Annotated in this window: 50 protein-coding genes (2 of these 50 cut by a window edge); 16 read left to right on the plus strand and 34 right to left on the minus strand. The window is 63.8% G+C overall.

What is annotated here, in order from left to right:
- The 3 genes in view from imuA to AC5QPF_RS11550 are tightly spaced (at most 6 nt apart) and all read left to right on the plus strand, a layout consistent with a single transcriptional unit that may run on beyond the window.
- Positions 1-245: the final stretch of a translesion DNA synthesis-associated protein ImuA gene (imuA, locus tag AC5QPF_RS11540; RefSeq protein WP_494963333.1), read on the plus strand. It extends 373 nt beyond the left edge of the window; 245 of the gene's 618 nt are visible here — the last part of the coding sequence; the start codon falls outside the window, past its left edge; it ends in the stop codon at positions 243-245.
- 6 nt (positions 246-251) lie between these two features.
- A complete protein-coding gene (locus AC5QPF_RS11545; RefSeq protein WP_494963334.1) occupies positions 252-1673 on the plus strand; it encodes a Y-family DNA polymerase in 1422 nt (473 codons plus the stop codon).
- Entirely contained in the window at positions 1649-4747 is a 3099-nt protein-coding gene (locus AC5QPF_RS11550) for an error-prone DNA polymerase (protein WP_494963335.1), read from the plus strand. Before AC5QPF_RS11545 ends, AC5QPF_RS11550 begins: the two co-directional genes overlap by 25 nt.
- Positions 4748-4750: 3 nt before the next feature.
- On the opposite strand, the gene AC5QPF_RS11555 is transcribed toward AC5QPF_RS11550, so the two are convergent.
- Both AC5QPF_RS11555 and AC5QPF_RS11560 read right to left on the minus strand, forming a co-directional pair.
- The gene (locus AC5QPF_RS11555; protein WP_494963336.1) at positions 4751-5572 is read right to left on the minus strand and encodes an aldo/keto reductase; all 822 of its coding nucleotides are present in this window, start codon (positions 5570-5572) and stop codon (positions 4751-4753) included.
- Positions 5573-5624: 52 nt separating this feature from the next.
- Complete coding sequence (locus AC5QPF_RS11560; RefSeq protein WP_494963337.1) at positions 5625-6521, minus strand: LysR substrate-binding domain-containing protein; 897 nt, start codon at positions 6519-6521, stop codon at positions 5625-5627.
- Between the two features lie 132 nt (positions 6522-6653).
- Here AC5QPF_RS11560 and AC5QPF_RS11565 point away from each other — a divergent pair, with 132 nt between their 5' ends.
- The gene (locus tag AC5QPF_RS11565; protein WP_494963338.1) at positions 6654-7352 is read left to right on the plus strand and encodes a 3-oxoacid CoA-transferase subunit A; all 699 of its coding nucleotides are present in this window, start codon (positions 6654-6656) and stop codon (positions 7350-7352) included.
- Between the two features lie 37 nt (positions 7353-7389).
- Positions 7390-8046: a CoA transferase subunit B gene (locus tag AC5QPF_RS11570; RefSeq protein ID WP_075803256.1), complete on the plus strand. Its 657-nt coding sequence runs from the start codon at positions 7390-7392 to the stop codon at positions 8044-8046.
- A gap of 195 nt (positions 8047-8241) precedes the next feature.
- Here AC5QPF_RS11570 and AC5QPF_RS11575 read toward each other — a convergent pair whose 3' ends face one another.
- The gene (locus AC5QPF_RS11575; RefSeq protein ID WP_494963339.1) at positions 8242-9168 is read right to left on the minus strand and encodes a LysR substrate-binding domain-containing protein; all 927 of its coding nucleotides are present in this window, start codon (positions 9166-9168) and stop codon (positions 8242-8244) included.
- Between the two features lie 138 nt (positions 9169-9306).
- Between AC5QPF_RS11575 and AC5QPF_RS11580 the strand changes: the two genes are divergently transcribed.
- Positions 9307-10536 carry an acyl-CoA dehydrogenase family protein gene (locus AC5QPF_RS11580; protein WP_494963340.1) on the plus strand — a complete coding sequence of 410 codons (1230 nt, stop codon included), beginning with the start codon at positions 9307-9309 and terminating at the stop codon, positions 10534-10536.
- Between the two features lie 106 nt (positions 10537-10642).
- Here the strand turns inward: AC5QPF_RS11580 and AC5QPF_RS11585 are convergent, their stop codons facing one another.
- The 3 genes from AC5QPF_RS11585 to xthA form a co-directional block, all read right to left on the minus strand.
- Positions 10643-11638: a TerC/Alx family metal homeostasis membrane protein gene (locus AC5QPF_RS11585; protein ID WP_494963341.1), complete on the minus strand. Its 996-nt coding sequence runs from the start codon at positions 11636-11638 to the stop codon at positions 10643-10645.
- A 152-nt stretch (positions 11639-11790) separates the two neighbouring features.
- Complete coding sequence (locus tag AC5QPF_RS11590) at positions 11791-13080, minus strand: substrate-binding domain-containing protein (protein ID WP_494963342.1); 1290 nt, start codon at positions 13078-13080, stop codon at positions 11791-11793.
- 171 nt (positions 13081-13251) lie between these two features.
- Entirely contained in the window at positions 13252-14064 is an 813-nt protein-coding gene (gene xthA, locus AC5QPF_RS11595; RefSeq protein WP_494963343.1) for an exodeoxyribonuclease III, read from the minus strand.
- 174 nt (positions 14065-14238) lie between these two features.
- Between xthA and AC5QPF_RS11600 the strand changes: the two genes are divergently transcribed.
- Genes AC5QPF_RS11600 through AC5QPF_RS11610 form a run of 3 tightly spaced genes read left to right on the plus strand, consistent with a single transcriptional unit; the run spans position 14239 to position 20364 of the window.
- On the plus strand, positions 14239-14889 hold the full coding sequence (locus AC5QPF_RS11600) for a GNAT family N-acetyltransferase (RefSeq protein ID WP_494963344.1): 651 nt from the start codon (positions 14239-14241) through the stop codon (positions 14887-14889).
- 55 nt (positions 14890-14944) lie between these two features.
- Positions 14945-16687, plus strand: coding sequence for a BamA/TamA family outer membrane protein (locus AC5QPF_RS11605; protein WP_494963345.1), 1743 nt, complete (start codon positions 14945-14947; stop codon positions 16685-16687).
- On the plus strand, positions 16684-20364 hold the full coding sequence (locus AC5QPF_RS11610; RefSeq protein WP_494963346.1) for a translocation/assembly module TamB domain-containing protein: 3681 nt from the start codon (positions 16684-16686) through the stop codon (positions 20362-20364). The genes AC5QPF_RS11605 and AC5QPF_RS11610 overlap by 4 nt, the downstream gene beginning before the upstream one ends.
- Positions 20365-20373: 9 nt before the next feature.
- Here AC5QPF_RS11610 and AC5QPF_RS11615 read toward each other — a convergent pair whose 3' ends face one another.
- From AC5QPF_RS11615 to AC5QPF_RS11630, 4 genes are all read right to left on the minus strand, one after another.
- Positions 20374-20910 carry a DUF2589 domain-containing protein gene (locus AC5QPF_RS11615; RefSeq protein ID WP_494964159.1) on the minus strand — a complete coding sequence of 179 codons (537 nt, stop codon included), beginning with the start codon at positions 20908-20910 and terminating at the stop codon, positions 20374-20376.
- Between the two features lie 92 nt (positions 20911-21002).
- The gene (locus tag AC5QPF_RS11620; RefSeq protein WP_494963347.1) at positions 21003-21653 is read right to left on the minus strand and encodes a DUF2589 domain-containing protein; all 651 of its coding nucleotides are present in this window, start codon (positions 21651-21653) and stop codon (positions 21003-21005) included.
- A 96-nt stretch (positions 21654-21749) separates the two neighbouring features.
- Entirely contained in the window at positions 21750-22130 is a 381-nt protein-coding gene (locus AC5QPF_RS11625) for a Mor transcription activator family protein (RefSeq protein WP_458976221.1), read from the minus strand.
- Between the two features lie 296 nt (positions 22131-22426).
- Complete coding sequence (locus AC5QPF_RS11630; RefSeq protein ID WP_494963348.1) at positions 22427-22885, minus strand: hypothetical protein; 459 nt, start codon at positions 22883-22885, stop codon at positions 22427-22429.
- Between the two features lie 166 nt (positions 22886-23051).
- On the opposite strand from AC5QPF_RS11630, the gene AC5QPF_RS11635 reads away from it, so the two are divergent.
- Positions 23052-23240 carry a hypothetical protein gene (locus AC5QPF_RS11635; protein WP_494963349.1) on the plus strand — a complete coding sequence of 63 codons (189 nt, stop codon included), beginning with the start codon at positions 23052-23054 and terminating at the stop codon, positions 23238-23240.
- A 39-nt stretch (positions 23241-23279) separates the two neighbouring features.
- Here the strand turns inward: AC5QPF_RS11635 and AC5QPF_RS11640 are convergent, their stop codons facing one another.
- Positions 23280-23672, minus strand: a complete 393-nt coding sequence (locus AC5QPF_RS11640; RefSeq protein WP_494963350.1) for a fe2+ zn2+ uptake regulation protein — start codon at positions 23670-23672, stop codon at positions 23280-23282.
- Positions 23673-23851: 179 nt separating this feature from the next.
- Between AC5QPF_RS11640 and pvdQ the strand changes: the two genes are divergently transcribed.
- Positions 23852-26194 carry a bifunctional acylase PvdQ gene (gene pvdQ, locus AC5QPF_RS11645; protein WP_494963351.1) on the plus strand — a complete coding sequence of 781 codons (2343 nt, stop codon included), beginning with the start codon at positions 23852-23854 and terminating at the stop codon, positions 26192-26194.
- Here pvdQ and trhP read toward each other — a convergent pair.
- Positions 26184-27503, minus strand: a complete 1320-nt coding sequence (gene trhP / locus AC5QPF_RS11650) for a prephenate-dependent tRNA uridine(34) hydroxylase TrhP (protein ID WP_494963352.1) — start codon at positions 27501-27503, stop codon at positions 26184-26186. The genes pvdQ and trhP overlap by 11 nt on opposite strands.
- A gap of 151 nt (positions 27504-27654) precedes the next feature.
- Between trhP and AC5QPF_RS11655 the strand changes: the two genes are divergently transcribed.
- Positions 27655-28719, plus strand: coding sequence for an AI-2E family transporter (locus tag AC5QPF_RS11655; RefSeq protein WP_494963353.1), 1065 nt, complete (start codon positions 27655-27657; stop codon positions 28717-28719).
- A gap of 105 nt (positions 28720-28824) precedes the next feature.
- On the opposite strand, the gene AC5QPF_RS11660 is transcribed toward AC5QPF_RS11655, so the two are convergent.
- Positions 28825-30912, minus strand: a complete 2088-nt coding sequence (locus AC5QPF_RS11660) for a TonB-dependent receptor domain-containing protein (protein ID WP_494963354.1) — start codon at positions 30910-30912, stop codon at positions 28825-28827.
- A 228-nt stretch (positions 30913-31140) separates the two neighbouring features.
- On the opposite strand from AC5QPF_RS11660, the gene AC5QPF_RS11665 reads away from it, so the two are divergent.
- Both AC5QPF_RS11665 and AC5QPF_RS11670 read left to right on the plus strand, forming a co-directional pair.
- Complete coding sequence (locus AC5QPF_RS11665; protein WP_494963355.1) at positions 31141-31401, plus strand: LuxR C-terminal-related transcriptional regulator; 261 nt, start codon at positions 31141-31143, stop codon at positions 31399-31401.
- A 20-nt stretch (positions 31402-31421) separates the two neighbouring features.
- The gene (locus AC5QPF_RS11670) at positions 31422-31772 is read left to right on the plus strand and encodes a putative holin (protein WP_494963356.1); all 351 of its coding nucleotides are present in this window, start codon (positions 31422-31424) and stop codon (positions 31770-31772) included.
- On the opposite strand, the gene AC5QPF_RS11675 is transcribed toward AC5QPF_RS11670, so the two are convergent.
- The gene (locus AC5QPF_RS11675; RefSeq protein WP_494963357.1) at positions 31767-32186 is read right to left on the minus strand and encodes a helix-turn-helix domain-containing protein; all 420 of its coding nucleotides are present in this window, start codon (positions 32184-32186) and stop codon (positions 31767-31769) included. The genes AC5QPF_RS11670 and AC5QPF_RS11675 overlap by 6 nt on opposite strands.
- Before the next feature lie 248 nt (positions 32187-32434).
- On the opposite strand from AC5QPF_RS11675, the gene AC5QPF_RS11680 reads away from it, so the two are divergent.
- On the plus strand, positions 32435-32713 hold the full coding sequence (locus tag AC5QPF_RS11680; protein ID WP_494963358.1) for an ogr/Delta-like zinc finger family protein: 279 nt from the start codon (positions 32435-32437) through the stop codon (positions 32711-32713).
- 221 nt (positions 32714-32934) lie between these two features.
- On the opposite strand, the gene nuoN is transcribed toward AC5QPF_RS11680, so the two are convergent.
- The 16 genes from nuoN to AC5QPF_RS11760 all read right to left on the minus strand — a co-directional run bounded on the left by nuoN (position 32935) and on the right by AC5QPF_RS11760 (position 51660).
- Positions 32935-34404, minus strand: a complete 1470-nt coding sequence (gene nuoN, locus AC5QPF_RS11685; protein WP_494963359.1) for an NADH-quinone oxidoreductase subunit NuoN — start codon at positions 34402-34404, stop codon at positions 32935-32937.
- Positions 34405-34411: 7 nt separating this feature from the next.
- Complete coding sequence (nuoM, locus tag AC5QPF_RS11690) at positions 34412-35944, minus strand: NADH-quinone oxidoreductase subunit M (RefSeq protein WP_330077026.1); 1533 nt, start codon at positions 35942-35944, stop codon at positions 34412-34414.
- 39 nt (positions 35945-35983) lie between these two features.
- A complete protein-coding gene (nuoL, locus tag AC5QPF_RS11695; RefSeq protein ID WP_494963360.1) occupies positions 35984-37837 on the minus strand; it encodes an NADH-quinone oxidoreductase subunit L in 1854 nt (617 codons plus the stop codon).
- Positions 37834-38142 carry an NADH-quinone oxidoreductase subunit NuoK gene (gene nuoK, locus AC5QPF_RS11700; protein WP_042125487.1) on the minus strand — a complete coding sequence of 103 codons (309 nt, stop codon included), beginning with the start codon at positions 38140-38142 and terminating at the stop codon, positions 37834-37836. Before nuoK ends, nuoL begins: the two co-directional genes overlap by 4 nt.
- Positions 38143-38146: 4 nt before the next feature.
- Positions 38147-38647 (minus strand): NADH-quinone oxidoreductase subunit J, encoded by a 501-nt coding sequence (gene nuoJ, locus AC5QPF_RS11705; RefSeq protein ID WP_458976236.1) that lies wholly within the window; start codon positions 38645-38647, stop codon positions 38147-38149.
- A gap of 9 nt (positions 38648-38656) precedes the next feature.
- Positions 38657-39205 carry an NADH-quinone oxidoreductase subunit NuoI gene (gene nuoI, locus AC5QPF_RS11710; protein WP_042125483.1) on the minus strand — a complete coding sequence of 183 codons (549 nt, stop codon included), beginning with the start codon at positions 39203-39205 and terminating at the stop codon, positions 38657-38659.
- An 11-nt stretch (positions 39206-39216) separates the two neighbouring features.
- Positions 39217-40224, minus strand: a complete 1008-nt coding sequence (gene nuoH, locus AC5QPF_RS11715) for an NADH-quinone oxidoreductase subunit NuoH (protein ID WP_494963361.1) — start codon at positions 40222-40224, stop codon at positions 39217-39219.
- Positions 40221-42935, minus strand: coding sequence for an NADH-quinone oxidoreductase subunit NuoG (nuoG, locus tag AC5QPF_RS11720; RefSeq protein WP_494963362.1), 2715 nt, complete (start codon positions 42933-42935; stop codon positions 40221-40223). Before nuoG ends, nuoH begins: the two co-directional genes overlap by 4 nt.
- Positions 42936-43068: 133 nt before the next feature.
- Entirely contained in the window at positions 43069-44433 is a 1365-nt protein-coding gene (nuoF, locus tag AC5QPF_RS11725) for an NADH-quinone oxidoreductase subunit NuoF (protein WP_494963363.1), read from the minus strand.
- The gene (gene nuoE / locus AC5QPF_RS11730) at positions 44430-44927 is read right to left on the minus strand and encodes an NADH-quinone oxidoreductase subunit NuoE (protein ID WP_042125476.1); all 498 of its coding nucleotides are present in this window, start codon (positions 44925-44927) and stop codon (positions 44430-44432) included. The genes nuoF and nuoE overlap by 4 nt, the downstream gene beginning before the upstream one ends.
- Positions 44928-44929: 2 nt before the next feature.
- Positions 44930-46711, minus strand: coding sequence for an NADH-quinone oxidoreductase subunit C/D (gene nuoC / locus AC5QPF_RS11735; RefSeq protein WP_494963364.1), 1782 nt, complete (start codon positions 46709-46711; stop codon positions 44930-44932).
- Between the two features lie 77 nt (positions 46712-46788).
- Entirely contained in the window at positions 46789-47466 is a 678-nt protein-coding gene (locus AC5QPF_RS11740; protein WP_075803222.1) for an NADH-quinone oxidoreductase subunit B, read from the minus strand.
- Positions 47467-47476: 10 nt separating this feature from the next.
- Positions 47477-47890, minus strand: coding sequence for an NADH-quinone oxidoreductase subunit A (locus tag AC5QPF_RS11745; RefSeq protein ID WP_494963365.1), 414 nt, complete (start codon positions 47888-47890; stop codon positions 47477-47479).
- Between the two features lie 356 nt (positions 47891-48246).
- Complete coding sequence (locus AC5QPF_RS11750) at positions 48247-48909, minus strand: lysoplasmalogenase family protein (protein WP_494963366.1); 663 nt, start codon at positions 48907-48909, stop codon at positions 48247-48249.
- 133 nt (positions 48910-49042) lie between these two features.
- A complete protein-coding gene (aceA, locus tag AC5QPF_RS11755; RefSeq protein WP_075803220.1) occupies positions 49043-50368 on the minus strand; it encodes an isocitrate lyase in 1326 nt (441 codons plus the stop codon).
- 527 nt (positions 50369-50895) lie between these two features.
- Positions 50896-51660 (minus strand): secretin N-terminal domain-containing protein, encoded by a 765-nt coding sequence (locus AC5QPF_RS11760; RefSeq protein WP_494963367.1) that lies wholly within the window; start codon positions 51658-51660, stop codon positions 50896-50898.
- A 284-nt stretch (positions 51661-51944) separates the two neighbouring features.
- On the opposite strand from AC5QPF_RS11760, the gene AC5QPF_RS11765 reads away from it, so the two are divergent.
- Complete coding sequence (locus tag AC5QPF_RS11765; protein ID WP_494963368.1) at positions 51945-52895, plus strand: IS110 family transposase; 951 nt, start codon at positions 51945-51947, stop codon at positions 52893-52895.
- A gap of 172 nt (positions 52896-53067) precedes the next feature.
- Here the strand turns inward: AC5QPF_RS11765 and AC5QPF_RS11770 are convergent, their stop codons facing one another.
- From AC5QPF_RS11770 to hflD, 4 genes are all read right to left on the minus strand, one after another.
- Positions 53068-53499, minus strand: a complete 432-nt coding sequence (locus AC5QPF_RS11770; RefSeq protein WP_494963369.1) for a GNAT family N-acetyltransferase — start codon at positions 53497-53499, stop codon at positions 53068-53070.
- Positions 53492-54661, minus strand: coding sequence for a JmjC domain-containing protein (locus tag AC5QPF_RS11775; RefSeq protein WP_494963370.1), 1170 nt, complete (start codon positions 54659-54661; stop codon positions 53492-53494). Before AC5QPF_RS11775 ends, AC5QPF_RS11770 begins: the two co-directional genes overlap by 8 nt.
- An 82-nt stretch (positions 54662-54743) precedes the next feature.
- On the minus strand, positions 54744-56114 hold the full coding sequence (gene purB / locus AC5QPF_RS11780; RefSeq protein ID WP_494963371.1) for an adenylosuccinate lyase: 1371 nt from the start codon (positions 56112-56114) through the stop codon (positions 54744-54746).
- Between the two features lie 88 nt (positions 56115-56202).
- On the minus strand, positions 56203-56417 hold the end of the coding sequence (gene hflD / locus AC5QPF_RS11785) for a high frequency lysogenization protein HflD (RefSeq protein ID WP_494963372.1). It continues 406 nt past the right edge of the window; 215 of the gene's 621 nt are visible here — the last part of the coding sequence; its start codon lies off the right edge, out of view; the stop codon is at positions 56203-56205.

Below are 56417 nucleotides of genomic sequence, written 5' to 3' on the forward strand. Positions count from 1 at the left end.
GCAGTTGCGCTGCGGTGCTGTGCTGGCCGCAGCGAGCCGACGATCGCGCACTGCGGCGTCTGCAGGTGGCGGCGGAAACCGGTCAGGCCCTGGCCTTTGCCTGCCGCGATCAGGCCGCCGCGCTCAATCCGTCGCCGGCCGCGCTGCGCATCGCCATCGACACCCGCCCGGCCCAGTGGCGGGTGCTCAAGTGCCGTGGCGGCCTGGCACCGAACCGGCCGATCGCTGCCGGACTCGCGGGGTGAAGTGCCATGCTCTGGGCCTGTATCCTGTTGCCGCAACTGGCGCTCGACAGCGTCCTGCGCGGGCGTGACGACGCCGACCAGCCGTTGGTGCTGCTCAGCGGTCCGGCCAATCGCCGGGTGTTGCAGGCGGTCAACCCGGCCGCCAGCGCCCTTGGCCTGCGTGCCGGCCTGAGTCTGACCAGCGCCCAGGCCCTGGCCCAGGGTTTCGCCACGGTCGAACACGATCCCGCCGCTACCGAGCGCCAGCAGCAATTGCTCGCCGCCTGGGCCTATCGCTTCAGTTCCCAGGTCAGCCTGCATTACCCACGGGCCTTGTTGCTGGAGGTCGAATCCAGTCTTGGCCTGTTTGGGCCCTGGCCGCGTTTCGAGGCGCGCCTGCGCGAGGAGTTGCGCGCCCTGGGTTTTCGCCATCGCATTGTCCTGGCCAGCAACCCGGTGGCGGCGCGCATGCTGGCCAACGCCCATGACGGCCTGGCCGTCAGCGCTCCCGAAACGACCCGCGCGGCCCTGGCCGCCATGCCCATCGACCGCCTTGGCCTGCCGGTGGATGCCGCCACGGCCTTCTCCCGCATGGGGCTGCGCCAGCTCGACCAGGTATTGCAACTGCCGCGGCACACCCTGGCCCGGCGTTTCGCCGCCGAGGTGCAGTTGCACCTGGACCGCCTGCTCGGCCTGCGCGCCATGGCCCTGGACTGTTATCTGCCGCCGGACCGCTTCGAGTCGCGGCTGGAGTTGAACTTCGACGTGGAATCCAGCCAGGCCCTGCTGTTCCCGCTGCGGCGGATGATCGAGGACCTGGCCGCCTTTCTCGCCGGGCGCGATGCCGGGGTGCAGCGCTTCAGCCTGTTTCTCGAACACGCCGAAGGCACCGATACCCTGCTGCAGGTCGGCCTGCTGGCTGCCGAGCGCGAGGCCGGACGCCTGCTGGAACTGGCCCGTGGGCGTCTCGAACAGCTGACCCTGCGCGCCCCGGTGCGAAATCTGCGGCTGGTCGCCGAGGAACTGCCGGCCTTCGTGCCCCAGGCCGGCGAGCTGTTCTCGGCGCGGGCCCAGCAACAGCAGAACTGGGAGCAATTGCGCGAGCGCCTGCGGGCGCGGCTTGGCGACGAGGCCGTGCGCAGTGTAGGCGTGGTCGCCGATCACCGTCCGGAATGCGCCTGGCGCGGCACCGGTCTGCCCGTGGCGAATGCCGGCACCTGTACGGCGCCGCGTCCCGGCTGGTTGCTGGAGCAACCCCGGGCCTTGCCGTTGAGCGGGCTGCGCCTGCTGGCCGGGCCGGAGCGCATCGAGTCCGGCTGGTGGGACGGCGGCGATGTGCGCCGTGACTATTATCTGGTCGAGACCGAGGCCGGTCAGCGCGGCTGGGCCTATCGCCAGTTCGGCGACGAGCGCGACAGCCCGCTGTGGCTGCAGGGCTGGTTCGCATGAGCGGTTATGCCGAGCTGCACTGCCTGTCCAACTTCAGTTTCCAGCGCGGTGCCTCCAGTGCTCTGGAACTCTTCGCCCGGGCGAAACAGCAGGGCTACCAGGCCCTGGCGATCACCGACGAATGCACGCTGGCCGGTATCGTCCGTGCCTGGCAGGCGTCGCTGAAGACCGAAGTCCCCCTGATCGTCGGCAGCGAAATGCGCGTGGACGAGGGGCCGAAGCTGGTGCTGCTGGTGGAAGACCTCACCGGCTACCAGCACCTGTGCGCCCTGGTTACCCGCGCCCGGCGCCGGGCGGAAAAGGGCAGTTACCAGGTAGTGCGGGAAGACTTCGAACACCCCATGGACGGCCTGCTGGCGCTCTGGGTGCCGGACCAGCCACACGATCCCGCGCCGGGTCGCTGGCTCCGGGACATCTTCGGCGAACGCCTGTGGCTGGCGGTGCACCTGCACCACGGCCATGACGACCGCCAGCGCCTGCATGACCTGCTGGCCCTGGCCCGGGAACTGGAGATCACCCCGGTGGCCTGCGGCGACGTGCACATGCACAGCCGCGGCCGGCGTGCCCTGCAGGACTGCATGACCGCCATCCGCCATCACACCACCGTCGCCGAGGCCGGGCATCGCCTGTTCGCCAACGGTGAGCGCCACCTGCGTGCCGTGGCACAACTGGCGGCGCTGTACCCGCCGGCCCTGCTGGAGGAAAGCACGCGGATCGCCGCCCGTTGTCGCTTCAATCTCAAGGACGACCTCAAGTACCAGTACCCCCATGAAGTCGTGCCGCCAGACCACAGCCCCGCGAGCTGGCTGCGGGACCTGTGCGAGCGGCGGATTCCCGAGCGCTGGCCCGAGGGCATCAGCCAGAAGAACCGTATCGTCCTGGACCGCGAACTGGCCCTGATCATCGAACTCAAGTACGAGTCCTATTTCCTCACCGTCCACGACATCGTCCGCTTCGCCCGCGAGCAGGGCATTCTCTGCCAGGGTCGCGGTTCGGCGGCCAATTCGGTGGTGTGCTTCGTCCTCGGCATCACCGAGCTGGACCCGAGCAAGACCGACCTGCTGTTCGAGCGCTTCCTGTCCCGCGAGCGCAATGAGCCGCCGGATATCGACGTGGACTTCGAGCACGACCGCCGCGAGGAAGTCCTGCAATACGTGTTCAACCGCTACGGTCGCCATCGCGCGGCGCTGACCGCAGTGGTCAGCACCTACCATGCCTCCGGCGCGGTGCGTGATATCGGCCGGGTGTTGGGCCTGCCGCCGGACCAGCTGGGCGCCTTGTCCGACTGTTGCGGGCGCTGGAGCGATCGCGTGCCCTCGGCGGAGCGTCTGGTCGAGGCCGGCTTCGATCCGGACAGCCCGCTGCTGCACCGGGTCCTGACCCTGACCGGCGACCTGATGGGCTTCCCCCGGCACCTGTCGCAGCACCCCGGCGGCTTCGTCATCAGCGAGCAGCCGCTGGACACCCTGGTACCGGTGGAAAACGCCGCCATGGAAGAGCGCACGGTGATCCAGTGGGACAAGGATGACCTCGATGCCGTCGGCCTGCTCAAGGTGGATGTGCTGGCGCTGGGCATGCTCAGTTGCCTGCGTCGCTGCTTCGATCTCTACCAGCGGCATCGCGGGCGGCAACTGACCATCGCCGGGATTCCCGCCGATGACCGACCGACCTACGACATGATCAGCCGCGCCGACACCATCGGCGTGTTCCAGATCGAGTCGCGGGCGCAGATGGCCATGCTGCCGCGGCTCAGGCCGCAGAAGTTCTACGACCTGGTGATCCAGGTGGCAATCGTGCGGCCGGGGCCGATCCAGGGGGATATGGTGCATCCGTATCTGCGACGGCGGAACAAGGAAGAACCCGTGGTCTATCCGTCAAAGGCCCTTGAGGCGGTCTTCGAAAGAACCCTTGGCGTCCCGCTTTTCCAGGAGCAGGTCATGTCCCTGGCCATCGTCGCGGCGGACTTCACCCCTGGCGAGGCCGATGAGTTGCGTCGTTCCATGGCCGCCTGGAAACGCCATGGCGGTCTGGAACCGCACCGCATCCGCCTGACCGAGGGCATGCTGCGCAATGGCTACGACCTGGAGTTCGCCGAACGCATTTTCGAACAGATCAAGGGCTTCGGCAGCTACGGTTTCCCCGAGTCCCACGCCGCCAGCTTCGCCCTTTTGACCTACGCCAGTTGCTGGCTCAAGTGCCATGAGCCGGCGATCTTCGCCTGCGCCCTGATCAACAGCTGGCCCATGGGTTTTTACAGCCCGGACCAGATCCTTCAGGATGCGCGCCGGCACCGCATCGAGATCCGTCCGGTGGATGCGCATCACAGCCATTGGGATTGCACGTTGGAGCCGGGAGAGGGCGGCGCGCTGGCCCTGCGTATCGGGCTGCGGCAGATTCGTGGTTTCCGCCAGGAAGATGCCGAACGCCTGGCCCGGGTCCGCGAGGCGCAGGGGTTTCGCGATGTCGGCGACCTGTGCCTGCGCGCCGAGCTGGACGCCAGAGCCCGCGATCTGCTGGCCGATGCCGGCGCCCTGGCGGCGATGGCCGGGCACCGTTATCAGGCGCGCTGGGAAGTGGCGGCGGTACAGGCGCAACTGCCGCTGTTCGCCGCCGTCGAACCGACCCCGGAATTACCGGTGCAACTGCCGGCACCCAGTGTTGGCGAAGACCTGTTTGCCGACTACGACAGCGTCGGCACCACCCTCGGCCCGCATCCGCTGAGCCTGTTGCGCCGCCGTCTCACCGGCCTGGGTTGCCGCAGTTCGCGGGCGCTGGACGATGTCGAGCACGGCGACAGCATCAGCGTGGCCGGGCTGGTGGTCGGCCGGCAACGACCGCAGACCGCCAGCGGCGTGACCTTCGTCACCCTGGAGGACGAGTTCGGCATGCTCAACGTGGTGGTCTGGCGCGATCTGGCCGAGCGCCAGCGGCGGGTGCTGGTGGGTGCGAAGCTGATGCAGGTGCGGGGCAAGCTGGAATTCGCCGACGGCGTGCGCCATCTGATCGCCCGTCGTCTTGAGGATCTCAGCCCGCTATTGAGCGGGCTGGAGGTGCGCAGCCGGGATTTCCACTGAGGCTCAGACCATCGCCAGACGCTGCTTGCGCGTTGGGGCAGGGAAGGCCTGGTCCAGTTCGCGCAGGTCTTCGTTGGTCAGCTTCAACTGGCCCGCTGCGGCATTGAGCTGCACATGGCGCGGCTCCACCGCCTTGGGAATGGCGATCACCCCATCCTCGCGGGTTACCCAGGCCAGGCTGACCTGGGCCGGGGTGACGCCGTGACGCTCGGCGATCCGAGCCAATGCCGGATTGCGCAACAGGCGCCCGGCCTGGGCAAGCGGGCAGTAGGCCATGACCGGTATGCCGTTGTCGCGGCACCAGGGCAGCAGGTCGAACTCGATGCCGCGCTGTTCCGGATTGTACAGCACCTGGTTGCTGGCGCAGGCCGGGTTGTCCAGCTCGCGCATATCGTCGGTGTCGAAGTTGGACACGCCCCAGCGGCCGATCTTGCCGGCCTCGCGCAGGCGCTCGAAGGCTTCGACGGTTTCTTCCAGCGGGTACTGGCCGCGCCAGTGCAGCAGATAGAGGTCGATATGGTCGGTGGCCAGGCGGGCGAGGCTGCGCTCGCAGGCGGCGATGGCGCCCTTGCGGCTGGCGTTGTGCGGGTAGACCTTGCTCACCAGGAAGACCTGATCGCGGCGGCCCGCCAGGGCTTCGCCGACCACTTCCTCGGCACCGCCTTCGGCGTACATTTCGGCGGTGTCGATCAGTGTCAGGCCGAGGTCGATGCCTTGCTGCAGGGCGGCGACCTCGCGGCGGTGCAGGCCCGGGTCTTCGCCCATGTACCAGGTGCCCTGGCCGATGACGGGGACCTGGTGGTTACCCAGTGTTGTCTTTCTCATCGATGAAGCTCCTCAGTCTTTCAGTCATATGAGCGCTCTGTGGAAGCGGGTTTCAGCTCAATGCCGGGGCCGTCACTTCGGCTATCAATACATCCAGCACCGCCTGCGCCGCCGCCGACAGCTTGTGATCCGCCAGCATCGTCACCCCGATCCTGCGCTCCACCATCGGCTCCACCAGCGACACGCACTGCGCCCCCAATTCCCTCATCTGGCCGATGCACAGCGCTGGCACGGCACTGACCCCCAGCCCATTGGCCACCATCCGGCCAATGGTAGACAACTGATGGCTTTCGAACGCCACCGCCAGCTTGCCGTGGTCCGCCGCCACATGCCGTTCCAGCAGCAGGCGTACCGCCGATGGTCGTTGCAAGGCGATGAAATCCTCGCGCAGCAATTCTTTCCAACTGACCCGTGCCTGTCCGGCCAACGGTGAGTTCTTCGGCACCACGGCCACGAAACGATCCAGGTACAAGGGCTTGAACACCAGCGGGTCACCAGCCTCCGGTTCGAAACCGATACCCAACTCGACCCGCCGGTGCCGGACCAGTTCCAGCACCTGTTCGTTGATCACGTCATGCACCGTCACATTGACCCGCGGATAGCGCTCGCGAAACAGCTTGAGCACCGGCGGCAGCAGGTTGCCGGCGAAGGCCGGCATGGCGGCGATGGACACCCGGCCCAGTTGCAGGGTGAAGCGTTGGCGCAGCAGTTCCTCGGTGTTTTCCCAGTCCGCCAGCAGTTGCCGAGCCAGGGGCAGCAGCACCTCGCCCTCCGGGGTCAGGCTGACGCTGCGGGTGGTGCGGGCCAGAAGGGCGCCACCGAGGTGCTCTTCAAGGCTCTTGATGGTCAGGCTCAGCGCCGGCTGCGACAGGTGCAGGTGTTCGCCGGCCTGGGCGAAGCTCTGGTAGGTGGCGACGGCGACGAAGGCCCGCAGTTGCTTGAGGTTCATGGAATTGTTTTGAAATACAAATCAATCGATGAGAAAAACAAAATTAACAAATAAGTCGCTCCGGGTGAAGATGCGCCTCAGACGCTTCCCGACAGCCTGTCGGGTTCTTACAACGACAACAAGGCGGATCACATGGCCGGACTGGACAAGCGCGTTGCAACCTACGAACAGGCCCTCGAAGGCCTGACTGACAACATGACGGTATTGGCCGGCGGTTTCGGCCTGTGTGGCATCCCCGAGAACCTCATCGCCGAAATCAAGCGCCGCGGCGTCAGCGGCCTGACCGTAGTCTCCAACAACTGTGGCGTCGACGGCTTCGGTCTGGGCGTGCTGCTGGAAGACCGCCAGATCCGCAAGATGGTCGCCTCCTACGTCGGTGAGAACGCCGAATTCGAACGCCAGTTGCTCAGTGGCGAGCTGGAAGTGGAGCTGACCCCGCAAGGTACCCTGGCCGAGAAGATGCGCGCCGGCGGCGCCGGGATCCCGGCCTTCTACACCGCCACCGGCTACGGCACCCCGGTCGCCGAAGGCAAGGAAGTGCGCGAGTTCAATGGCCGCCACTACATCCTCGAAGAAGCCATCACCGGCGACTTCGCCATCGTCAAGGGCTGGAAGGCCGACCACTACGGCAACGTGGTGTACCGCAACACCGCGCAGAACTTCAACCCGCTGGCCGCCACCGCCGGCAAGATCACCGTGGTCGAGGTCGAGGAAATCGTCGAGCCGGGCGTGCTGCTGCCGACCGAGATCCACACCCCAGGCATCTATGTCGACCGGGTCATCGTCGGCACCTTCGAGAAGCGCATCGAAAAGCGCACCGTCAAAGCCTGACCCGTCCCCGCACAAGAACAACGAAGAGATCCTGACCATGGCACTTACCCGCGAACAAATGGCCCAGCGCGTCGCCCGCGAACTCAAGGACGGCTACTACGTCAACCTCGGCATCGGCATCCCGACCCTGGTGGCCAACTACGTCCCGGCGGATATGGACGTGATGCTGCAATCGGAAAACGGCCTGCTCGGCATGGGCGAATTCCCCACCGAAAGCCAGCTCGACGCCGACATGATCAACGCCGGCAAGCAGACCGTGACCGCCCGTCGTGGCGCGTCGATCTTCAACTCCGCCGAGTCGTTCGCGATGATCCGCGGCGGCCATGTCGACCTCACCGTGCTCGGGGCCTTCGAGGTGGACGTGGAAGGCAACATTGCCTCGTGGATGATCCCTGGCAAGCTGGTCAAGGGCATGGGCGGGGCGATGGACCTGGTGGCGGGGGCGGAGAACATCATCGTCACCATGACCCACGCCTCCAAGGACGGCGAGTCCAAGCTGCTGCCGCGTTGCAGCCTGCCGCTGACCGGCGCCGGCTGCATCCGCAAGGTGCTGACCGACCTGGCCTACCTGGAGATCGAGAACGGCGCCTTCATCCTCAAGGAGACCGCGCCGGGGGTGAGTGTCGAGGAAATCATCGAGAAGACCGCGGGCAAGCTGATCGTGGCCGATGATGTGAAGGAAATGACCTTCTGATCGAGTGATGGCCTTTAGGGCCTCATCGCTGGCAACGCCAGCTCCCGCAAGGTCGTGTGTCGACCGGTGGGCCTGTGTACGACGCCGACCCTGTGGGAGCTGGCGTTGCCAGCGATGAGGCCCTCGAGGTCAACATGGGTAACAACACAATGGCGGAGCCAGGGAACCACGCATTCCCTGGCTCCGCCATTGTCTTTACTGCTTCGCCTCCCGCTCATCCTGCGCCACCACCGTCTGGCACAACTCGATGATCTGCTCGCGCATCCAGCGATTCGCCGGGTCCTGGTCGGTGCTTTCGTGCCAGTACAGATGGGTTTCCAGCGGCGGCACGTCGTTCACCGGAAGGCTCGCGTAGTTGAGCTGATGGCGGCGGGCGAAGCGTTCCGGCACGGTCATCACCATGTCGGTCTGCTGCAGCACCTGCGACGCCATCAAATAATGCTGCGAACGCAGGGCGATGCGCCGCTGCAGGCCCATCTTGCCCAGCGCCAGGTCGACATAACCCAGACCATTGCGGCGGCTGGAGATATGGATGTGGGTCAGGCCCATGTAATCGTCGAGGCTGATCTTGTCCTTCGCCATCGGGTGTCCCTGGCGCATGGCGCAGACGTATTGGTCCTGCATCAGCTTGACGTGGCGCACCTGCGGGTCGGTGTTGAGCGGCGCGTCGACGGCGAAGTCCAGGCGCCCGGCGGCCAGTTCCTTGGTGGTCTCGCGGCGCTTGCACAGGAAACTCTCGATCACCACCGCCGGCGCCAGGCGGCGCAGGCGCTGGAACAGCGGTGGCAGGACCACGGCCTCGGTGAGATCGGTCATGCTGATGCGGAAGGTCTTGTTCGCCTGCAGGGGGTTGAAGATGCGGCTTTCCTGCACCGACACTCGCAGCAACGACAGGGCGTTGCGCACCGGACCGATGATGTTCTGCGCCATGGGCGTCGGCACCATGCCCTGGGCGGTGCGCACGAACAGCGGGTCGTTGAAGGTCTCGCGCAAGCGCGCCAGGGCGTTGGACACCGCCGGCTGGGTGATGCCGACGATCTGACCGGCACGGGTCAGGTTGGCTTCGGTGTAGATCGCGTCGAAGACGATGAACAGATTCAGGTCGACCTTGTTCAGGTTCATGGGCGCCGCTCTTGTTGGTGTTATCGGCCGATCATATATCGGTTATGAATGTTTATACACGCCGAAAATAGACTAGGTGGATTTTGATCGGTGATCTAGCATCCATTCCAGATCCCTTTCACGAAGAAGGTACTGCTCATGGATTTCGCCTACTCACCCAAGGTCCAGGCCCTGCGCGAACGTGTCACCGCGTTCATGGACGCCTATGTCTATCCCGCGGAGCCTGTGTTCGAGCAACAGGTCGCGGAGGGCGATCGCTGGCAGCCGACGGCGATCATGGAAGAACTGAAGAACAAGGCCAAGGCCGAGGGCCTGTGGAATCTGTTCCTGCCCGAGTCCGAGCTGGGCGCCGGCCTGACCAACCTGGAATACGCGCCGCTGGCGGAAATCATGGGCCGCTCGCTGCTGGGCCCCGAGCCCTTCAACTGCTCGGCGCCGGACACCGGCAACATGGAAGTGCTGGTGCGCTACGGCAGTGAAGAGCACAAGCGCCAGTGGCTGGAACCGCTGCTGCGCGGCGACATCCGTTCCGCCTTCGCCATGACCGAGCCGGATGTGGCTTCATCGGACGCCACCAACATGGCCGCCCGCGCCGTGCGCGACGGTGACGAATGGGTGATCAACGGCCGCAAGTGGTGGACCTCCGGTGCCTGCGATCCGCGCTGCAAGGTGATGATCTTCATGGGGCTGAGCAACCCGGACAACCCGCGCCACCAGCAGCACTCGATGATCCTCGTGCCCACCGATGCGCCGGGGGTGAAGATCGTCCGGCCGTTGCCGGTGTTCGGCTACGACGACGCGCCTCACGGCCATGCCGAAGTGCTGTTCGAGAACGTGCGGGTGCCTTACGAAAACGTGCTGCTGGGTGAAGGTCGCGGCTTCGAGATCGCTCAAGGCCGCCTCGGCCCGGGCCGTATCCACCACTGCATGCGCTCCATCGGCATGGCCGAGCGGGCCCTGGAACTGATGTGCAAGCGCTCGGTTGAACGGACTGCGTTCGGCCGTCCGCTGGCGCGGCTGGGTGGCAACGTCGACAAGATCGCCGACTCGCGGATGGAGATCGACATGGCCCGCCTGCTGACCCTGAAAGCGGCTTATATGATGGACACTGTTGGCAACAAGGTGGCGCGCAGCGAGATTGCGCAGATCAAGGTGGTGGCGCCGAACGTGGCGCTGAAGGTGATCGACCGGGCCATCCAGATCCATGGCGGGGCCGGGGTGTCTGGGGATTTCCCGCTGGCCTACATGTACGCGATGCAGCGCACCCTGCGCCTGGCGGACGGCCCGGACGAAGTGCACCGGGCGGCGATCGGCAAGTACGAGATCGGCAAGTACGTGCCGAAGGAGCTGCTGCGTAGCAGCCACTAAGTTCTGAAGAACACCGCAAACCTTGCGGGAGCGGGTTTACCCGCGATAGCGTCGGTGAATTCACCACCGTAATCGCAGGTGAACCCGCTCCCACAAGGTTCGGTGATCAGCTTTCTTTCTGGGGTGATTTTTCATCCCTTGTCTTGAACAGCGACAACACCACTCCACCCGCCAGCAACCCGAACGTCACCCCCAGCGACAACAGCGCCGGCACCTTGCCGATAAACCCGTGCAGGAAGATCTTCCCGCCAATGAAGATCAGCACCAGCGCCAGCGCGTACTTCAGGTACACGAACCGGTGCATGAGCGCCGCCAACGCGAAGTACAACGCGCGCAGGCCAAGAATCGCGAAGATGTTCGACGTATAGACGATGAACGGATCCTGGGTGATGGAGAAGATCGCTGGCACGCTGTCCACGGCAAACACCAGGTCGGCCAGTTCGATCAGCACCAGGGCGAGAAACAGCGGCGTGGCATAGAGGATCGCTTTCGATTGCCCCGGCGGCGTCAGGCGCACGAAGAAGTGCGCGTCGTGCAGGTGCTCGGTGACCCGCACGTGCTTTCTGATGAAACGGATGAACGGATTGTTGGCCAGGTCCGGATGCTCATCCTGACGACTGAACAGCATCTTCACCCCGGTGATCAGCAGAAAGGCGCCGAACACATAGAGAATCCAGTCGAACTCCTTCACCAGTGCGCTGCCGACGCCGATCATGATCGCTCGCAGCACCACCACCCCGAGAATCCCCCAGAACAGCACGCGGTGCTGGTAGCGCCGGGGAATGCCGAAGAAGCCGAAGATCATCGCCATGACGAAGACGTTGTCCATCGACAACGACTGTTCCACCAGCAAACCGGTGTAGAACTCCAGGGCACTTTGCGCGCCCATCTCGTACCAGATCCAACCCCCGAACATCACGCCGACGCTGAAGTAGCCGGCATACAGCAGCAGGCTCTCGCGCATCTCGATTTCACGCTGGTCGCGGTGCAGCACCCCGAGGTCGAAGACCAGCAGGGCGATGACGATAACGATGAAGGCCAGCCAGAGCAGGCTGCTGGTGCCGAGGAATTGGCCGCTGAAAAAATCATGCAGAGCTGTCATGAGCCCCTCCCGATGTCGAAGAAGTGACTCCGACATGGCGGCTGGATAACCGTCAGAGGGGCCCGCAGTCACAAGGTTGAGCCTAGTCGGAGCGGGACCCGGGGATGGGATGAGAGCGTTACAAAATCCTACAGGCTCTACGGAAATGTCCTTCAGTAAACCCAGGCTTCGACCCGGCGATTGCGGATCCGTCCCTGGGTATCGGTGTTGGCCGCCACCGGCAGTTCGGCGCCCATGCCAATGACATCGCGTAGCACCACGCCTTCGCGCACCAGTTCGCGGCGTACCGCCATGGCCCGCAGGCGCGAGAGCAGGTCGGCGCGACGGGCATCGTCCTTGGCATCGCCGAAGCCCACCAGCACCACCTTGCGGTCGAGCTTGCGCTGCTGCTTCAGGTACTCGGCGACCCGTTGCACATCGCGCAGGGCCTTGTTGTCCAGGGTGGCACTGCCTTCCTGGAAGCGGAAGTTGACCGACAGGCGCTGTGCTTCGCCGGACAGCCGGCGGTAGTTGGGCGGCATGTCCGCCTGCGCGGCTTCGTTGATGGTGCGTACACGCTGGTCGATGAAGCCGTTGCTGGCGACGATGGCCTGGCCGCGCGGGCCCTGGGTGAAGTCCAGCAGGGCACGGGCGAGGGGGTTGGACTGCGACGGTGGCAGGTAGAAATACAGGCGGCGCGACAGCGGGTAGTCCTCGCTGGCGATCTGCTCGGGGCTTGGCAGCATGGCCCGCGAAGTGCCGTCGGCTATCGCGAGCACGCGGGCGCCGTGCACTGTGCTCAGGCTGCTGAAACCGATGGCGTGGCGATCCTGGCGCACGGCCTCGGCCAGTTCCTCGCCGGATTCGAAGCGTTTCGCGGTGCTGACCAGGGTCTGCTGGTGCGGATCGAGCACCAGGGTCTTGAAGGTTTCCCAGGTGCCGGAGCGGTCGTCGCGGGCATACAGCTGGATCGGCCCGCCGCCAACGCCGAGTTGTTCCCAGGTGGTGACCTGGCCAGAGAAGACCTGCGCCAGTTGCTCGATGGTCAGTTGTGGCAGGGGATTGTCCGCGTGCACCAGCACGGCGACGCCGTCGAGGGCGATGACCTGTTCGGCTTCGGCGCTGGTCAGGTTGCCGAGGGCCTGCAGGTCGGCGGCTTCGCTGTCCTTGATGGGGCGCGAGGCGGCGGCGAGGTCGGCGTTGCCGGTCTTCAGGGCAATGAAGCCGGTGCTGCTGCCGTGGGCGGCGATATCGATGCGCAGGTCACCACCCTCGACACGCACCTCGTTGGCCTGGGCGCCGGGGACGGTGCGGATGTCCTGGATGCCTCGGCTTTCCAGCAGGCCGCGCGCCAGCGCCGGGGCCAATGCCGCACCGATGGTGTTGGAGCCCTGGATGCGCAGGGTATCGGCAACCGCCAGGGGGGGGAGCAGGGCGAGCAGCAGGGCGCAGAGGCGGATCATTGCCGGTGGGCACTCTCGATGGACGAAGGTGGCGGCAGATTAAGACAGAAAGATGAACAGAAAATGACGAATGCGACACGGGACCCTGTGGGAGCGGGTTCACCCGCGATAGCGTCGGCGAATTCACCATCGCAATCGCGGGTAAACCCGCTCCCACAGGGTGGTGCGTTATCAGCTCAATTCCAGCCAGATCGGCGCATGATCCGACGGTTTCTCCATCCCGCGCAGCTCATAGTCGACCCCACCCGCCTTCACGCGCGGCAACAGGCCCTGGGAAACCATGATCAGGTCGATGCGCAGCCCGCGCTTGGGCTCGTCCTCGAAACCGCGGCTGCGATAGTCGAACCAACTGAACTGGTCGATCACCTCCGGGTACAGGTGGCGGAAGCTGTCGGTCAGGCCCCAGGCCTTGAGTTTCTCCATCCACTCGCGTTCTTCCGGGAGGAAGCTGCACTTGCCGGTCTTCAGCCAGCGCTTGGCGTTGTCCGGGCCGATGCCGATGTCGCAGTCTTGCGGGGAAATGTTGACGTCGCCCATTACCACCAGCGGCTGGTCGTTCTTGAACCGGGTTTCCAGCAGGGCTTGCAGGTCGGCGTAGAAGCGCTGCTTGGCCGGGAACTTGGTGGGGTGGTCGCGGCTTTCGCCCTGAGGGAAGTAGCCGTTCATGATGGTCACCGGATTGCCGTTCTCATCGGCGAAGGTGCCCCAGATGAAGCGGCGCTGGGCGTCCTCGTCGTCGGTATGGAAGCCCTTGTGCAGGCTCAGCGGCGCCTGGCGCGAGAGCAGGGCGACGCCGTAGTGGCCTTTCTGCCCGTGGTAGTGCACGTGGTAGCCGAGGGCCTGGACTTCCGCCAACGGGAACTGATCGTCCGAGACCTTGGTTTCCTGCAGGCCGATCACGTCCGGCTGGTGCTTGTCGATCAACGCCGCCAGTTGGTGCGGCCGGGCGCGCAGGCCGTTGATGTTGAACGAGACGATCTTCATGGAAGGACAATCCTGGGGGAAAAGGCAGGATGCTAGCCGAGTCCGGCCTGTCGGGCCACCCCGTATGGCTTGCGCGGACACTGTGGTGTCTATACTCCAGCCCGACAGGAAGGAACGTTGGCGCCGCCCACTCCTCAAAGGGCAATGCCCAACCGCCATCAGGAGCACCAAGACATGCCCGAATCGTCCCCCGCGCCGGCTGAAGTGCGTCTGCTCGACGGCGGCTACAGCCGCGAGGCGCGCTCCCTGCTTTACCACGCCTACCGCCATGAACCCACCTACGGCTACTTGTTCGAAGCCGAGCGCGCGGGCTTCGACCAGCGCGTGCGGGCATTGGTGCGCGAACGGGTGCGTCAGCACTTTCTCCAGGACCTGCCGGCAATCGGCCTGCTGGTGGACGACCGACTGATCGGTGTCGCCCTGATCTCACCGCCGGTGCGGCGCCTCGGCGTCACCGAGAGCTGGGCCTGGCGCATGCGCATGGTGCTGTCCACCGGTTTTCGCTGCACCCGCCGCTACCTGGAATACCGCGCCGCACTCATGGCCTGCCTGCCCGGCGACGCCGTGCATATCCTGCCGCTGCTGGGCATCCATCCCCAGTTCCAGGGCCAACACTACGGCGAGCAACTGCTGACGGCGGTCCACGATTGGTGCGCAGAAGACGACAGTTCCCGCGGCGTGGTCCTCGATACCGGCAACGAACACTACCTGGCCTTCTACCAGCGCCAAGGCTATCTGGAGATCGGCGAGGTGGCCGTCGGGCCGATCCGCGAGCACGTGTTCTTCCACCCCGGTCCACAGCGGATCGATCGGGCGCGGGCCTGATCCAGACGGCTTTCGACATGCACGCTGCCATATGCCTCTGGTAGCATCCGCGCCTATGACGTATTCAGGACGCTTTTCCCTGGGTTTGATCCTGTGCCTGGCCAGCAGTCTCGCGGCCGCGGCGCAGAGTGAACTGGTTATCCGCATCAAACCCGCCAACAACGCACTCAAAGCCAATGTCGAGGGCTATATAGGCAGCCTCGGCGAGCGTGACGAAGAGGCGCTGGTGCGCTTCAGCCGTGGCGCCGAGGAGCAGGCCCGCAAGGCCGCCCAGGCTTTGGGTTACTACCAGCCGCAGATTTCCAGCGAAGTGCTGGCGCCCCGCGACGAAGACAAGGGGCCGCGCCTGCGCCTGACCATCGAGCCCGGCGAGCCCATCCACCTGCGCAACGTCAGCGTGCGCATCGAGGGACCGGCCAGCCAGCTCAAGGCCTTCCGCGTGCCCGACAGCAAGGTGCTGCGTAGCGGCGAAGTGCTCAACCACGGGCACTACGAGGACGCCAAGCGCCTGATCCAGAACCAGGCCTCGCGCTACGGCTTCTTCAAGGGCCATTTCACTCGCAACCGCCTCTCGGTGGACCCCGCGGCCGGCGTCGCCGATATCGAGCTGGTCTACGATAGCGGTCCGCGCTTCACCCTCGGCAAAGTGAAATTCGACGGCGATTCTCCGTTCGACGAAGACCTGCTGCAACGCATGGTGCCATTCAAGGAAGGCACCCCCTACGACTCGGAACTGATCGCAGAGCTGAATAATTCCCTGCAATCCAGCGGCTATTTCGAAGGCGTGCGGGTAGACGCCGCGCCCACCGCCGCAGAGGGGCAGAGCATTCCGGTGGATGTCAATGTGCAGACCCGCAAGCCGCGGACCATGGGCCTGGGTTTGGGCTTTTCGACCGACGTCGGGCCGCGCGGCAAGGCCAACTGGACTCGCCACTGGGTGAATCCGCAGGGACACAGCTACGGGATCGAGAGCGAACTGTCGGCGCCGCGGCAGAACATCGGCCTGTGGTACGACATTCCCCTGGACCCGCCGCTGACCGACAAACTGCGTTTTGCCGGTGGCTATCAGAACGAAGAGATTGCCAACACCGACACCCTCAGCAAGCTGCTCACCGTTGGCCCGGAGTGGCACAGCAAGCTGCCCAGCGGCTGGCAGCGGGTGATCTCGCTGAAATGGCAGCGTGAGGAGTATCGCCTGGGCGATGACTCGGGACTGAGTACCCTGCTGATGCCGGGCATCAGCTACACCTACCTGCGCAGCGACAACCGCATCGATCCGCACAACGGCTACCGCATCCAGTTCGACGCGCGGGTGGCCAAGGAAGGGCTGCTGTCCGACACCAACCTGTTCAATGGCACGGTGCTGCTCAAGGGACTCACCACCCTTGGCCAGAACCACCGTTTCCTCGGCCGTGTGCAGTTCGGCGGCAGCGCCACCAACGGCTACAAGTCGATACCGCCGTCGCTGCGCTTCTTCGCCGGTGGCGACCAGAGCGTGCGCGGCTACGACTATCAGACCCTGTCCCCGGAAAACAGCGATGGCGACCGCATCGGCGGGCGCTACATGGTCGCCGGCAGCGCCGAGTACCAGTACCAGATCGCCGACAAATGGCGCCTGGCGACCTTCATCGACCAGGGCAACGCGTTCAACAACCTGGAACTGCCCAGCCTCAAGACCGGCGTCGGTTTCGGCGTACGCTGGATCTCGCCGGTGGGGCCGCTGCGCCTCGACCTGGCCAAAGCGCTGGATGACGACGGCGGTATTCGTTTGCACTTCTCGATGGGGCCGGAACTGTGAAGCAGGCTTTGAAGATCACCGCCATTGGCCTGCTTGCCGTGCTGTCGCTGGTGCTGCTCGCCGTCTCCGTGATCATTGGCAGCCAGGCCGGCAGTCGCTGGGTGCTGGGGCTGGTGCCCGGGCTGACGGTGGAGAATTTCCAGGGTCGCCTGGCCGATCGCTGGCAGGCCGACCGCCTGGTCTGGGAGCAGGGCGGCGACCGCGTCGAGCTGGTTGCGCCTTTGCTGGAGTGGTCGCCGGGCTGTCTGCTGCGCCGCACTCTGTGCGTGGACAAGCTGCATGCGGCGAATGTCGAACTGGCCTTCGCCCCCACCGAGGCCGACCCGGACAGCGGTCCGCTGAAGCTGCCGGAACTGGACCTGCCGCTGGCCATCGAACTGGGCGAAGTGCAGGTTGGCAGCCTGCGCCTGGATGGTAACGAGCAGTTGAGCGGCCTGACCCTGGCCGCGCACTGGACCCGAGAAGGCCTGAAGATCGACAGCCTCGACCTCAAGCGCGAGGACCTGCACCTGACCCTTCAGGGCCTGCTGCAACCCGGCGGCGACTGGCCGTTGCAGGCCGAAGGGCAATTGCAACTGCCGCCCGTAGACGGCCAGGCCTGGCAACTGGCCTTGCAGGTCAAGGGCGAGTTGCAGAAGAGCCTGGAACTGCAGGCCGACAGCAGCGGCTACTTGCAAGGCCGTCTAAGCGGCCAGTTGCAACCGCTGGCCGAGCACCTGCCGGCGCAGGTGCACCTCAGTGCCACGGCTTTCAAGGCTTTGGGCAGCCTGCCGGACACGCTGGTGTTCGAGCAACTGGAACTCACCGCTCACGGCGACCTGGACGAAGGCTATCAACTGGTCGGTGCCGGCAATCTCGCGGCCAAGGACGGGCCGATCAACCTGGCCCTGCGTGGCCGGGTCGATGCCAAGGGCGCGGAACTGGCCGGGCTGGACCTGACCGCCAGCAACGAGCAGCGCCTCAATCTCACCGCCAGCGCCAACTGGCAGAACGCCCTGGCCGCCACGGCCACTCTCGACTGGCTCGACTTCCCCTGGCTGCGCCTGTATCCGCTGGAGGAAGCCCCGCAAGTGGTGCTGCACCGGCTCAAGGCACAGGTGCAGTACCGCGACGGCAACTATGAAGGTGATTTCAGCGGCGACCTTGACGGCCCGGCTGGCGCATTCAAGCTGAGCAGCCCGTTCAAGGGCGACCTCGGCCAGATCAGCCTGCCGCAGCTGGTCCTGGAAGCGGGGCAAGGCAAGGCCGCCGGCAGTGTCAGCGTGGCTTTCGCCGATGGCGTGGCCTGGGATGCGGCGCTGGACCTGAGCAACCTCGACCCGGCCTACTGGCTCGCGGAAATGCCCGGGACCCTTGGCGGACCGCTACGCAGCAAGGGCGAGCTGAAGAACGACAAGCTCTCGCTGAACGCCGACCTCGATCTCAAGGGGCGTCTGCGTGGTCAGCCGGCGGTGTTGCAGGTCAAGGCCGAAGGCGCGGGCGAGCAGTGGACTCTCGGCACCTTGCAGGTGCGCCTGGGTGACAACCAGATCAGTGGCAGCGGCAGCCTGCAACAACGCCTTGCCGGTCGCATCGATCTCAACCTGCCGCGCCTCGGCCAGCTCTGGCCGCAGTTGCAGGGCCGGGTCAACGGTCGTCTCGACCTTTCCGGCACGCTCAAGGCACCGCAGGGCGAGCTCAAGTTGCAGGGCCAGCAACTGGTGCAGGCGGAAAACCGCTTGCAGAACCTCGACCTCGATGCTCGCCTCGACGGCGCGCAGAAAGGTGTTATCAACCTTGTCGCCAGCGGCATCCGCGCCGGTGAATCGGCACTGGGCACCTTGACCGCCAAGGGCCAGGGCGATATCCGCCAGCAGCAACTGCAGATCGCCCTGGAGGGCCCGCAACTCAAGCTCGACCTCGGCCTCGACGGCCAGCTGGACAAGAACAAGGGCGACTGGCGCGGCCGCCTGTCCCGCGGCGAAATCCAGGCCGGCGGCCAGGACTGGCGCCTGCAGGCTCCGGCAACCCTGCAGCTCCTGGCCAACGGCCAGATCGACTTTGGCGCCCATTGCTGGCGCGCCGGCCAGGCCAGCCTGTGCGGCGACTCGCAGCGGCTGGCGCCGGAGCCGCGCATCCGTTACCACCTCAAGCAGTTCCCGCTGGACAGCCTGGCGCAATGGCTGCCCAAGGACTTCGCCTGGCAGGGCCAGCTCAATGCCGATATCAATCTCGACCTGCCGGCCAGCGGGCCGAAGGGTACGGTGCAGGTGGATGCCAGTGGTGGCACCTTGCGTATTCGCGAGAAAGGCCAGTGGGTGGATTTCCCCTACCAGAGCCTGCGCCTGGACAGTACCCTGGGGCCGCGCCGGGTCGATACCCGCCTGGACTTCCGTGGCGGCCGCCTGGGCGAACTGAGCCTGTCGGCGCGCATCGATCCGCTGGCGCGCAACAAGCCATTGAGCGGTGATTTCAACCTCAGTGGCCTGGACCTGGCGGTGGCGCGGCCATTCGTGCCGATGGTCGAGCGCCTGGCCGGGCAGTTGAACGGCAGCGGGAAGATTTCCGGGACCCTGCTGGCGCCGCTGGTCAACGGCAACCTGGTGTTGTCCGGTGGCGAGGTGGGCGGTGCCGAACTGCCGGTCAGCCTGCATGGCCTGACCCTGCGGGCAATGATTGTCGGCGAGCAGGTGCAACTGAGTGGCGACTGGCACAGTGGCGAAGCCGGGCAAGGGCGCCTGAGCGGCCAGGTCGGCTGGGGGCGTGCGCTGATGATCGACCTGGCCCTGCAAGGCCAGCGCCTGCCGGTCAGCGTCGAGCCCTATGCGGCGCTGGAAGTGGCGCCAGACCTGAAGATCAGCCTGCAGGGTGAGCGTCTGGCGGTTAGCGGCAAGGTGCTGGTGCCCAAGGGCACGATTACCGTACGCGAACTGCCGCCGTCGACGGTCAAGGTCTCCGAGGACACGGTGATCGTCGGTCACCAGACCGAGGAGGGCAAGCCGCCGATGCAGGTGGCGATGGACATCGATGTTGCGGTTGGCCAGGACAAGCTGTCGTTCAGTGGCTTCGGCCTGACCGCCAATCTGCTCGGCCACGTGCATATCGGTGACAACCTGGACACTCGCGGCGAACTCAGCCTGGCTGACGGCCGCTACCGCGCCTACGGCCAGCGCCTGACCATCCGCCGCGCGCGCCTGCTGTTCGCCGGACCCATCGATCAGCCGTATCTGGACATCGAGGCGATCCGCAAGACCGATGACGTGATCGCCGGCATCCGCCTGAGCGGCAGTGCCGAGCAACCCACCACCCAGGTGTTCTCGGAACCGGCGATGAGCCAGGAACAGGCACTATCCTATCTGGTGTTGGGGCGTCCGCTGAGTACCACCGGCGAGGACAACAACATGCTGGCGCAGGCCGCATTGGGACTGGGTCTGGCCGGGAGCGCGGGGATTACCGGCAGCCTGGCGTCGAGCCTGGGCATCGAGGACTTCCAGCTGGACACCGAGGGGAGTGGGCAGACCACCAGCGTGGTGGCCAGCGGTAACCTGACCGAAAAACTGAGTCTGCGTTACGGCGTGGGTGTGTTCGAACCGGCCAACACCATTGCTTTGCGCTATCTGTTGAGCAAACGCCTGTACCTGGAAGCGGCCAGTGGCCTGGCCAGCTCCCTGGACCTGTTCTACAAGCGGGATTTCTGAGTTCGCCGATCAGCGCACGGTGGCGGCGTCAATGAACTCGTTGCGGGAGGAAGGGTTGTCGTCAGGGGGCTCGGGTTGGCGCAGCGGAGTGATCAGGTGGGTGTATTCCTCGATCAGCCGGTTCAGCGCCTCCGGGGGCTCGCAGGCCTGGAACTGCATGCGGATCTGCACCTCGTCCGGATCACGGGTGTCGCCTTGGCGGCGAGTCTGCTGACCGACCTTGACGAAGAAACGCTGGTGCGCGGCATCGCTGCACTGGCCGCCGGAGGGGCGGGTGTTCTGGATCTTGACCGAAAGATCCACCTGCATCCGTTCCAGTGCCAGTCCGCGCGGCGCCACCAAGGCGATCAGCGGGATCTTCAGGGTATGCCGGTCGTCCATCGCCACTTCGACCATCTTCGCCTTCATCGGCGCACCCAGTGCCTGGCTGTCATAGTCGAAGAACTGATCGAACAGCTTGATGTACTGCTGGGCGATCAGTCCGGTGGTGGCCGAAGCGGCTTCCTGCAGGCCACGGGTGATGTCGCACAGGTCACTGGTGGCGATCGGTTCCTTGGGGGGCGTTTGCTCCACGTGCAGCATTCCTTATCGAAGTGGCAAGGTGCCCCGCCCGGGGCGGGCGGGGCGGTGGGGCGCAATCAGGCGGGGGCCTGTTGCTCGTTCTTGTCGTTCGGGCCCTTGAGCGCGCTGTCGGTCGGCGGTGCGTCCAGGTTGCTCGCCTCGCTGCTCGCCAGGGTAATGGGCTTGGTCGCCGATTCGGTGAGGTAGTCGATGACCCGCATCAGGGCTTCCGGTGGCCCCTGGCGGGTGACGCGAGTGTGGATGGCGTAGCGCGCGCGGGTGTCGGTCTTGCGGGTTTGCGCCGACTTGTGGCTGACCTGGCCGCGGACATCGACCTTGAACGGGCCCCAGCCAAGGGAGGCGCCGAACTCCGCCGAACCTGCGGTTTCCGTGGTGTCTTCTGCCTGCTGGCTGATGGTCAGTTCGAAATCGATGGTGCCTTCCTCGATCACGATGTTCGGGTGGGTGATCGCAGCCAGCAGGGGAATCTGCATCTTGCGCGACATGGTGCCCTTGTAGACACCCTGTTCGTCGACGATGGACTCGTCATAGTCGAACTGGATGGAGACGGCCTTGCCGTCTTTGATGCAGACGCCCAGCAGGAAGTCTGCGTAGCTTTTGCTCGCCGTGACCTGGGCCTGGATCATGGCTTGCAGAGGGCCGGAGATCATCCGGTCGAGGGGTAGAGCGTTTATTACCGAGCCTATGAGGCCGCTGTCGATGGACATTCAAGAATTCCTTCTCTCGAGGTGCGCGGGATTGCGCGGGTGTTGTGGGAGCGAGTGTGCTCGCTCCCACAGGTTGTGTGTCAGTCAGGGTTCAGTTCAGCGCGAGTGCGCCTCCTGGCGACGGATGTTGCCGATCTGGCGCAGGCTCAGCCCGTACTTGTTGGCCAGTACGCTGCGTGACAGGCCGTTGGAGCTTTCCTCCTGGATCTGCTGGTTGCGCAACTGGCGGTTGAAGTGGTCGCACTTGGGGATCTCCAGGGCCATGCCGGCATAGCGCTTGATCAGCGCCTCCAGCGCTTCGGCCGGGAGGATTTCCGCCAACGAAGTGCGTTCGCGGTGCTTGGGAATGTATTTCGGCCGGCCGCCGTAGATATGGGTCAGGCGGTAGGCGTGTTCGATGCCGATACAGTCGATGAGCATCTGCAGGGAGTGCGGAAGTTGCTCGATGTCGATTCGCTTGAGGTCACAGGATTGCATGATGACTTCCTTGTTTGGGCGTGAGCAAAAAGGTCTCTATCCGGGCCAGGCGAGGCTCGTGCCGGGTGCGGAGCGAAGAGCGGGCACTGGGCTGGCCAGGTGGCGTGAGATCGATTCTCGACCAGGCGTACCGTGGTCGCTAGGTAGCAAGCAGGTCAGGAGCGGTAGCCAAGAAGTCAAAGCACTGTAGGTTTCATGGTCGGGGAAAGTAGGCAGGACAGCTGTATTGGATGTGTATCCCCTGTACTTCCATGCGGCCGGTCAGCACGACCGGCGCATGGTTTGCAAACCTTGATTCAATGGCAAGGTTGGCTGAGCAGGAGGCTGACCTGGCCCATCCAGGGCACGACCGAGCCGCTGAGATTATCCGGTACGGTACGCCAGTCGACGGACAGGCATACGGCACTGAGCGGCGTGCCATTGTCACTGCCGACCACCAGCGGATGGAAATCACGACGATAGTGCGCGCGGGTGCCTTTCTCGGCGCTTGCGCTGTCGGCGCCTTGCAGGGCGACCAATGCCAGTTCGGCGATCTGCTGTTGGGGAACGGTGAAATAGGGCACTTTGCCCGGGGTCAGGTGCCCGGCGCTACGGGTGCGTTGCCACAGTTGTTGCCACTGGCTGCTGCCGGCGTTCTGGGCCAGGCTCGTGGCCAGGCTCAGCAGTTCGGTTTCGGTGAGGTTCTCGGTATTCAGCGCGTGGGCGCCGAGGCTGGTGGACAGCACAAGGCTGCCGAGCAGAAGACGGAAGGACATGGCGTAGGCGGCTCGCAGGAAAAAGGCATGGGCCCGGAGCCATTCATGTTTTCAGCTGCCGCTAGGGGAAAAAACCTGGAAAACATCCTCGGGCAGAACTTGGCGGGGTATCATGGCGCCCGGCCAGTTATCGGCCGTCACCATCGCTGTCGCAAGGATTTTCCAAATGACTCAAAGGCAACGCCTGAAATATTCGATCCTGATGACCCTGGTCTTGATCGCCGCCATGTTGGGCCTGTCCTGGCTGGTCAAGCAGGGCATGCTCACCGAGCAGATGTTCCAGTACATCGCCATGGGCCTGGCAGTCATCTTCGTGGTCATCAACGGCATCCTGCGGCGCAAGGTCAAGCCTTGACGTGGGAGCCGGAGCGGCCGGCACTTGCCGGCCGGTCGCTCAACGTGACGGCGCCTGTTCCAGGACCGCGCGGGCCTGGGGGTTGAGGCTGTAGCACTTGTCGCTGCCCATGCTGATGACGCCCTCGACGCACAGGCGCTTGAGTACCTCGCGCACGCTGAGGAACGACAGCGGGATATCGAGTTTCTCCAACTGGCTGTGAATGCCGCGTACACCAATGGCACGGCCTTCGCGGTCGGCCACGTGCAAGGCGTCGATGACCTTGAGGCGGATCAGGCTGGTGCGCAGGCCGAAGACCCGCAACAGTTCGCGGATCTGTTCGTTGCCAGCGCGTTCGTCGCTGTCCACCGGCTCGCTCTTGACCTGCAATGCAGTGTTTACCTTGCGTCTGTAGCGCAGGGGCTGCGCCGGTTGTTGTTGCGGGTTGTACATGCGAAAAACTCCCTTTCCAGAGTCGGACTGTCCTGCGTACTTGATGACGCTCCCAATCTATAAGACGAATGAGAACGACAAATCTGCAATGTGCGCAGAAAAAAAATCCGCGTTCTTACCTGTAACGAAGCAAACGCCCCTTTACCGTAAATTTTTCATCTGGACTTCGTTCTATCAGGATGCCCCTTTCTCCTGATCCGGCTGGAGTTCGCGTGATCACCATTTCCCCCGTTTCCAGGTTCTGCCTGGCTGCATTTCTCGCCAGCCTCGGCCTTTGTGCCCACGCCCGGGAGAACCCCGGCGAGGTCTCGGCCGAGATCCGCCGTACCACCTTTGGCGTGCCGCATATCCTGGCCAGCGATGACCGTGGCCTGGGCTACGGCATCGGTTATGCCTATGGCCAGGACAACCTGTGCCTGCTGGGCAACGAAGTGGTAACGGTCAATGGCCAGCGCTCGCGCTTCTTCGGCCCGGAGCAGCGCACCCTGGAGCAGCGCAAGAACCTCACCAGCGACCTGTTCTTCACCTGGCTGAACACACCCGTGGCGGTGTCCGCGTTCTGGCAGGCGCAGCCGGCGCCGATCCAGGCCTTGCTCGAAGGCTATGCTCAGGGCTTCAACCGCGCCCTGGCCGAGCGTCGCGCCGCAGGACTGCCGGCCGAATGCCAGCAGGCCGAATGGCTGCGGCCGATCACCGCCTTCGACCTGGTCAAGTTGACCCGCCGGCTGCTGGTGGAAGGCGGTGTCGGCCAGTTCGCCGAAGCCGTGGTCGGCGCCACGCCGCCGAGTGTCGCCGCGCAGCGTGATCTCAAGGATTTCAGCCTGGCCCTGGAAAACCAGCAGCGCTTCGCCTTGGAACGCGGCAGCAATGCCGTGGCCGTGGGCAGCGAGCGTTCGGCCAGCGGGCACAGCATGCTCCTGGCCAACCCGCATTTCCCGTGGCAGGGCGGCATGCGCTTCTACCAGATGCACCTGACCATTCCCGGTCAGCTGGATGTGATGGGCGCGGCGCTGCCGGGGCTGCCGCTGGTCAATATCGGCTTCAACCGGCATCTGGCATGGACTCACACAGTGGACGCCTCGCGGCATTTCACCCTGCATCGACTGCGGCTCGACCCGAAGGACCCGACCCGCTACCTGTTCGACGGCCAGTCGCTGCCTCTGGAGCGCCAGCGCCTGACGGTTACGGTCAAGGGCGCCGACGGCCAGTTGCGTGAAGTGAGCCATGACCTGTTCAGCAGCCGCTTCGGCCCGGTGGTGCAGTGGCCGGGACGCCTGGACTGGACGCCTCAGGCGGCCTTCAGTCTGCACGATGCCAACCTCGACAACACCCGGGTCCTGCAGCAATGGCACGCGATCAACCAGGCCGAAAGCCTGGCCGCATTGCAGGCTTCGGTACAGCGTCTGCAGGGCGTTCCGTGGGTGAATACCCTGGCCACCGATACCAGTGGTCAGGCCCTGTACCTGAACCAGTCGGTGGTGCCTTACGTCGATGCCGAGTTGCTGGGGCGTTGCAGCGACCCGAAGGCCGGACTGGAAATGATCGTTCTCGATGGCTCGCGCAGCGAGTGCAACTGGAAGGTCGACCCACGCGCCGCGCAGCCTGGGATTTTCCCGGCACAGATGCAGCCGCAGTTGAGTCGTGGGGACTTCGTCCAGCACGCCAACGACTCGGCCTGGCTGGTTAACCCGGCACAGCCCCTGAGCGGCTTTTCGCCGCTGATCAGCCGCGACAATCTGCCCCTCGGTCCACGCGCACGCTTTGCCCTGACCCGTCTGGAAAAGCCCGGAAAGCTCGATACCGAGGACCTGAAACGGATGGTCATGGATGACCAGGTATACCTGGCGGACGTGCTGCTGCCTGACCTGCTCAAGTGGTGCGCTGGCGTCGGTGATGACGCCCGTCTGAAAAGTGTCTGCACCGCGCTGGGTCAATGGGACGGAAGGGCCAGCCTGGACGCTGGCCTGGGCCTTGTGCATTTTCAGGTGATCATGCAGGTCCTGCAGGAAAAAGGTGGCTTCTGGCGCGTCGCCTTCAACCCGACGGACCCGCTGCACACTCCGCGCGGGCTGGCCTGGGAGCGCGCGCCCGTGGCGAAGATGCTGCGCGAGGCAGCACTGGCCTCGGCAGCCCGGGTGGCCGGCGCCGACCCTGCGCTGCAATGGGGCCAGATCCAGCAGGCCGCCGACGGCACGCCGATCCACGGCGGTCCGGCCAACCTCGGCGTGTACAACGCGATCCAGAGCATCGATGGCGCGCCGGGCAAGCGCCGGGTGGTCAGCGGCACCAGCTATCTGCAACTGGTGACTTTCGACGACAAGGGGCCCAAGGCTGAAGGCCTGCTGGTGTTCTCGCAATCCAGTGAGGCCGCCTCGCCCCATGGCAGCGACCAGACCCGCGCCTTCTCGGCCAAGCAATGGCAACCGACGCCGTTCACCGAGGCGCAGATCAAGGCCGATCCGCAGTACCGCTCCCAAGTGATTCGCGAAGCGTCGACTTTAGAGGCGGGCGTCAGCCGTTGACGTCTCGCATCAGCAGGCCGTAGGCCAGGTCTGCCTGCTCGGGTACCGGCAGGTAGACCACATGGCCGTCTCCCGGCGCCACTTCCAGCACCTTGCCCTGGCGATCGCGCAGTTGCGCCAGGTCGAAGTGGAAGTTGCCGCCCGGGGTCATCAGTTCCAGATGATCGCCGAGGGCGAAGCGGTTCTTCACCTGGACTTCCGCCAACCCGTCGATTCGCATGCCGGTCAGCTCGCCGACGAACTGCTGGCGATCCGAGACCGAGTTGCCACGCTGGTAGTTCTGGTACTCGTCATGCACGTGGCGGCGCAGGAAGCCCTCGGTGTAGCCGCGCTGGGCCAGGGACTCCAGGTCGAGCATCAGCGAGCGGTCGAACTCGCGACCGGCCGCGGCGTCGTCGATGGCCTGGCGATAGACCTGGGTGGTGCGTGCGCAGTAGAAGTGCGACTTGGTCCGCCCCTCGATCTTCAGTGAATGCACGCCCATGCGCGCCAGGCGCTCGACGTGCTGCACCGCGCGCAGATCCTTGGCGTTCATGATGTAGGTGCCGTGCTCATCCTCGAAGGCCGGCATGTCCTCGTCCGGACGGTTGCTTTCCTGGAGCAGGAACACCTGCTCGGTCGGCGCGCCCAGGCCCAGGGTCGGCTCCACGTGGCGGACAATATCGCCAGTTTCGTTTTCGGTCGCTTCACTGGCCGTGTACTTCCAGCGGCAGGCGTTGGTGCAACTGCCCTGGTTGGCGTCGCGGCGATTGAGGTAGCCGGACAGCAGGCAGCGCCCGGAATAGGCCATGCACAGCGCGCCGTGAACGAACACCTCCAGTTCCATTTCCGGCACCTGCTCGCGGATCTCGCCGATTTCTTCCAGCGACAGTTCCCGCGACAGGATCACACGCGTCAGGCCCAGGCTTTTCCAGAACGCCACGCTGGCCCAGTTCACCGTATTGGCCTGCACCGAGAGGTGGATCGGCATCTGCGGGAAATGCTCGCGTACCAGCATGATCAGCCCCGGGTCGGACATGATCAGCGCGTCCGGGGCCATGGCGATCACCGGCTCCAGGTCCTTGAGGAAGGTCTTCAGCTTGGCGTTGTGCGGGGCGATGTTGACGACCACGTAGAAACGCTTGCCCTGGCTTTGCGCCTCCTTGATGCCGAGGGCCAGGTTGGCGTGGTCGAACTCGTTGTTGCGTACCCGCAGGCTGTAGCGCGGCTGGCCGGCATAGACCGCGTCGGCGCCATAGGCGAAGGCGTAGCGCATGTTCTTCAGGGTGCCGGCGGGGGCGAGCAGTTCGGGCTTGGTCAGGTCGGTCATGATCGGGTCGGGGCAAAAGGCGGGGATGCTACGCCAGCGTTGCGAGCGATTTATTGATCTGGAGCAACGGCACTTTCTCTGGCTTGTACGGCACTAAAGATCAACGCGAACCCTGTGGGAGCGTCCAGTCAATCGGGTGTTAAGGGCCGACATGAGCGAAACAGCGTTGCAAAATAAGACCTTGATCGGCTTGCTGGTCCTGGTGACCCTGGCCTTCCTCTGGATCCTGCTGCCGTACTACGGCGCGGTATTCTGGGCGGTGATCCTCGGCATTCTCTTCGCGCCGATGCAGCGGCGCCTGATCCAGCGTATGGGGCAACGGCGCAACCTGGCGGCCGGCCTGACCCTGCTGACCTGCCTGGTGATCGTGGTGCTGCCGGTGATCGTCGTCAGCGGCCTGCTGGTGCAGGAAGGCGGGATGATCTACAAGCGCATCGAAAGTGGCGACCTGGACATCGCCGGCTATATCGAGCGATTCAAGGATGTCCTGCCACCCGTGGTCCAGCATGGTCTGGAGCGTCTGGGCATCGGTGACCTGGAGGGCTTGCGTGACAAGGTGACGAAGGGCGCGGTGGAGGGTAGTCAGTTCTTCGCCAGCCAGGCCTACAGCTTTGGCCAAAGCACTTTCGAGTTGGTGGTCAGTCTTGGCGTGATGCTGTACCTGCTGTATTTCTTCCTGCGCGACGGTCCCGAACTGGTGCGGCGGATCCGCCAGGCCGTGCCGCTGGCCGAGCAGCAGAAGCGTCGTCTGCAACTGAAGTTCAACCGCGTGGTACGGGCGACGGTGAAGGGCAATCTGCTGGTGGCGATCGCCCAAGGTGCGCTGGGCGGGCTGATCTTCTGGGTGCTGGATGTGCCGAGCCCGCTGTTGTGGGGCGTGCTGATGGCGTTCCTGTCGTTGCTGCCGGCGGTGGGCGCGGGGATCGTCTGGGGACCGGTGGCGGTGTATTTCCTGTTCAGCGGCGCGGTGTGGCAGGGCGTGGTGCTGACGGTGTTCGGCATCTGTGTGATCGGGTTGGTGGACAACCTGCTACGGCCGTTGCTGGTGGGCAAGGATACGCGCTTGCCGGATTACCTGATCCTGGTTTCGACCCTGGGCGGGCTGGCGGTGTTCGGTTTGAACGGGTTTGTGATCGGACCGTTGATCGCGGCGTTATTCGTGTCCAGCTGGGGCATCTTCACCAATACCCGGCCGCAGGTGCAGTTGCCGCCTTGAAATTGGTGTCCGGGGGCAACGCCCGTTCCCACAGGGACCGCGAGCGCCGCAGAACCTTGTGGGAGCGGGCGTTGCCCGCGATGCGATCTCACGAACGCTGAAGAATCAGCGGAAGGTGTAAGACACTCCCGCATACACGCCAAACCCTTCCCCCGGCACCGACCGTGCTGCGTCCGCGCCGTTGTCGTTGTAGTACGGCACCACGATCGCCGCATAACGCTTGTTGGTCAGGTTGCGCAGGTCCAGCCAGGTCTGCCAGTCCTGCTTCGGTGCGTTGTAGCCGAAGGTGGCGCCGAGGATGGCGTAGGCGTCGGCGTCGTAGCTGTTGGCGTAGTCGACTTGCATCTTCGACGCCAGGGTCGTGTTGAGCCCGGCATAGAACCCGCTCGGCAGGTCGAAGCGCAGCTCGCCCTGGTAGTAGTGCATCGGAATGCCCGGCAGGCGGTTGTCGCCGAAGACCTTGTCGTCGCGGTAGTGGAAGTCGTTCAAGGTGTAGGCTTGGCGCAACGACAGGCGGCCGACGGCGGCGCGCTGCCAGAGGGTGCTGTCGAGGCTGGCTTCGATGCCTTGGTGGACGGTTGGGCTGGCGTTGAACTCACCGAGTACGCCGGGCTGGATCTCGACCGAGAGTAATTCGTGACGTACGGCTGCGTAGTACCAGGCCAGATCCCAGCGACCGATATCCGAATCGCCCCGAGCCCCGAGCTCCAGCGTGGTTGCGGTCTGGTTGCGCATCTCGATCGGCTGGGTCTGCTGTAGACCCGCTGGTGTCGGGACCTTCGGCGAGCTCCAGATCAGCGACCACGGATGCGGTGGTTCTACCGAGCGGCTGAGGTTGCCATACAGCTGCAACGCCGGGCTGAGGTCATAGCGCAAGCCGAGCCGGGGCGCGTAGTCCCAGTCATGCTGGCTGACCTTGCCGCCCCAGGCCGGGAAGGTCACGTCGCTTTCCCTTCGGGTGTAGATGGCTGCCAGTCCGCTGGTGAGCCACAGGTCTGGAACCAGTTCCAGTTCGTTCGCGATATGAACGACGGTGTCCGAGCCCTGATACGAGAAATCGCGGGTTTTGTTTCCGACGATGTTGTTCGTTCGCGAGTACTCCGACGCACCACTGTTCGGCAGATGCTTGGTCGTTCGCCAGCCGATGGTGGTCTTGCTCTCATGCCCGAACAGGGTATGCCGGCGCTGATAGTCCAGGGTCCCGCTGACATCGGTGTAGGCCACCTTCAGGCGCATCGGTCCTTCGCGCAGGTCCATCGGGAAATCGTGGTAGACCAGCCCTGCGACCAGTTGTGAATCGTCATCGAGGAAAAAGGTGGTCTTGTTCGCCAGCCAGGTGCTGCCGGGCTGCGGGCGACTGTCGTTGCGGTTCAGGTAGCCGGGGTTGGCATCCCGCGGATGGTGCTTGATCTGGTCCTTTGTCAGGCGGCCGGCCAGTTCGTTGTCGGTTTCCCGGTAGCGCAGGTAGAAGCGGGTTTCCAGGTTCGGGTTGAAGCGGTAGCCGACGTTCGCCGCGATGCCCTTGCTGTCGCCGCTACTGTGTTTCTGGTAGCCGTCGTATTCGCTGTCGGTGAGGGCGACGTAGTAGTCCAGGTCACCCAGCACCTGGCCGGAACTGATGTGGCGCTTCTGATAGCCACGGCTGCCGGTCTCGTAGCGCAACTGCAATGGCGCCGCATCGTAGCCAGTGTGGGTCACGTAGTTGATCGCGCCGCCCAGGGCCAGGGCGCCGCGGTCGAAACCGTTGGCGCCGCGCAGCACTTCGGCGCGGTTCAGCCACAACGGCTCGAAGAGTTCGTACGGGGTGCCACCGGGGCCTGTCAGTGGCAGGCCATCGAACATCACGTAGGTGCCGGAGCCGTGGGCTCCCGGCGCCCGGTTGATGCCAGAGCCACGGATCGACAGGCGAATGCCGTCGTTGCCGGCCGACTGGGCGAACACGCCCGGCTGGTAGGCCAGCACATCCTGATTGCTGGCGACCCGACCCTGTTCGACCCGGCGCATGTCCACCAGGTTGGTACCACCGGGTACTTCCCGCAGGCGTTCCCGCGCGGCCTGCTGTTCGTCCTGTTCCTGCCCCTGGATAAGCACCTGGTCCAGCTCGACGGTCTCGGCGGCCTGAGCGACGGTGCCGCCGGAGAGGGTCAGGCCAAGCAGGTACAGCGAGGAACGCAGGGACAGCGGTGATGACATCGTACAGCTCCAACGAATTTGGTCTGGCAGGCAATGTGAGATCAGACGAACGAAAGGGCAGTGAAATCACCCCCTTTCCTCCATTTATGTTGAGTGACTTTGTTCCAACGATATGTAGCCGTGTTGGCTACAAGTCGTACGACTGGTCCGGGGTGCAACCCCCTCCGTATCGTTCGCTCATCTTCAACCGGCCCGGATGACCCAGGGCCCCGAGCACGGAGCAAGACCATGCCACCTGATTCTGCTGTTACCTCGCTGGCTATCGCCAAAGAGCCCCCCACGCTGACCCGGCGCGAGGGCGAAGTGCTGTATTGGTGTTCCTGTGGGAAAACCTCGTGGGAGATTTCGCAGATCCTCGACTGCAAAGAGTCGACGGTGAATTTCCATGTCGGCAACGTGCTGCGCAAGCTGTCGGTGCATTCCCGGGTTGCTGCCGTGATCAAGGCCTTGCGCTACGGCATTCTCAGCCATCAATCCGGTGTGTCCTGAGTCGAGGGAGGGCGGCAATCATGAGCGATCCGACGACCTCGAGCCTGTCCAGCCTGTTCGTTGGCCTGGGCCTGGCGGCGGCGGTACCGGAAGTCGAGGGCGATGTGCTGTTCGGCTCGGTGCTCGGAGCCTGGCTGGTGGCGAGTACCCGGGGCTTCCTGAAAGCCTGGCAGCGTATCGCTTCGTTGTTGTTGTCGGCGGGTGTCGGCTATCTGTTCACGCCGTTGATGCGCTCGATCGGCCCGTTTCTCTCGGGCGGGGAGGCTGCCTTCATTGGCGCGGTGGTGGTGATCCCCATCGTGATCAAGGTGATGATCTGGCTGGATGGTGCCGACCTTCGCGACATCATCCAGCGTTTGCGGGGCTCATGAGTCGTGCTGGTTGAGCTGCGGCAACCGTTGGCTGATTTTCTCGACCTGCTGTTCCAGTTCGCGCAAGCGCTGTTTTTCCTGGATGGCGAGGGCGATAGCACGCTGGTCCTGCGGGCTGAGCAGACGCAGTTCGGCAATCAGCTGGGTTTCCCAGTCCGGGTCGGCCAGCGGGTTCATGGCCTGGTGGCTGTGGGCGCGAAAGCGCGGCCCTTCGCCCACCAGAAGCCAATCGAGTGAGATACCGTGCTTGTGAGCAAGGTCTACGCATATTGCGTAAGGAATACTGTCGCGGCCTTTCCAACTACTAACGGTCTGCGGGCTTACACCCAGCGCTGAAGATAGCCCAGAGTCGGTGGTTGACTGGGTGACGAGCTTCATCCGGGCAAGTACCGCAGCAAATCCATTAATACTCATAACGAGTAATCCTCTGGGGTGCTGATATAATGTTCGGCAAAAAAATATGCAAACTGCATTCTCTCTCTTTGCAACATTGAGCACTACTCGTTTGGGGAAACTAAATGTCAGAAAGATCCGTTCAAAGCATAGGAAATTTCCTCTGCTTGAATTTTGAGCTTACAGGAGATTGGAATAGGAATGAATTACCGTTATAGCCGCACTGTGCGCTGTTTCCGCATCCCCGGGTCTTTGGCAAGGAGCCAGCCGTGAGTACTTACAAGCTCGTGTGCCCGCATTGCAAAAGCCGCATGCGCATCCGCACCAGCGAGGGGCGGCACATCTTCCTGAGGGTCGCGTACCTGCAGTGCACCACCGAAGCCTGCGGCTGGTCGGTGCGGGCCGAGTTCGAGATGACCCACGAACTATCCCCCAGCGGCATGCCCAATCCGGAGGTGCACCTGCCGCGGGCCGACAGTGAGTTGCGCCGGGCAGCCTTGCCGCCGCCCCGGGATGCCTCGCTGGCAGCAGAAGGGACGGTTATCTGAGGGTGGAATGGGGAAGGGTGCTGCGCACCTGCCCCCGCAAGACCCCTCCACTCAGCCGGCTGAGGTCGCAATTCGCGGCGTCTGAACGTACGCGCACGCAGAGCAAGAGCAATGGCAGAGCAACAGGTAACGATGCCGATGTTGTTTTCGAAGATGAGTCTGTCGTGCCCCCCAAAAAAAACACCCCGCCGAAGCGGGGTGTCTGTTTTTCAGCAGTTTGCTCAGCCGATCAGTTGCAGGCCAGCGTGCTGCACCAGGTCCAGCAGCGGCTGCGGGTAGACGCCGAGGACGAAGGCCAGGATCGCGATGGCCAGCAGCATGACGCCGCCGGTGCGCTGTTCCCAGTTCAATGGTGCATCGTGACGACGCAGGTTCGGCTCGATCAGGTATAGGGTGACCATGACGCGCAGGTAGTAGAACACGCCGATGGCGCTACCCACGACCAGGGCACCGGTCAGCCACCACAGTTGCGACTCGACGCCAGTGGCGATGATGTAGAACTTGCCGATGAAGCCGGCGGTCAGCGGGATGCCGGCCAGGGACAGCATCATCACGGTCAGCACGGCGGTCAGGTACGGACGGCGCCAGAACAGGCCGCGGTACTCGTACAGGGCGTCGGCGTCACGGCCGTTGTACGGCGAGGACATCAGGGTGATCACGCCGAAGGCGCCGAGGCTGGTGATCACGTAGGTGACCAGGTATACGCCGATGGCTTCCAGGGCCAGGCCCTTGCTCGCCACCAGGGCGATCAGCAGGTAGCCGAAGTGGGCGATCGACGAGTAACCCAGCAGGCGCTTGAGGTTGCTCTGGGTCAGGGCCAGCAGGTTACCCACCAGGATCGACGCCACGGCGATCACCGACAGCACGGTGGTCAGCACGCCGCTGCTGGCGGCAGGGGAGAGCATGAACAGGCGCACGACGACGGCGAACACCGCCACCTTGCTCGCGGTGGCGAGGAAGGCCGCGACCGGTGCCGGCGCACCTTCGTAGACGTCCGGAGTCCACAGGTGGAAAGGTACCAGCGACAGCTTGAACGCCAGGCCGACCAGCATCATGCCCAGGCCCAGCTGGGCCATCAGGCTGGGCATGCTGGTGCTGGCCAGGGCTTTGCCGATGGCGTCGAAGGCCAGGCTGCCGGCGTCGGCGTAGAGCAGCGCCATGCCGAACAGCAGGAAGGCCGAGCCAGCGGCCGACAGCACCATGTACTTGATACCGGCTTCCAGCGAACGCTTGTTGAAGAAGGCGTAAGCCACCAGGCCGTAGACCGGTACCGACAGCAGCTCCAGGCCGATGAACAGGCCCGCCAGGTGCTGCGCACTGACCAGTACCAGGCCACCCAGGGCAGCCATCAGGATCAGCAGGTACAGCTCCTCGCGGTTGCCCGGGTAGCCCGAGCCGCCATCACCCAGATAGGCATGGGCGAGGGTGACGCAGGCCAGGGTGGCGACCAGGATCAGCGCCATGTACAGGCAGGCGAACTTGTCGATGGTCAACAGCGGGGTGACCGCCAGGGGCACGACTTTCAGGACCGGCAGGATCGACAGCAGGGCCAGGTTCAGGCCCACGGTCGACAGCAGGAAGGTTTGCGAGTGGTTGCGGCGCCAGGCGATCGCCAGCATCACCACCACGACGGTGATGGTGGTGATCAGCATGGGCGCAAGCGCGATAAAGTGTTGAATCGTCAGGTCCATAGCGCTCTTACCGGGCCGAAGCGAGTTGAGTGAAGGCGGAGCCGAGCCACTGCTGCACACCGCTCATGGTGGCGGCGGAGGTGTCGAGGAATGGCTGCGGATAGACGCCCAGCACGATCAGCAGGACCGCCAGGCCCAGCACCATGATCATTTCGCGGGTATCCATGCCGGCCAGGACTTCTTCCGACTTGGCCGGGCCGAAGTAGGCGCGGTGGATCATGATCAGCGAGTAGACCGAACCGAACACCAGGCCGGAGGTGGCGATGACGGTGACCCATGGTGCGCTGACGAAGCTGCCGATCAGGATCAGGAACTCGCCGACGAAGTTGCCGGTACCCGGCAGGCCGAGGGACGCGGCGGCGAAGAACAGGCTGATGGCCGGCAGGTAGGCGATGCGGTGCCACAGGCCGCCCATCTGGCGCATGTCACGGGTGTGCAGGCGCTCGTACAGCTGGCCGCTGAGGATGAACAGTGCCGCTGCCGACAGACCGTGAGCCAGCATCTGGATCACCGCGCCTTGCAGGGCCTGCTGGCTGCCGGAGTAGATGCCGATCAGCACGAAGCCCATGTGCGAGACGCTGGAGAAGGCGATCAGGCGCTTGATGTCGGTCTGGGCGAAGGCCAGGAAGGCACCGTAGAAGATGCCGATCAGGCCCAGGGTCATGGCGATCGGCGCGAACTCTGCCGAAGCGTTGGGGAACAGCGGCAGGGCGAAGCGCAGCAGGCCGTAGGCCGCGGTCTTCAGCAGGATACCGGCGAGGTCGACGGAACCGGCGGTCGGGGCCTGGGCGTGAGCGTCAGGCAGCCAGGAGTGGAACGGTACTACCGGCAGCTTGACCGCGAAGGCGATGAAGAAGCCGAGCATCAGCAGGTATTCGGTACCGGCCGGCAGGTCGGCCTTCAGCAACTGGGTGTAGTCGAAGGTGATCACACCGGTGTTGTTGAAGTTGACCAGCACCAGGCCCAGGATCGCCACCAGCATGATCAGGCCGCTGGCCTGGGTGAAGATGAAGAACTTGGTCGCCGCGTAGATCCGGGTCTTCTTGCCGTCGGAGGAGCTGTGACCCCAGAGCGCGATGAGGAAGTACATCGGCACCAGCATCATTTCCCAGAAGAAGAAGAACAGGAACAGGTCGAGGGCGAGGAACACGCCGACCACGCCGCCGAGGATCCACATCAGGTTGAGGTGGAAGAAGCCGACGTGGCGCTGGATCTCTTTCCACGAGCAGAGCACGGACAGCACACCGAGCAGGCCGGTGAGCAGGATCATCAGCAGCGACAGGCCGTCGAGGGCCAGGTGCAGGCTGATGCCGAAGCGCTCGATCCAGAGGACCTTGAACTCGACCGCCCACTGTGGCGCAGCGCCAGGAGCGGGGGCGAGGGTGTAGTCACCGTGTGCCCACAGCCAGAGGCCGATACCGAGCAGCAGGGACATGGTCAGCAGCGCGATGTAGCGCGGCAGGGTGGCGCCGAAGCGCTCACCCAGCCAGCACAGCAGGCCGCCGATGAAGGGGATCAGGATCAGCCAAGGCAAAATCATGACGGGCTCAATTCCTTTCGCAAAGTCGCAAGGTTCATATCAGGCCGCAGCCATCAGGACGGCGCCGAGTACAAGCACGGCACCCACGGCGATCGAAGCGGTGTACCAGCGCAGCTGACCGGTTTCGGTCTTGCTCATGGCGGCATGTCCGCCACGGGCCAGGCGCGGGATCAGGCCAATGGTGCGGTCGACCGGGTCGCGACGCAGGATGTGGCTGATCAACAGGTAAGGCTTGACGAACAGCTTGTCGTAGATCCAGTCGAAGCCCCAGGCGGCGAACCACCAGGCGGACAGGACACGGCCGAGGCTGCTGTTGGCTACCGCCGTGACGAAGCGACGCTTGCCGAGGAACAGCAGGGCCGACAGCAGGATACCGGCGATGGCGATGGCGCCCGAGGCGATTTCCAGGCTGTGCTTGGCTTCGCCGCCGGCATGGCCCGCGCTTTCCGGCAGCACGCCGGCCAGCGGTGGGTGGATCCAGGCGCCGACGAAGGTCGACAGGACGATCAGCACGCCCAGCGGCAGCCAGTGCGAAATGCCGTGGCCGGCATGGGCTTCGGTCTTGGCTTCGCCGTGGAAGGCGATGAAGATCAGGCGGAAGGTGTACAGCGAGGTCATGAAGGCACCGACCAGGCCGGCGTACAGCAGGCCGGTATGGCCGCTGGCGAAGGCTTCCCAGAGGATCTCGTCCTTGGAGTAGAAGCCCACGGTAACCAGTGGCAGGGCCGCCAGGGCCGCGCCGCCGACGACGAAGCTGGCGTAGGCCAGCGGCAGCTTCTTCCACAGGCCGCCCATCTTGAAGATGTTCTGCTCGTGGTGGCAGGCGACGATCACCGCACCGGAGGCAAGGAACAGCAGGGCCTTGAAGAAGGCGTGGGTCATCAGGTGGAAGATCGCTGCGTCCCAGGCACCGACGCCCAGGGCCAGGAACATGTAGCCGATCTGGCTCATGGTCGAGTAGGCGAGGATACGCTTGATGTCGGTCTGCACCAGGGCGGCGAAGCCGGCCAGGACCAGGGTGACACCGCCGACCACGCCGACCAGGTGCAGCACGTCCGGCGCCAGCAGGAACAGGCCGTGGGTACGGGCGATCAGGTAGACGCCCGCGGTCACCATGGTCGCGGCGTGGATCAGTGCCGAAACCGGAGTAGGACCGGCCATCGCGTCCGCCAGCCAGGTCTGCAGCGGCAGCTGGGCGGATTTACCGACCGCACCACCGAGCAGCATCAGGGTCGCCAGGACCATCCAGGTGTCGCCCGCCTGGAACTTCTGCGGGGCCAGCACCAGCAGTTCCTGGATGTTCAGGGTGCCGAGCTGCTGGAACAGGATGAACAGGCCGATGGCCATGAACACGTCGCCGATACGGGTGACGATGAAGGCTTTGAGTGCCGCGTTACCGTTGTTGCGGTTGCTGTAGTAGAAACCGATCAACAGGTACGAGCACAGGCCCACGCCTTCCCAACCGAAGTAGATGAACAGCAGGTTGTCGCCCAGGATCAGGAACAGCATGCTGGCAATGAACAGGTTGGTGTAGGAGAAGAAGCGCGAGTAGCCCGCTTCACCGCGCATGTACCAGGAGGCGAACAGGTGGATCAGGAAGCCGACGCCGACCACCACGCCCAGCATGGTGACCGACAGGCCGTCCAGGTGCAGGGTGAAGGTCGGGGCGAAGCCGTCGACCGACATCCACGTCCACAGCAGTTGCGAGTACACGCCGTTTTCCGGTGGCGCGACATTGAACTGGAAGATCACCCAGGCGGCGACGATCGCCGACAGGCCGATCGAGCCGACACCGATCAGCGCCGAGAGGTTCTCCGAGAAACGACCACGGGAGAACGACAGCAGCAAAAAGCCGATCAGGGGGAATACGAAAGTCAGGAAGAGAAGGTTCATCCGCGCATCTCACTGGCTGCATCGATATCGAGAGTGTGGAAGCGGCGATACAGCTGCAGCAGGATCGCCAGGCCGATACTGGCCTCGGCGGCTGCCAGGCTGATCACCAGGATGAACATGATCTGCCCATCCGGCTGCGCCCAGCGGGCGCCAGCAACGATGAACGCCAGTGCCGAGGCGTTCATCATGATTTCCAGACTCATCAGCACGAAGAGAATGTTGCGGCGGACCATCAGGCCGACCAGACCGAGGCAGAACAGGATGCCGGCGACGGCCAGACCGTGTTCGAGAGGAATTGCAGGCATGTGATTACTCCTTCGCCTCGTTGCGGCCGACGTGGAAGGCCGTCACCACTGCGGCGAGCAGCAGCATGGAGGCCAGTTCAACTACCAGCAGGTACGGACCGAACAGGCTGATGCCGACGGCCTTGGCGTCAACGGTGGTGTGGCCGATGGCCGCACCGCTCGGGGTGACGAACAGCACGTACATCAGTTCGAGCAGCAGCAGGGCGGCGAGGAACACCGGCCCGGCCCAGATGCCCGGGGTCAGCCAGCCACGTTCCTGAGCGACCGAGGCCGGACCCAGGTTGAGCATCATCACCACGAAGACGAACAGCACCATGATGGCACCGGCGTAGGCGATCACTTCCAGGGCCCCTGCGAACGGAGCGCCGAGGGCGAAGAACGTCATCGCCACGGAGATCAGGGAGATGATCAGGTAGAGCAGGGCGTGCACGGGGTTGGTGTTGGTGACTACCCGCAGGGTGGACACCACGGCAACGCCGGATGCGAAATAGAAAGCGAATTCCATCTTTCTTCCTTAAGGGAGCAAGCTCTTCACGTTGATCGGCTCGGCTTCGTTCTGCGCGGCGCCTTTCGGCTTGCCGGCAACCGCCATACCTGCAACACGGTAGAAGTTGTAGTCGGGATTCTTGCCGGGGCCGGAGATCAGCAGATCTTCTTTCTCGTACACCAGGTCCTGACGTTTGAACTCGGCCATTTCGAAATCCGGGGTGAGCTGGATCGCGGTGGTCGGGCAGGCTTCCTCGCAGAGGCCGCAGAAGATGCAGCGCGAGAAGTTGATGCGGAAGAACTCGGGGTACCAGCGTCCGTCATCGGTCTCGGCTTTCTGCAGCGAGATGCAACCTACCGGGCAGGCCACGGCACACAGGTTGCACGCTACGCAGCGCTCTTCGCCATCGGGGTCGCGGGTCAGGACGATGCGGCCACGGTAGCGTGGCGGCAGGTAGACCGGCTCTTCCGGGTATTGCAGGGTGTCGCGCTTGCGGAACCCGTGGGAGAACACCATCACCAGGCTGCGCAGCTGGGTGCCGGTGCCTTTAACGATGTCGCCAATATACTTGAACATGGGTCAAATCCTCACTGGGCCGCAACAGCTGGCGTGTTGAGCAACACGATCGCAGCGGTCACCAGCAAATTGATCAGGGTCAGCGGCAGGCAGAACTTCCAGCTGAAGTCCATCACCTGGTCATAGCGCGGGCGCGGGATCGAGGCGCGCAGCAGGATGAACAGCATGATGAAGAAGCCGGTCTTCAGGGCGAACCAGACGAACGGGATCTGCGGCAGGATGTCGAACGGACCGTGCCAGCCACCGAAGAACAGGGTTACCAGCAGCGCCGAGATCAGGATGATGCCGATGTACTCGCCGACGAAGAACATGCCCCATTTCATGCCGGCATACTCGATGTGGTAGCCGTCGGCCAGTTCCTGCTCCGCTTCCGGCTGGTCGAACGGGTGACGGTGGGTCACGGCGACGCCGGCGATGAAGAAGGTACAGAAGCCGAAGAACTGCGGAATGATGAACCACAGGTTCTGCGCCTGGTACTCGACGATGTCGCGCATGTTGAAGGAGCCGGCCTGGACCACCACACCCATCAGCGCCAGGCCCATGAACACTTCATAGGACACGGTCTGGGCCGAGGCCCGCAGGCTGCCGAGCAGGGCGTACTTGTTGTTCGACGACCAGCCCGCGAACAGTACGGCGTATACCGACAGGCCAGCCATGGCGAAGAAGAACAGCAAGCCGATGTTCAGGTCCGCGACACCCCAGGTCGGGGTGATCGGGATGATCGCGAAGGCAATCAGCAGTGCGCTCATGGCGACCACTGGAGCCAGGGTGAAGATCATCCGGTCGACGAAGGGCGGGTTCCAGTCTTCCTTGAAGAACATCTTCAGCATGTCGGCAGCGATCTGGAACATGCCGAACGGGCCGACGCGGTTCGGACCGTAGCGGTCCTGCCACCAGCCCAGCAGGCGCCGCTCGACGAAGCTGAGCAGGGCACCGCAGACCACGACCGCCAGCAGGATCACCACGGCCTTGACGACGGTGAGGATCACATCGATCACTTCGGGGGTGAACCAGGTCATTGTGCTGCCTCCTGCAGGCCTTCGACGGATGCACCGAAGATGGCAGGCGGGATGCCGGCCAGGCCTTTCGGCAGGGCAACCAGGCCAGCGCCCAGTTCTTCATTGATGCGCAGCGGCAGGCGCAGGGTAGTGCCTGCGACGTTGAGGCTGAGCAGGGCACCTTCGTTGACGCCCAGGCGGTCGGCTTCCGACTTGGCCAGCGCGACGTAAGGCTGCGGGATGCGCTCCTGCACCGGGGCGGCGCGGGAGGAGTTCTCCTCGCTGCCGAACAGGTGGTAGAACGGAACCGCCTGCCAGGTGCCACGGGCCGGAGCGAAGGCGCCCGGAACGCTGGCGAACCAGGTCAGGTTGTCGCCCTTGCTCTCGATCAGTCGGGTGCCCGGATCGCCAGCACGCAGGTGACCACCGACCTCGTCCTGGAACTTGTTCCAGGCTTGCGGCGAGTTCCAGCCTGGCGACCAGGCGAACGGCACCTGGGAACGCGGTTCGGCGGAGCCCGAGTAGCCTTCCATGGAGAAGGCGAAGGCGGTGTCCTTGTCCTGCGGGGTGCGCGGCTCGTGCACGCTGATGTTGGCGCGCATGGCGGTACGACCGGAGTAGCGCAGCGGCTCGCGTGCCAGCTTCATGCCCTTGATGCGGAACGCTGCGGATGGCGCGGCGTTGACGATGCCGGCCAGTTGCGGCGCGGCAGCGGCGGTGGCGCTGGTCACGTGGTCCAGTTGGGTCCAGTCCACCGGTTTGTTCAGCAGGGTCGCACGCAGGGCGTGCATCCAGCGCCAGCCTTCGTGGACTAGGATGCTGCTGTCCAGGTAGGTCGGATCGAACACCTGGAAGAAGCGCTGGGCACGGCCTTCCTGGCTGACCAGGGTACCGTCGCCTTCGGCAAAGGACGCCGCCGGCAGCACCAGGTGGGCGCGGTCGGTGGTGGCGGTCTTCGAGTGGTCGGCAACGATGATGACTTTTGCCGCTGCGAAGGCAGCGTCGACCTTGGCGGCCGGCACGCGGCTGTACAGGTCGTTTTCCAGGACGACGATGGCGTCGGCCTTGCCGGCGATCACGGCGTCGAGGGCGGCGTCGACGGAGTCGCCACCGAGCATGGCCATGCCGATGCTGTTGGCTTCCGGCACCACCAGGCTCAGGGAGCCGGCTTTCTCACGCAGCTTCAGGGCCTTGGCGATGTTGGCTGCGGCTTCGATCAGGGCTTTCTCGCCCAGCGAGCCACCGGACACGATCAGCGGACGCTTGGCGGCGACCAGGGCATCAGCGATGCGCTTGGCCAGTTCCAGGGCCTCGGCGTCCAGGCCTTCGACGGCCGGGGCGCTCGGGTCGATGGCGTGGGCCACGGCGAAACCGATGCGGGCCAGGTCGGCCGGGGCTGCGTGCACGCACTCTTCGGCGACGTCATCCAGCTTGGTCTCGGCCAGGCTGGCGATGAACAGCGGGTACAGCGCGTGCTGGCCGATGTTCTTCACCGCAGCGTCGAGCCATGGCTGCACTTTCATCGCTTCAGCCATGGCCTCGGCCTTGCCCTTGGTGGCCTGGCGCACGGCCAGGGCGACGCGGGCGGCGGTCTGGGTCAGGTCTTCGCCGAGGACGAACACGGCGTCGTGGTCCTCGATGTCGCGCAGGGTAGGGACCGGCAACGGGCTGTCGTTCAGCACCTGCAGGACCAGGCGTACGCGCTCCAGCTCAGCAGCTTCCATACCCGAGTAGAAGTACTCGGCACCGACCAGCTCGCGCAGGCCGTAGTTGCTTTCCAGGCTGGCGCGTGGCGAACCGATGCCGACGATGGTGCGGCCGCGCAGCAGCTCGGCGGCCTTGTCCAGGGCAGCGTCCAGGCCCAGCTTGCTGCCGTCGGCCAGATGTGGCTGGCGTGGGCGGTCGGCACGGTTGACGTAGCCGTAGCCGAAACGGCCGCGGTCGCACAGGAAGTACTGGTTGACCGAGCCGTTGAAGCGGTTCTCGATCCGGCGCAGTTCACCGTAGCGCTCGCCCGGACTGATGTTGCAACCGCTGGAGCAGCCGTGGCAGATGCTCGGGGCGAACTGCATGTCCCACTTGCGGTTGTAGCGCTCGGAGTGGGTCTTGTCGGTGAACACGCCGGTCGGGCAGACCTCGGTCAGGTTGCCGGAGAACTCGCTCTCCAGAGCACCGTCCTCGACGCGGCCAAAGTAGACGTTGTCGTGGGCACCGTAGACGCCCAGGTCGGTACCACCGGCGTAGTCCTTGTAGTAGCGCACGCAGCGATAGCAGGCGATGCAGCGGTTCATCTCGTGGGCGATGAACGGGCCGAGCTCCTGGTTCTGGTGGGTACGCTTGGTGAAACGGTAGCGGCGCTCGTTGTGGCCGGTCATTACCGTCATGTCCTGCAGGTGGCAGTGACCGCCTTCCTCGCACACCGGGCAGTCGTGCGGGTGGTTGGTCATCAGCCATTCGACGACACTGGCGCGGAACGCCTTGGACTCGTCGTCGTCGATGGAAATCCAGGTGCCGTCGGAGGCTGGGGTCATGCAGGACATGACGATGCGACCACGGGTGTCGTTCTCGTCGGTGTACTGCTTGACTGCGCACTGCCGGCACGCGCCAACGCTACCGAGCGCCGGGTGCCAGCAGAAATAGGGGATGTCGAGGCCGAGCGACAGACACGCCTGTAACAGGTTGTCTGCACCGTTGACTTCGAGCGCTTTGCCGTCTACGTGGATAGTGGCCATGGTTCAAAGTTCTTCGTTGGCCCGCGTGAGCGGGTGTGGCTAATGGAAATCGGTGTGCCCGCGGCTCGCGCGAATCAATCGGGCGAGCCTGCGTGGCTGGCGGAGAGCACGGACCCTCCGCTTTTTCATCTTGTTATGCGCCGACCACAATCGGCTTCGCCAGGTTCGGGCGCAGGGTTTCACCGGCTGGACTGCTGGCGACACCGGCCTCGAACTCGGAGCGGAAGTATTTGATGGCACTGCCCAGCGGCTCGACGGCACCCGGTGCGTGAGCACAGAAGGTACGGCCCGGGCCGAGGAAGTTGACCAACTGCAGCAGGGTGTCGATGTCCTCGCGCTTGCCCTGGCCTTTCTCCAGCGCGCGCAACATCTTCACGCTCCATGGCAGGCCGTCGCGGCACGGGGTGCACCAGCCGCAGGATTCGCGGGCGAAGAACTCTTCCATGTTGCGTAGCAGGGAAACCATGCTGATGCTGTCGTCCACCGCCATGGCCAGGCCAGTACCCATCCGGGTGCCGACCTTGGCGATGCCACCGGCGTACATCTGTGCATCGAGGTGCTCAGGCAAGAGGAAGCCGGTACCGGCGCCGCCTGGCTGCCAGCACTTGAGCTTGTAGCCGTCGCGCATGCCACCGGCGTAGTCCTCGAACAGCTCACGGGCGGTGACGCCGAAAGGCAGCTCCCAAAGGCCCGGGTTCTTCACCTTGCCGGAGAAGCCCATCAGCTTGGTGCCGTGGTCCTCGCTGCCTTCGCGGGCCAGCGACTTGTACCAGTCGACGCCGCCATCGACGATGGCCGGCACGTTGCACAGGGTCTCGACGTTGTTGACGCAGGTCGGCTTGCCCCAGACGCCGACGGCGGCAGGGAAGGGCGGCTTGGAGCGCGGGTTGGCGCGGCGGCCTTCCAGCGAGTTGATCAGTGCGGTTTCTTCACCGCAGATGTAGCGGCCGGCACCGGTGTGCACGAACAGCTCGAAATCGAAGCCGCTGCCGAGGATGTTCTTGCCCAGCAGGCCTGCGGCCTTGGCTTCATCGATGGCACGGTTCAGGTTTTTCGCGGCGGTGGTGTACTCGCCACGCAGGAAGATGTAACCACGGTAGGCCTTGAGGGCGCGGGCGCTGATCAGCATGCCCTCGACCAACAGATGGGGCTGTTGCTCCATCAGCATGCGGTCCTTCCAGGTGTTCGGTTCCATTTCGTCCGCGTTGCACAGCAGGTAGCGGATGTTCATGGATTCGTCTTTCGGCATCAGGCCCCACTTCACGCCAGTGGGGAAGCCTGCACCGCCGCGGCCCTTGAGGCCGGAGTCCTTGACCGTTTGCACGATGTCGTCCTGGGACATCTGCGAGAACGCCTTGCGCGCGGCGGCGTAGCCGTTCTTCGCCTGGTACTCGTCGAGCCACACCGGCTCGCCGTCATCGCGCAGACGCCAGGTCAGCGGATGGGTCTCGGCACTGCGCGCGATGCGGTTGGCCGGGCCGAAGGAAGTGATGGTCATACGTAACCCTCCAGCAGTTTGGCGACACCGGCCGGCTGCACGTCACCGAAGGTGTCGTCATCGATCATCAGGGCCGGAGCCTTGTCGCAGTTGCCCAGACAGCAAACCGGCAGCAGGGTGAAGCGACCGTCCGGGGTGGTCTGGCCGAGGCCGATACCCAGTTCGCTCTGGATCTGGCCGACCACGGATTCGTGGCCGCCGATGTAGCAGACCATGCTGTCGCAGACGCGGATGATGTGGCGACCGACCGGCTGGCGGAAGATCTGGCTATAGAAGGTGGCCACGCCTTCGACGTCGCTGGCCGGGATGCCGAGGATCTCGCCGATGGCGTGGATGGCGCCGTCCGGCACCCAGCCGCGCTGCTTCTGGACGATCTTCAGGGCTTCGATGGACGCCGCGCGCGGGTCCTCGTAGTGATGCATCTCGTGCTCGATGGCCGAGCGCTCGGTCTCGCTCAGGGCGAAACGGTCGGTTTGGATAAGCGTGCTGTTCATGCTTAGCGGTCCACGTCAGCCATAACGAAGTCGATACTGCCCAGGTACGCGATGAGGTCCGCGACCATGCTGCCGCGGATCACCGAAGGGATCTGCTGCAGGTGCGGGTAGCTCGGCGTGCGAATCCGGGTGCGGTAGCTCATGGTGCCGCCGTCGCTCGTCAGGTAGTAACTGTTGATGCCCTTGGTCGCCTCGATCATCTGGAAGGATTCGTTGGCCGGCATGACCGGGCCCCACGAAACCTGCAGGAAGTGGGTGATCAGGGTTTCGATGTGCTGCAGGGTGCGCTCTTTCGGCGGCGGCGTGGTCAGCGGGTGATCCGCCTTGTACGGGCCTTCCGGCATGTTGCGCAGGCACTGGTCGATGATACGGATGCTCTGGCGCATCTCCTCGACGCGGACCATGCAGCGATCGTAGGCATCGCCGTTGTGGGCCAGTGGCACTTCGAACTCGAAGTTCTCATAGCCGGAGTAAGGACGGGCCTTGCGCAGGTCGAAGTCCAGGCCAGTGGAACGCAGGCCGGCACCGGTGACGCCCCAGGCCAGGGCTTCCTTGGTGTTGTACTGGGCAACGCCGATGGTGCGGCCCTTGAGGATGCTGTTCTGCAGGGCAGCCTTGGTGTACTCGTCGAGGCGCTTGGGCAGCCATTCGACGAAGTCCTTGACCAGCTTGTCCCAGCCGCGCGGCAGGTCGTGGGCGACGCCACCGATGCGGTACCAGGCCGGGTGCAGGCGGAAGCCGGTGATGGCCTCGATCACGGTGTAGGCGCGCTGGCGGTCGGTGAAGGTGAAGAACACCGGGGTCATGGCGCCGACGTCCTGGATGTAGGTACCCAGGAACAGCAGGTGGCTGGTGATACGGAAGAACTCGGCCAGCATGACGCGGATGGTGTCGACCTTCTGCGGCACCTTGATCCCGGCCAGCTTCTCGACGGCGAGGACGTACGGCAGGTTGTTCATCACGCCGCCGAGGTAGTCGATGCGGTCGGTGTAGGGGATGAAGCTGTGCCAGGACTGACGCTCGGCCATCTTCTCGGCACCGCGGTGGTGGTAGCCGATGTCCGGGACGCAGTCGACGATCTCTTCGCCGTCCAGTTGCAGGACGATACGGAAGGCACCGTGGGCGGATGGGTGGTTAGGACCGAGGTTGAGGAACATGTAGTCCTCGTTCGCGCCCTGACGCTTCATGCCCCAGGCTTCAGGATTGAAGCGCGCGGCTTCCTCTTCCAGTTGCTGCTTGGCCAGGTTCAGGGTGAACGGGTCGAACTCGGTAGCGCGGGCCGGGAAGTCCTTGCGCAGCGGGTGACCTTCCCAGGTCGGCGGCATCATGATGCGGGTCAGGTGCGGGTGGCCCGGGAAGTCGATGCCGAACATGTCCCAGACTTCGCGCTCGTACCAGTTGGCGTTCGGCCAGATACCGGTGACGGTCGGCACGCTCAGGTCGGTTTCGCTCAGGGAGACCTTGATCATCACGTCGCTGTTCCGTTCCACCGAGAGCAGGTGGTAGAACACGGTGAAGTCGGCGCCCGGCAGGCCGCGGCGCTGGGTGCGTAGGCGCTCGTCGACGCCGTGCAGGTCGTACAGCATGCTGTACGGCTTGGCGACGTTGCGCAGGAAAGTCATCACTTCGATCAGGCGGGCGCGGTCGATCCACAGCACCGGCATGCCGGTACGGGTCTCCTGGGCGATGAACGCCTCGGCGCCAAAACGGTTGTGCAGTTCGACGACCACATCCTGGTCGTCAGCCTTGTAAGGCGGAATATAAATAGCGGTGTCCGCTGTCATGGTCTCGGTCGCTTTCGGTCAACGTAGAGAATGAAGCCAGGCCGCCGGTTCGTGGGAACGGGCGGCAGGTCGCTGGATCAGACTTCGTCGGGGCTGCGCAGGTTGGTCACCTGCATGCGCTGTTCTCGACGCAGATCTTTCTGGGCCGGCATCTCGGCGCGGTACACGCCTTGATCGCCGACGACCCAGGAAAGAGGGCGTCGCTCCTGGCCGATCGATTCCTGCAAGAGCATCAGGCCTTGCAGGAACGCTTCAGGGCGAGGCGGGCAGCCGGGTACGTAGACATCCACGGGGAGGAACTTGTCGACCCCCTGGACGACCGAGTAGATGTCGTACATGCCGCCGGAGTTGGCGCACGAACCCATGGAAATGACCCACTTTGGTTCCAGCATCTGCTCGTACAGGCGCTGGATGATCGGCGCCATCTTGATGAAGCAGGTACCGGCGACGACCATGAAGTCGGCCTGACGCGGTGATGCCCGGATCACTTCGGCGCCGAAACGGGCGATGTCGTGCGGCGCGGTGAACGCCGTGGTCATCTCCACGTAGCAGCAGGACAGGCCGAAGTTGTACGGCCACAGGGAGTTCTTGCGACCCCAGTTGACCGCGCCACTGAGCACATCCTCAAGCTTGCCCATGAAGATGTTCTTGTGGACCTGGTCCTCTAGCAGCGAATCGGAGACGGTTTCCCGGTCTCCGATTGGATACTGCTCGTTGGGCGCATCCGGATCGATTCTGGTGAGATTGTATTGCATTGCCAAAGCCTCATTGTTTCAGCTTCGCTTGCCGCTTGCGACGACCCACGGGAGCCCAATCGAGCGCCCCGACCCGCCAAAGGTAGACAAGACCTGCCAACAGAATTGCTATGAAAACGAGTGCTTCGACGAATCCGGTCCAGCCGCTTTCGCGGACGGACACAGACCATGCAAAGAGAAAGAGGGCTTCGATATCGAAGATCACGAACAGCATCGCGACCAGATAGAATTTGGCCGACAGGCGCAGACGGGCGCCGCCGGTAGGCAGCATGCCGGATTCGAACGGTTCGTTCTTGCTGCGACCCCAGGCCTTGCTACCGAGCAGGCTGGACAGGCCGAGCATGAAGGCACAGAGGCCGACGACACCCAACAGGAAAATGGCAAAACCCCAGTTGTGGGCGATCAGTCCGGTCGATTCGGGCATGCTGAGAATCCTTAACAGAGCACGTGGTCTCTGAGCGTGAAAAGAAGTAGAGCAGTGACGATATGTCGCAGCGGAATCTATCGCGCTGATTTTATGGGTAAACCCGGTGCAAGTAAAATTTCTGCTGCAAATTTATTCGTAGGATTAAGAACAAAAATCTTTCGTAACTCGCTGAAAGCCTTGTATTTCGGGCATTGTCGCTGCTTTCGTTAATTATGTTTCTTTCCTGGCGTAATGAACTACGATTTTAGTAATGATAATTAATATCATTTGACTGGCTGCTGTTATTCCTACGATTCCAGTCAACTAAGTAGTTCATTGCTTGTATGGCTTGCAAGTTATTTGCAAGCCTTGTTCTAGACGCTTTTGTTCGGTGCCGTCGCGCCCTGGATCAATGTTCCGTTGCTAGCCATTGGATGTGCCGACGCGGCGATCGCCCACTGGCCAAGCCAGTAGAACAGGATGATCAGGTACGGTGCGGCGGCGAACGGGCTGACGAAGCCATCTATGCCGATCAGGCTGTCGGAGAATACGAAGCTCACCGCGCCGATGCCAGCCAGGCTGCCACAGGCGAGGGCGCGCCAGAGCATGGCGCTGATGGTCACGGCATACAAGGCGACCGGCACCAGAAACGGACCGAGGCCGTGCCAGGCCAGCAGGCCGAATAGCCCTGTGCCGCACAGCGCGGCGGCCAGTAGCGCACCGACGGCGGGTTGGCGGGTCTTGTCCAGGTAGGCCCATAGGTAGGCCAGGTGGGCGCAGAGGAAAGCTGCCAGGCCGGCGACGAACAGGTCGTCCGGCCAGGCCAGGGCCAGGTCGCCGACGATGGACAGGCCCAGGCCGAGCATGATCCTGCGGCGGTACGCCGTAGCCGGTGCGGCGAGCTGCCAGGCCAGCAACATCAGCACCGGAACCGGCTTGGCCGCCAGGGCCAGCCACGTGCTACCGGCGGACAGTGCATATAGATAGAGAGCACCGCCCAGCAGGGCGAATGCGAACAGGGTGACGGAGCGGGACATGGCCGGTCCTTTCGTATGGCGTGCCTGCAAGCATAGCCAAAGGATTGCGGCGCGCAGAACAAATGAAACGAGGCCCGGAACCCCATCACAGGTCCCGGGCCTCGCGTGTTACCCGAATTTTACAGCGTGTGGATCAGTGGAACTGCTCTTCTTCGGTGGAGCCGGTCAGCGCGGTCACCGAAGACTTGCCACCCTGGATCACGGTGGTCATGTCGTCGAAGTAGCCGGTGCCGACTTCCTGCTGGTGGGCAACGAAGGTGTAGCCCTTCGAGGCGTCAGCGAATTCCTGCTCCTGCAGCTTGACGTAGGCGGTCATGTCGTTGCGGGCGTAGTCGTGCGCCAGGTTGAACATGCCGTGCCACATGTTGTGGATGCCGGCCAGGGTGATGAACTGGTGCTTGTAGCCCATTGCCGACAGTTCGCGCTGGAACTTGGCGATGGTCGCGTCGTCCAGGTTCTTCTTCCAGTTGAAGGAAGGCGAGCAGTTGTACGACAGGATCTGGTCCGGGTATTCCTTCTTGATCGCTTCGGCGAAGCGACGGGCTTCGTCCAAGTCCGGCTTGGCGGTTTCGCACCAGATCAGGTCGGCGTACGGGGCGTAGGCCAGGCCGCGGGCGATGGCCTGGTCCAGGCCGGCGCGTACCTTGTAGAAGCCTTCCGGCGTGCGGTCGCCGACCACGAATGGCTGGTCGTACGGGTCGCAGTCGCTGGTCAGCAGGTCAGCGGCGTTGGCGTCGGTACGAGCCAGGATGATGGTCGGTACACCGGCTACGTCGGCTGCCAGACGGGCAGCGGTCAGCTTCTGTACGGCTTCCTGGGTCGGAACCAGTACCTTGCCGCCCATGTGGCCGCACTTCTTCACGGAAGCCAGCTGGTCTTCGAAGTGAACGCCGGCGGCGCCTGCCTCGATCATGTTCTTCATCAGCTCGTAGGCGTTCAGGACGCCGCCGAAACCGGCTTCGGCGTCAGCCACGATTGGCGCGAAGTAGTCGACGTAGCCTTCATCGCCAGGGTTTTTGCCGGCTTTCCACTGGATCTGGTCGGCGCGACGGAACGAGTTGTTGATGCGTTTGACCACGGTCGGTACCGAGTCCACTGGGTACAGGGACTGGTCTGGGTACATGGATTCGGCCGAGTTGTTGTCGGCAGCCACTTGCCAGCCGGACAGGTAGATGGCCTGGATGCCGGCCTTGACCTGTTGTACAGCCTGGCCGCCGGTCAGGGCGCCCATGCAGTTGACGAAATCTTTCTCAGGGCGGAAGGACGGATGCGCGCCCTTGGTCACCAGGTTCCACAGTTTTTCCGCGCCCAGGCGAGCCAGGGTGTGTTCTGGCTGGATCGAACCACGCAGACGGACGACATCGGCAGCGGTGTAGGTACGGGTCACGCCTTTCCAGCGCGGGTTCTCGGCCCAGTCTTTTTCGAGGGCTGCAATTTGCTGTTCGCGTGTCAGTGCCATGGAAATAAACCTCGTCGCATAGGTCTTGGTGAAAAATGTTCGCTCTGTCGGCTGCGCTGTTCGTACAGGGGCAGCACCGAATGCTCGCGGCTCAGGGACGCGCTGGCGATGAAACAGTCTAGTCGGGCGAAATCGCGACGTTGAACGATGGGGCTCGGAGGAGGAAGTGAGCGGGTGCGGGCGTCTGTCGGGCAGATTGGCTCGTGGTTGCCGTGCTGCTTCGATCAGGGTGTGCCATGTACCTTTTGATGCGCTTCCGTCCCTCGGGACAACTTCGTTCCAGTCGTAATCTCGTCCAACGCGCCTTGTGGGCTGTACAGACACGAACCGGCTTCGGGGGTAGTTCGAAGCGCGACCCGAAGGCCCTTGCCAGGGCCCCTGATTAGCGGGAGCGGGGCCATCATGCCTCTGTGATTCGGGGGCGTCAAATGTTTTGTAGTGCTTTTTTCAGTCCACTACATCTTTGGTCTAATACGACCCATCAGTCAGTTTCAAGGCCTTTGGTCGAGGCCTTGATTTCCGTGGGCTCAGTGCAATTCGTCGACTTTTACCCGCAATGTCATGTTTTCACCGCGTTGCGTCGAGTACGAGAGGGCCGAAGCAGAGCGTTCGGTCTGACTTTGACCGTTTACCCCTGCCAAGGTGATCCACTCGCCAAGCTTGCCGGTAACCTTTGTGTCGGTACTTTGTACTTTCACTACATCCGGACGTTCCTGGCTCATGCGGTCATTGTTGGTGCTGATGTTGAGGTGCACGGTGTCGCCGGCGACGCTGGCAGTGACGTAGAAGCCTTGGGTGACGTTGCGATATTCAGTCTGGCTCTGCATGCGGCCGTAGCCGTCGGTTTGGGTGCTGGTGACGGGGATGCTCTGGCCGACCTGGATCAGCGCCGGGGTGCCTTCGCTGGCCTGGACCTGTTGCAGGCCGCCTTCGCGGTTGGCGGTGCCGTAGCGGATAACGCGGGCGTTGCCGCGGTTGTCCTGGTAGTTGCTGTCGGTGGTGTCGACGCTGATCAGCAGGCGCTTGGGCGCGGTATCCAGGTCGCGGAGCAGGGTGCGAAGTTCGTCGATCTTGCCTGGTTCGGCCTTGACGATCAGCTTGTTCTCGAAGGCGCTGACCGTGCCGTCCTTGCCGAGGAAAGCTTGCGCGGTGGGGAGTATTTCAGCGCTGGTGCGGTGGTTCAGAGGCAGGACTTCGGTGGCGGCCAGCGCGTTGAGGCTGAGCGACAGAAGCAGGGAGGCGAGCAGGGGGCGTAGCGGCATGTCCATGATCTCCGCGGGTGGAGTGGACATGATGGCAAAGATTGTTTGCGCTCGGGAGGATTTGCTTTGGATTTGAGGGCCTCATCGCTGGCAAGCCAGCTTGTGTCTTCAAGTCCTCTTAAACTCAAAGGGGTGAGAGCAGTGGATGGCAGACTGAATGCCAGCGGTGCCTAAAGCACGAGTGGGAGCCAAGTCGCCATCCACCTCTCACTCTGACCAGAAGCCCGAACAGTTGGATGAGCCACGAAACTCGAAATCCCAAGCTAGGGATAGGTCAGAGTGCTCTCACTTCTTGAGTGTAAGAGGGCTTGGCAATGATTTCCTACTGTGTTGGTCTCGATGTTTCGAAAGCGACTGTAGACGTGGGCTTCTTTCCCGCGAATATCTCACAGTTTCGAGTCAGCAATGACCCTGCAGGCTTCGCTCAGTTGATCGCTTGTTTGGATGAGCTTGAGGTCGAGCGGGTATTGCTTGAGGCCACCGGCGGTTATGAAAGGGCTCTATTCAGGGCCTTGCGGCTGGGCGGGCTGAACGCAGTCCGCGTCAATCCCAAACGCGCTCGTGACTTTGCGAAATCCATGGGCAGGATTGCCAAGACCGACAAGATCGACGCTCAAATGCTGGCGAAGTTTGCCAGAGATTTCGAGGACGTGCCCCAGGTTGAGCCCAACAAGGACCGAGATGAGTTGGGGGAACTGATCAAGCTGCGAGGCAGCCTGGTCAAGAGTCGGGACAGCGACAAACGCCGGATCAAACAGACCACTTGCGCTACAGCCGTATCCACTTACACCGATCACATCGCTTACCTTAACGGCCAGATCAAGGCCTTGGACAAGGCGATTGAAAATGCCTCGAACGTGCTGGACAAGGAAAAAGCCAGGCGCTTGAGATCGGTTAAAGGGATCGGGGTCATCATGTGCGGCACGCTCATGGCGCTTCTGCCAGAACTCGGAACCGTGACGGGGCGCAAGATCGCGGCCTTGGCTGGATTGGCGCCCTACAACAACGACAGCGGCAAGAAGAACGGCCCCAGATCGATCGAGGGTGGGCGCTATGCAGTCCGCGGCGCGACCTATATGTCGACCTGGTCGATGGTCCGGCATGATCCGGAAGTCAAAGCTGAGTATCAGGCTTTGAGAGCGCGAGGAAAGCTTCCCAAGGTCGCTGTTGTGGCATGTATGCGCAAGCTCCTGGTGCGTCTCAATGCGATGTTGAGAGACGGTAAGGAGTGGAGAGAACAGGAAGCTCAGGCATCCGCGGCCTGATAGAAACCGAGGACCATTTTTTAAAGCGGGCTTCGCCAGCGACACCGCTACGCGGTATCGCTGGCGAAGCCGTGTCTGAAGGGATCATTTGAAAATAAATCCTCAAAGACAGTTGCTCCCACAGGGTCCGCGGCCTCGGTCCCTATGGGAGCTGGCTTGCCAGCGATTGGGGTCACAGGGGTTTCGAGTCGCGCACCATGTCGACGTGCGGGATTCCTGCCTCCAGGAACTCCTCGCTGACCACCCGGAACCCCAGGCGCTCGTAGAACGCCGTGGCGTGGGTCTGCGCCGTCAGCATCTGCTGGCTCAGGTCGCGGTTCTGTGCCTCGACGATGGCCGCCTGCATCAGTGCGTCGCCAACCTTCATCCCGCGCCAGTCCTTGAGCACGGAGACCCGGCCGATCTGGCCGTCCTGCAGCAGGCGCGCGGTGCCGATGGCGTAGTCATCCTCGACGGCGAGGAAGTGGATTGCGTCGTTGTCGTCGGAATCCCATTCCAGTTCCGGCGGCACGTTCTGCTCGGCGATGAACACCGCTTCGCGGATGCGGCGGATATCCGCATTGTCCTTGTGCCAGTCCGCCAGGCGGACCTTGATCTTATTCATTGGCGAACCCCAGGCTTCCTTGCTGGATCAACTGGTGAACCAGTTCCAGACCGTTTTCGTCGCCGAGCCAGTCGCCAAGGTTCTCGGCGTGCAGCGCGTCTGCGGAGCAGATCAGCTTCAGCAGCTCGCGCAGGTTGCCTGGCAGCAGGCGGCTCTGGCCGCTGGCGAACAGCAGCAGGTTGTCGTCCACCTCTGACCAGGCCAGGCGCGCGCTCGGGTTGCGGATGATGATCGCGCCCTGTTCCAGGCTGTCCACCAGCTCTTCCTCGCTCAGCTCTTCGCCGCTGACCAGTTCGGGGTAGCGCGGCTCGGTCATGAACTGGCCGAACCAGGTCAGCAGCAGGCGCTCGTCGCCCATGTGCTCGTTGAGCAGGCTTTTCAGGCGGCCGAGGGCATCGTGCTGGATCTGGTGCGGATCGTCGCTGACCGGCTGGGCGTCGGCGTCACTGTAGCGCTCTTCATCGGTGAGGAACTGGCCGAGGAAGTCGGTGAAGTGGGTCAATACTTCGGCGGCGCTCGGGGCGCGGAATCCGACCGAGTAGGTCAGGCAGTTGTCCTCGGCGACGCCGTAGTGGGCCAGGCGTGGTGGCAGGTAGAGCATGTCGCCTGGTTCCAGGGTCCACTCGTCGCTCTGTTCGAAGTCGGCGAGGATGCGCAGGTCGGCGTGTTCCAGCAGCGGGCTGTCGCTGTTGCACATCTGGCCGACTTTCCAGTTGCGCTTGCCGTGGCCTTGGAGCAGGAATACGTCGTAGTTGTCGAAGTGCGGGCCAACGCTGCCGCCCGGTGCAGCGAAGCTGATCATCACGTCGTCGATACGCCAGCTCGGCAGGAAGCGGAAGTGCTCCAGCAATTCGCCGACCTCCGGGACGAACTGGTCGACCGATTGCACCAGCAGGGTCCAGTCACGCTCCGGCAGGGTGCTGAAGGTCTCTTCGGTGAACGGGCCGCGGCGCAGTTCCCACGGGGTTTCGCCGTGCTCGAGGACCAGGCGCGATTCGACTTCCTCTTCCAGGGCCAGGCCGGCCAGTTCGTCGGCGTCGATGGGGCTTTCGAAGTCGGTGAAGGCCTGACGGACCAGCAACGGTTTTTTCTGCCAGTAGTCGCGCATGAACTGGCGCGCAGTCAAACCGCCGAGAAGTTGCAGTGGGATATCAGGATTCATGATTAACCTATTGAAAAAAGACAATTTTCTTTCAGGAATAAAAACGCCCGGCTCGGCCGGGCGTTAAAACGCGGGTCGTGGATCAGACGCGTTTGGCTTGCTCTGCAGCGTTGCCGATGTAGCTGGCAGGGGTCAGCTTCTTCAGCTCTTCGCGAGCTTCGGCAGGCATGTCCAGGCCTTCGATGAAGGTCTGCAGCGCTTCCGGGCTGATGCCCTTGCCACGAGTCAGCTCCTTGAGCTTCTCGTAGGGGTTTTCGATGTTGTAGCGGCGCATCACGGTCTGGATCGGCTCGGCCAGGACTTCCCAGCAGGCGTCCAGGTCGTCGGCGATGCGCGAGGTGTTGATTTCCAGCTTGCCGATGCCTTTCAGGCTGGCTTCGTAGGCGATCACGCTGTGGGCGAAGCCGACACCGAGGTTGCGCAGCACTGTGGAGTCGGTCAGGTCGCGCTGCCAGCGCGAGACTGGAAGCTTGCTGGCCAGGTGCTGGAACAGGGCGTTGGCGATGCCCAGGTTGCCTTCGGAGTTCTCGAAGTCGATCGGGTTGACCTTGTGCGGCATGGTCGAGGAGCCGATTTCGCCGGCAACGGTCTTCTGCTTGAAGTAGCCCAGCGAGATGTAGCCCCAGACGTCACGGTCGAAGTCGATGAGGATGGTGTTGAAGCGGGCGATGGCGTCGAACAGCTCGGCGATGTAGTCGTGCGGCTCGATCTGCGTGGTGTACGGGTTGAACACCAGGCCCAGTTCGTCTTCGATGAAGGCGCGGGCGTTGGCTTCCCAGTCGATCTGTGGGTAGGCCGACAGGTGGGCGTTGTAGTTGCCCACGGCGCCGTTGATCTTGCCCAGCAGCGGGACGGCGGCAACCTGCGCGATCTGCCGCTCCAGACGGTAGACGACGTTGGCCAGTTCCTTGCCCAGTGTGGTCGGCGAGGCCGGCTGGCCGTGGGTACGCGACAGCATGGGTACTTCGGCGAAGCGGTGGGCCAGTTCGCGGATCGACTGGGCGATCTGGCGCATCAGCGGCAGCAGTACGGTGTCGCGGCCTTCGCGCAGCATCAGGGCGTGGGACAGGTTGTTGATGTCCTCGCTGGTGCAGGCGAAGTGGATGAACTCGCTGACCTTGGCCAGTTCTGGCAGCTTGGCAGCCTGCTCCTTGAGCAGGTACTCGATGGCCTTGACGTCGTGGTTGGTGGTGCGCTCGATTTCCTTGACGCGCTCGGCGTGCTCGAGGGCGAACTCATCGGCCAGGCCGTTGAGCAGGGTGTTGGCTTCGGCGGAGAAGGCCGGGACTTCGGCGATCTGCGGGTGGGCAGCCAGACGCTGCAGCCAGCGCACTTCGACCAGGGCGCGGAAACGGATCAGGCCGTATTCGCTGAAAATGGGGCGCAAGGCCTGGGTTTTGCCGGCGTAGCGGCCGTCTACAGGGGAAACCGCGGTGAGCGAGGAGAGCTGCATGGCGTGTTCTCGGACAGTCAGGCTTTTAAGAGGGCGCATATCATACACGATAAATGCGCCCGAGTCGGGTGGCTGATGAAAGGTATTATCAGCCGCGAAGCATCGGGTAGAGCTCGCGCAGCAGCTTGCGGCGACTGAACACCAGCTGCCAGCGGTGGCCGCCGAGCTGGCGCCACAGCCGCGCGGCGCGGATGCCGGCAAGCAGCAGGGCGCGGATCTTCGAGGCGTTGCTGGTCTGCTGCAGGTGGCGCATGTCGCCGTGGACCTGGATGCGTTGGCGCAGGGTGCTCAGCGTATCCTGAT

It is taken from the genome of Pseudomonas sp. Con_6 (assembly GCF_059379395.1).

Excerpts from the sequence above, each read along its gene's own strand:
- AC5QPF_RS11575 (WP_494963339.1), bottom strand. The coding sequence starts at position 9,168 with ATGAACCTGAACAAGGTCGACCTGAATCTGTTCATCGTCTTCGACGCG.
- AC5QPF_RS11565 (WP_494963338.1), top strand. The coding sequence starts at position 6,654 with ATGGCCGGACTGGACAAGCGCGTTGCAACCTACGAACAGGCCCTCGAA.
- nuoK (WP_042125487.1), bottom strand. The coding sequence starts at position 38,142 with ATGCCTGCAATTCCTCTCGAACACGGTCTGGCCGTCGCCGGCATCCTG.
- AC5QPF_RS11590 (WP_494963342.1), bottom strand. The coding sequence starts at position 13,080 with ATGATCCGCCTCTGCGCCCTGCTGCTCGCCCTGCTCCCCCCCCTGGCG.
- AC5QPF_RS11655 (WP_494963353.1), top strand. The coding sequence starts at position 27,655 with ATGAGCGAAACAGCGTTGCAAAATAAGACCTTGATCGGCTTGCTGGTC.
- nuoL (WP_494963360.1), bottom strand. The coding sequence starts at position 37,837 with ATGAACCTTCTCTTCCTGACTTTCGTATTCCCCCTGATCGGCTTTTTG.
- AC5QPF_RS11600 (WP_494963344.1), top strand. The coding sequence starts at position 14,239 with ATGCCCGAATCGTCCCCCGCGCCGGCTGAAGTGCGTCTGCTCGACGGC.
- nuoJ (WP_458976236.1), bottom strand. The coding sequence starts at position 38,647 with ATGGAATTCGCTTTCTATTTCGCATCCGGCGTTGCCGTGGTGTCCACC.
- nuoF (WP_494963363.1), bottom strand. The coding sequence starts at position 44,433 with ATGACCATCACTTCCTTCGGCCCGGCCAACCGCATCGCGCGCAGTGCC.
- pvdQ (WP_494963351.1), top strand. The coding sequence starts at position 23,852 with ATGCCCCTTTCTCCTGATCCGGCTGGAGTTCGCGTGATCACCATTTCC.
- AC5QPF_RS11775 (WP_494963370.1), bottom strand. The coding sequence starts at position 54,661 with ATGAATCCTGATATCCCACTGCAACTTCTCGGCGGTTTGACTGCGCGC.
- AC5QPF_RS11665 (WP_494963355.1), top strand. The coding sequence starts at position 31,141 with ATGCCACCTGATTCTGCTGTTACCTCGCTGGCTATCGCCAAAGAGCCC.
- AC5QPF_RS11555 (WP_494963336.1), bottom strand. The coding sequence starts at position 5,572 with ATGAGAAAGACAACACTGGGTAACCACCAGGTCCCCGTCATCGGCCAG.
- AC5QPF_RS11635 (WP_494963349.1), top strand. The coding sequence starts at position 23,052 with ATGACTCAAAGGCAACGCCTGAAATATTCGATCCTGATGACCCTGGTC.
- AC5QPF_RS11570 (WP_075803256.1), top strand. The coding sequence starts at position 7,390 with ATGGCACTTACCCGCGAACAAATGGCCCAGCGCGTCGCCCGCGAACTC.
- aceA (WP_075803220.1), bottom strand. The coding sequence starts at position 50,368 with ATGGCACTGACACGCGAACAGCAAATTGCAGCCCTCGAAAAAGACTGG.
- AC5QPF_RS11675 (WP_494963357.1), bottom strand. The coding sequence starts at position 32,186 with ATGAGTATTAATGGATTTGCTGCGGTACTTGCCCGGATGAAGCTCGTC.
- AC5QPF_RS11630 (WP_494963348.1), bottom strand. The coding sequence starts at position 22,885 with ATGTCCTTCCGTCTTCTGCTCGGCAGCCTTGTGCTGTCCACCAGCCTC.
- AC5QPF_RS11760 (WP_494963367.1), bottom strand. The coding sequence starts at position 51,660 with ATGTCCACTCCACCCGCGGAGATCATGGACATGCCGCTACGCCCCCTG.
- AC5QPF_RS11670 (WP_494963356.1), top strand. The coding sequence starts at position 31,422 with ATGAGCGATCCGACGACCTCGAGCCTGTCCAGCCTGTTCGTTGGCCTG.
- nuoE (WP_042125476.1), bottom strand. The coding sequence starts at position 44,927 with ATGAACAGCACGCTTATCCAAACCGACCGTTTCGCCCTGAGCGAGACC.
- AC5QPF_RS11585 (WP_494963341.1), bottom strand. The coding sequence starts at position 11,638 with ATGACAGCTCTGCATGATTTTTTCAGCGGCCAATTCCTCGGCACCAGC.
- AC5QPF_RS11640 (WP_494963350.1), bottom strand. The coding sequence starts at position 23,672 with ATGTACAACCCGCAACAACAACCGGCGCAGCCCCTGCGCTACAGACGC.
- AC5QPF_RS11660 (WP_494963354.1), bottom strand. The coding sequence starts at position 30,912 with ATGTCATCACCGCTGTCCCTGCGTTCCTCGCTGTACCTGCTTGGCCTG.
- AC5QPF_RS11605 (WP_494963345.1), top strand. The coding sequence starts at position 14,945 with ATGACGTATTCAGGACGCTTTTCCCTGGGTTTGATCCTGTGCCTGGCC.
- nuoN (WP_494963359.1), bottom strand. The coding sequence starts at position 34,404 with ATGGACCTGACGATTCAACACTTTATCGCGCTTGCGCCCATGCTGATC.
- AC5QPF_RS11625 (WP_458976221.1), bottom strand. The coding sequence starts at position 22,130 with ATGCAATCCTGTGACCTCAAGCGAATCGACATCGAGCAACTTCCGCAC.
- AC5QPF_RS11545 (WP_494963334.1), top strand. The coding sequence starts at position 252 with ATGCTCTGGGCCTGTATCCTGTTGCCGCAACTGGCGCTCGACAGCGTC.
- AC5QPF_RS11580 (WP_494963340.1), top strand. The coding sequence starts at position 9,307 with ATGGATTTCGCCTACTCACCCAAGGTCCAGGCCCTGCGCGAACGTGTC.
- xthA (WP_494963343.1), bottom strand. The coding sequence starts at position 14,064 with ATGAAGATCGTCTCGTTCAACATCAACGGCCTGCGCGCCCGGCCGCAC.
- nuoG (WP_494963362.1), bottom strand. The coding sequence starts at position 42,935 with ATGGCCACTATCCACGTAGACGGCAAAGCGCTCGAAGTCAACGGTGCA.
- AC5QPF_RS11740 (WP_075803222.1), bottom strand. The coding sequence starts at position 47,466 with ATGCAATACAATCTCACCAGAATCGATCCGGATGCGCCCAACGAGCAG.
- nuoM (WP_330077026.1), bottom strand. The coding sequence starts at position 35,944 with ATGATTTTGCCTTGGCTGATCCTGATCCCCTTCATCGGCGGCCTGCTG.
- AC5QPF_RS11560 (WP_494963337.1), bottom strand. The coding sequence starts at position 6,521 with ATGAACCTCAAGCAACTGCGGGCCTTCGTCGCCGTCGCCACCTACCAG.
- AC5QPF_RS11750 (WP_494963366.1), bottom strand. The coding sequence starts at position 48,909 with ATGTCCCGCTCCGTCACCCTGTTCGCATTCGCCCTGCTGGGCGGTGCT.
- AC5QPF_RS11745 (WP_494963365.1), bottom strand. The coding sequence starts at position 47,890 with ATGCCCGAATCGACCGGACTGATCGCCCACAACTGGGGTTTTGCCATT.
- trhP (WP_494963352.1), bottom strand. The coding sequence starts at position 27,503 with ATGACCGACCTGACCAAGCCCGAACTGCTCGCCCCCGCCGGCACCCTG.
- nuoC (WP_494963364.1), bottom strand. The coding sequence starts at position 46,711 with ATGACAGCGGACACCGCTATTTATATTCCGCCTTACAAGGCTGACGAC.
- AC5QPF_RS11770 (WP_494963369.1), bottom strand. The coding sequence starts at position 53,499 with ATGAATAAGATCAAGGTCCGCCTGGCGGACTGGCACAAGGACAATGCG.
- AC5QPF_RS11620 (WP_494963347.1), bottom strand. The coding sequence starts at position 21,653 with ATGTCCATCGACAGCGGCCTCATAGGCTCGGTAATAAACGCTCTACCC.
- nuoI (WP_042125483.1), bottom strand. The coding sequence starts at position 39,205 with ATGTTCAAGTATATTGGCGACATCGTTAAAGGCACCGGCACCCAGCTG.
- nuoH (WP_494963361.1), bottom strand. The coding sequence starts at position 40,224 with ATGACCTGGTTCACCCCCGAAGTGATCGATGTGATCCTCACCGTCGTC.
- AC5QPF_RS11765 (WP_494963368.1), top strand. The coding sequence starts at position 51,945 with ATGATTTCCTACTGTGTTGGTCTCGATGTTTCGAAAGCGACTGTAGAC.
- purB (WP_494963371.1), bottom strand. The coding sequence starts at position 56,114 with ATGCAGCTCTCCTCGCTCACCGCGGTTTCCCCTGTAGACGGCCGCTAC.